Below are 57,071 nucleotides of genomic sequence, written 5' to 3'. Positions count from 1 at the left end.
AGACATATATCAGAAAACTGAAAGTCGACATTAAAACAGTAGCCAACATTGCCCGTTTAAACATGTTTTCATTATCAATAATAAACGGGACTGGCAAAATCACTGGGATAATAGCCAGGTACACCAATACGCTAGCCGGCCAAAAAGGCACCGCCTGATCTACCCATGTTAATGGCATGGTTGTTGGTTCAAAAACCTGAAACTGATTAGTAACCCAATAACCCAATACCCCAGCTGTATAAACAACTAGAGCAATTGGATATTTGTACCGATAAGAAAACATTTATTCTACCGCGACTTGGCCCTTGATCACATGGGCAGGAAAAGTTACCAGTCTACCTTTAAAGCCGTGAGCTGTTTTATTAAGTCGCTTGCATACAAAACGCATACGCCTTATACTAGCTTCCCGAGAAACTTCAATGGCCTTTACCTCAAACGGACCTTTGTCATTTTCTCTGACAGTCTCAATGATCATCCCAACCTGAATGAAATAACCAACAATCAACTTCCAGCATTCCTCTCTACAATCAGATACTTTTTTCTCATTTTCACACAAGTATCCGCAGTATGGACAACAATATGCTTGGACTGAAAGTATATTCTTTTTCTTCTGACTCATTATTAACCTCCAATAATAGTATCTGGGGTTGATCGAAAATTCTTATTCAGAAGTTTGATCACATTTCTATCAGAAATAACTCTTGTTTGCTCACCACCTACTAATTGGCAGGAATATGCAATCCAACGACTACCTTTAGTCACTAAAACTTGTACTTTCAATACTCTATAGCGATTCTTTGGCAATCTAGTGTTGTTCTCTCGTGTTTCCAACGAACAATAAATGATATCGTCTCTTTTTGCATATGCATTGATTATCAAGTCAAAACAATAATCTCTACACGCAAGTGTCGCGTTAATCACTGGAAAAAAACAGCCACAATATGGACATCGAAAGGCAGGTAATACCTCCAGCTTATGCTCACTCATTGAATATCTCCATTTTAATTTTCAAACATCATATCTAAAAAACATTATCATTTTACTAAATCTCTGTCAACCAAAATGTATTTCATCAATATTGACAAAAGCCTTGACTTTTGCTAAAACTCTATAGTAACATAGTATAATAAATACGAAAATTGAAATACGAAATTCGAAACTAAACAGTTTCGCGATTCGGTATTCGATATTCGAAATTAAACAAATATGCTAAAACCACTTAATGATCACGTGATTGTAAAGCCAACATCACAAGAAGAAAAAACTGCGTCTGGAATCATCTTGCCAGACACACTAAACAAAGAAAAGCCTGAACAAGGTGAAGTTATCTCTATTGGTCCCGGAAAAATGTTAGAAAATGGACAAAGATCTCCTATGTCTATTCAAGTCGGAAACAAAGTTATATTCAAAAAATATTCACCTGATGAAATCAAAGCTGATGGTCAGGAATGTTTAGTTCTGCGAGAGGAGGACATCTTAGCAATAATTGAATAAATCCTAAAATCTAAATCCTAAACAAACTCAAAATTTAAATTAATCAATATCAAAACTGTTTAGATATTTGAATTTAAAACATTGGAACATTGTCTAGAATTTAGAGTTTGATAAAAAAATATGTCAAAACAAATAATCTTCGACGAACAAGCTCGAAAATCTCTAAAAGCTGGTGTTGATGAATTAGCAAACGCAGTAAAAGTTACACTTGGACCCAAGGGTCGTAACGTAGTACTTGATAAAGGTTATGGTTCACCACAAATTTGTAATGATGGTGTGACCATTGCCAAAGAAATTGATCTAAAAGATAAAATTGAAAATGTTGGCGCTGAATTAGTAAAAGAAGTTGCCAGTAAGACTAATGATGTTGCTGGAGACGGAACTACTACAGCTACACTTTTAGCGCAAGCTATCATTACAGAGGGTTTCAAGAATGTAGCCGCTGGTTCCAATCCAATGGAAATTAAAAAAGGTATTGAAAAAGGTGTTAATGCTGTAGTTGAAGAATTAAGAACCAGAATTTCCAAGCCAATTGCCAATCAAGAAGAAATCTCACAAGTATCTTCAATTTCTGCTAATGATGAAGTGATTGGTAAGATTATTGCTGAAGCTTTGCAAGAAGTTGGCAATGATGGAGTTATCACAGTAGAAGAGTCACAAAGCTTTGGTATCGAAAAAGAAGTTGTACAAGGAATGCAGTTTAGTAACGGATATATCTCACCATACATGATCACTAATGCTGATCGAATGGAATCTGAGTACAATGATGCATATATCTTGATTACTGATAAAAAAATCTCTGCTGTAAACGACATTGTCCCAACTTTGGAAAAACTTGCTCAAGCCGGAAAAAAAGATCTAGTTATTATTGCTGAAGATGTAGACGGTGAAGCATTAGCTACTCTAGTTGTTAATAAATTAAGAGGCGCTTTTAACACTTTAGCTATTAAAGCTCCAGGCTTTGGTGACCGACGCAGAGAAATGCTTGAAGACCTAGCTATTCTGACTGGTGGTAAAGTTATCTCTGAAGAAGTTGGATTGAAGTTAGAAAATGTAGAAATGGAAATGCTTGGTCAAGCTCATAAAATTATTGCTACCAAAGAACATACTACTATTGTTGAAGGTCGTGGCGATAAGATGAAGGTTGACGAAAGAGTTAACCGAATTAGAAAAGAATTAGAAAATTCATCTTCAGATTTTGATAAAGATAAACTTAAAGAAAGACTAGCAAAATTAGCAGGCGGTGTAGCAGTTATCAAAGTTGGTGCAGCCACTGAAACTGAAATGAAAGAGAAAAAATTAAGAATCGAAGATGCAATTAATGCTACAAAAGCAGCCGTCGAAGAAGGTATTGTTCCTGGTGGAGGTGTAGCATTGTTTAGAGCTAAAAGTATTCTTGATAATATTGACCTTCAGGGCGAACAAAAAATCGGAATTGAGATATTAAAAAAAGCACTTGAAGCACCAGTCAAGCAAATCGCAAAGAACGCTGGTAAAGATGGTGCTGTTATCGCCGAGGAAGTTAGAAAAGCTGAAGGTAATGTTGGCTATAATGCAGCCAAAGATAAATTTGAGGACTTAGTAATGGCTGGAATTATTGACCCAACTAAGGTTACTCGTTCAGCTCTACAAAACGCAGCTTCAATTTCTGCTATGATGCTTACTACTGAATGTGTAGTAACTGATGAACCAGAATCAGAAGGCTCTAATAGTGGTGGTGCTCCAGCTATGGGTGGTGGAATGCCAGGTATGGGCGGTATGGGTGGAATGATGTAAACTCGGCTAACTCCTCGAATGACCAAATCACAATCCTCAAATAACAAAACAAAAAAACCTCCGCTTGTAAGTGGAGGTTTTTTTTGTAAATTAACTATACCTCTTGACAAATTTTTCATAATATACTAAAGTAGCCAGTCAACGTAATTTGAGAACCTTAACAATGAGGAGCCCGTCATGGCCGTAAAAAAGGAAAAGAAATTAAAGTGGAACGAGACCAAAGTTGGAAAATGGCTACTGCGCTGGGGTTTTTGGGCAGTGGTTATGCCCATCTTCCTGCCCTGGATCGGACAGCTCTTTGACTGGAATGGCTCTACTTTGGGGAAAATTTTTTGCTGGATCTTTGCCTTTATAGCATTAGGTTTTGGACATAAATATATTCAAACCTATTTTGACAAAGAACAGGAAGAAGAAAACTCTAAGGCTGAAAAAGAAGCACGTACACCCAAGGAATTCAAGGATGATGGTTTCTGCGTAGGACTATACGTAGCTTTCCATTTAGGTGTATTTCTATTTGCCCTGATATTAACCCTGTGTATTTCTAGTGCCAGCTTTCACATGCGCTACACTGAGGTTGAATACACTCTCGATAAGATCGTGGTTAATGGTGAGCTAGTTGAATTGGATGAACCAGTTGAATTCACTGTTATTATGAAACGTTCAGAAATGCGTGAATCTTTAACAAAAGTTTGCCCTGAAGTACCAGAATGTCCTTCAGCTGAAGATACTCCAATTCCTGAGACCGAAAAAGCGCCGGCCAAGGAGAATAAGCCTGATTGCGTGGACTGTCCTGGTCAAGGAATACAAGACATAGAGTAAAATAACGGAGGTAAATACTATGGCACAGGTCACACCGACTAAAGAAAAACCAGTCAAAGAAAAGAAACCAAGAAAGCGAAATACCAGATTGAATAGTATTTTGCTTTGGACATTTCTGATTGCTCTTGGGTTGATCGCACCAATCTTTGTTCCAACCCTTGCTTATGAATTTGGCGCTGACCCAGTTGAAGCCAGTCGCCTCTACAGTTATTTGGTCGGCGGAATTGTATTCATTGTGCTTTTATTCATGACTAGAAACTGGCCACTCATCGGTGCCCTGATCGCTGCTTGTATTCTTGGTGGAGCGGCTAAAACTGTTAGTAATTATTCCTTCAAAATGCAATATGAGACAGTCACGATAACGACACAGACAGTTTCTCACGATGATCAAGATGTGAAGCTTGAAGCCGAAACAACTTTTGAAGTGGTTATTCCAAAAACCACATTAAGAAAAAAGGCTATTGAACAGGTTCAAACGGAACCTGAATGAACCACAAACCCTGAGTTAAATTTAACTCAGGGTTTTTTATTTATTGACACATTAATGTATTTCTGTTAGGATAGAAAAGTATTGTGTTTTCGTTCATTTCAATTAACCATCACGAAAAAGAGGATTATCAATGGAATTCGCTTTGGCTAAACTCAACCCAGGAAAAGTTACTCGAACGACTGACAAAGAAGCTATCAGGAGAAAAGTTGAAGGTTTGCTCAAGGAAGCCCCAGCCCTTAGTCATGTTCTCAACAAAACTTATGGCAATAAAGTGTCTCCTGTTTGCGCCTTTGACTTTACTGAAGCTTCTTTGTCCGACAACAGAAAGAATCACCATGTCATCGTATTAAAAATCCTCCATGAGCAATCAATTTGGGGATTTATTATTCACTACCGAACTTTTCATTTAAATGGTGATGGCAACAAAAAGTATCTCAGTCTTTTCCTGGTACCGGCCACAAGTAATTTTAAAACGCCCAAGTTCAAAACTCTCATCAGACGGCTACTTCACGTATTTGAAGGTCCTCTGAATTTCTCTTTTATCGCTCTTGAGGAAATCCCTCCAACAGTGGAAGGTTCAGCTCCTCAATGGAGACAAAGCAGTCTCCTCTATAGCGCCTGTGACAAAAGTCCTATTCCAAAAAACTTTTTCAAGGCAGTTCTTGATTTCGAAAATCACGATAACTAGAAAAAAACAAACGCTCCCTCGTAACACGAGGGAGCGATATTTATTATAAAAAATTTTTGTTACACGCTAAATCTAAAATTACATGTATCACCATCCCGAACAATGTACTCTTTTCCCTCCAGACGAATTAACCCCTTTTCTTTGGCAGCAACCTCAGATCCAACATCCACCATATCTTTCCAGTTATATACTTCTACTGCGATAAAACCTCGTTCAAAGTCACCATGAATCTTGCCAGCAGCCTGTGGGGCGCTAGAACCACGAGTAATTGTCCAAGCTCGTGTTTCTTTGGGGCCAGTGGTTAAAAAACTAATTAAATTTAATATCTCATAAGCCTTGATAATAATCTGATCAAGTCCTGAAGTTTTGATCCCCACTTCAGTTAAATATTCCGCTGCTTCTTCTTTGGATAATTCCGCCAAGTCCGCTTCTATCTTAGCACAAACTGGAATTACTACCTCGCTCTTTAATTTTGATAAATCAAATTGCTCATTAACCTTATCCTCGTCAACATTCAAAAGATATATCATCGGCTTATTAGTCAAAAGATTTAAATATTGAATTTCTTTTGACTCTTTTTCTGATAAATCCAACTTTCGAACAGGCTGTCCATTTTCCAAGGCAGGAATAATTTTTGTTTCCAAGAACTCAGCAATAACCCTAGTTGCTTTTTCTTCTTTTAGAGATGCTGCTTTTAATTTATCCTTAAGTTTTGCTAAATGTTTTTTAACTAAATCTAAATCTGCAAATGCTAGTTCAATATCAATTGTTTCAGCATCATCTTCAGGATTAACTCTTCCATCAACATGAATAATGTCACCGCTGTGAAAATTTCGGACCACATGACAAATCGCATCTACATCACGAATATTATGTAAAAATTGATTTCCCAAACCTTCACCTTTGTGCGCATTTTTAACTAGCCCAGCAATATCAACAAACTCAATGGTGGTATTAATTATTTTTTCTGATTTAGAAATTTTAGCCAGCTCGTCTAATCTGTGATCGGGAACCAAAACAATACCTTTATTTGGTTCAATGGTACAAAAAGGATAATTAGCAATATCAATTGTTTTTTTAGTTAAGGCTTTGAATAAAGTTGATTTTCCAACATTAGGTAAACCAACAATTCCTATTGAGAAAGACATAAATTTTATAATTACCAATGATCAATTATACAACTTTCAAATAAATTCAAAATTCTAACTATTTAATCTCCAAATTACTTCAAATATTTAGATTTTGAGACTTGAAATTTAATTGTCACTTGATCAATTGCTTAATTGGTACTTAAAAGAGACGTGCTACGCACGTCTCTTAATATATATCATTTTTTTAACTTTGTCTACTCTATCTCTTCAATGTACTGTTCCGGAGCAACACCAAAAGTGGCAACAATTTCCTCAAAATCTTTTCGATACTTGAAGTACCCTTTTAGCTTCTTGTTATAAACATTGAAAGTTGCTCGATAAATATTATCATCTGTTAATATTAATATTGTTGGCACCTCATTATTATCTTTATCCAAGTTGATAAAATAAATCATGTAGCCATGTGAAAATGATTGTGTGTCAACTGCATCCAAGTCTTCAAAAATATCAATTTTATCATCAAGATCCAAATCAGCAAAATCAGCATAATCAGATTTAATAGTAATGGCGTTCAAATAATCAGAGTTTCCGATTGGCTGGAAATAAGCAATGTCTTCAACATTGGCTTGATCATTCCCACTATTGATTATGGCATTAACTCTCTCCCAGGTGCTAGGATAACTAACCACAAAAGTTAAACCGTCACTTTCCAAAACTTGCCAACCGGCAGCATTAACTTTTTTAGGAATTTCTCTATTTTTATCAAACAAATCAATTACTAAACTTTTGCTTAATTCACTATCTTCAACGATTGATTCTGCTTTTTCTTGTAATTTCTCTAATTTTGATTTTAGGCTTTCAACTTCTTGTTCCAACCCTTTTGTTACCTCCGTACCTCCCTCCTTGATTTCTCCAATCTTGTCCTTAGTATAACCAAACACGATCCCGATTATACCTAAAATAACAACTACAGCAATCACAAGATTAAATAAATTATTATCATCTTTGGACTTAGCCTTCTTGACTGTATCAGTCAATGTTGCTTTTTCTTTAACCACTGGCTTCTTTTTGGCCTTTTTGCGTTTTTTAACTTTTTTAGCCTTTTTAGCAGGCCCACTGCTCTTTGTTTCTTCTTCTTGTTCCAATTCTTCTAAAAAATTATCAACTGGCATAGAGTCTCTGTTAATTTTTATTTATTTTAATAGTCCCTCCTGATCATCACCATTTTAACATGATTTTAAAATTTAGCAAATTTTTACTCACAGGACGTAAGTAGTGACTTAGATTGCCAAAAACACCGTAAAACGTTATAATTAATATGAACTAAAATTTATTATTGATAGATAATATGAGTAAAGCAACTTCTTCAATTGAAGATCTACTTTCAGGTGGCTCTCAATCAAAATTAACTGGAAAAAAAGCCAGCCCTACGGCATCTGATGATGACAATGATAATAAAAAGGATCCTACTAAGCCTAAAGTCATCAAACCTGCTACTACCGAAGATCGATTGAAAAACAAACTAAAAAAACTAGGCTTTTCTGACAAAGAAAAGGCTGTTCAAAAAAAAGCAAATGAGTTAAATGTGCCTTATATTGATTTGACAGAATTTCCGATCAGCAGTGAAGCACTACGTTTAATCCCGGAGACTGTTTGCAAAAAAGAAAAGGTTGTCGCCTTTGTGGCGACCGGTGAACAGATTCGATTAGCGACAACTAATTCGACAAATCCTGAAATTACCAAAATTGCCAATAGCCTGCAAGAAGCTCAAAATGCAAAAGTTGAAACGTATTTGTTTTCAGAACGTAATCTAAAACATGCACTTGAACTTTATGCCAAGTTACCAAAATACAAACCCGCAGTTAAAGGTGTAGAAATAACAGAAGAAGAATTAGAGAAATTCAAGGAAATTGGAAAGAACTTCAAAGATCTGGACGAACATTTAAGAAAGGTCAGTATGACAGAAATGGTTAGTATGATTATTGCTGCAGGAGTACAGGCAGGCTCATCTGATATTCATATTGAGGCAGAAGAGGATGCTGTTAAAGTACGTTTTCGAGTCGATGGTATTTTACACGAAACTGCATCTATCGATGTAAAGATCTGGCCAAAAGTAATTTCTAGAATTAAACTTTTAGCTGGTCTAAAAATGAATATTACTGCCAAACCACAAGATGGCCGTTTTACAATTCATTCCAAAGAACAAGATATCGATGTTCGTACCTCTACCCTGCCAACTACTTGGGGCGAAAGTGTCGTTATGCGATTATTAAAATCATCTTCAATTAGTCTTGGATTCGAGGACCTAGGAATCACTGGTAAATCCTTTGAAAATCTTAAATTCCAGGTTGAGAGACCTAATGGTATGATTGTAACTACTGGTCCTACCGGTTCTGGTAAAACAACGACTCTATACGCTATCTTAAATAAATTGAATCTTGAAGGTGTAAAAATTATTACATTAGAAGACCCTGTTGAATATAAATTAGCTGGTATCAATCAAAGTCAAATTGATCACAGCAAAGGCTACTCTTTTGCCGATGGACTACGCTCAATCTTGCGTCAAGATCCTGATATTGTCATGGTTGGAGAAATGCGTGACCTGGAAACTGCTGATGTAGCTATTAATGCTGCTTTAACTGGCCACATGGTAATTTCCACCATTCATACTAACAGCGCAGCTGGAGCAGTTCCTCGATTCTTGTCTATGGGAGTTAAGCCCTTTTTATTAGCGCCGGCTTTGAACGCTATTATGGGTCAACGTCTGGTACGCCGAGTTTGTGAAAAATGTAAAGAAGAAGATCCAATTGATGAAAAGAAATTAGCCCGAGTTAAAGAAATAATAGAAGTTATTCCCGAAGATCATCCAGACAGACCAGACCTGACTAAACTTAAATTTTTCAAAGGCAAAGGTTGTGATGCTTGTAATAACTTGGGGTATAAAGGCAGAATTGGTATTTATGAAATCATGGCCATGACCCCAGAAATCGAGAAAGTTATTCTTGGTGGTAAGGTCTCAGAGTACGACATGCTACAAATTGCGATTAAGAACGGAATGATAACCATGGTTCAAGATGGAATTATTAAAGCTCTGGCTGGCATCACTTCAGTTGAAGAAGTGTTTAGGGTTAGTGAATAGACTTGACAAATTTTATTATATGATATAAAGTAGCAAGTCAGTAAAATAATGACTTGCTGTTTTAATTAGGAGCAACTATGAAAAAAAGAACTTTTGACCAAGAAGAAAAAAGGAAACTACAAATTGCAAAGCAAACAGTTTTAGCACGTGATTTGGTAGAGAAATTTGAACTTATTGAAGGAGGTAACAAAGTCAAAGTAACCTTTACAACCGGAAAAATTTCTATCTACAATGTCAAACATTTTCTAATCTAAAGAGGACCACCACAACTAGTGATCCTCTTTTTTATTTTACTGCAGTTATAGGATTTTCAAAAATTGAACTAACTGATTTATTTGACTAACAGGCAGTTGCCCCGAGTCTGAACTTTCTTCAATAAATTTCGTTAATTCCTGCTTTACTTCTTCTCTAGTATATTGTCCAGACTGAACAAAGTCAATCAATAAAGCTACTAAAGCTTTATTTTTTATCTCTAGGCTTTGACCTTTCAATAATGGACTAATTCCCAATAAATTATAAAGCTGCTCCATTTTTAAACCTTCTTCCCCTAATTCACTTATCGTTTGTTGCCACACTTCTTCTCTCCTCGAGAGCAACCGCCGTAAACCTTTTAGATCAGTTTCTACGTCATGTAATTCTTCAGCAGCTAATTCTTCTCGAGTTTTAGTTAATGAACGTAAACTTTCGATTATCGATTTGTCATGTGGATACTCTTTATCCCCCTCAATATATACATCTCGAGTCAAATTACCTTCAAAGGTTGTTGAACTACCAAAGTCAATAACGAAAACTTCCAAATCATCACCTTCTCCACTAAACATAAAATTCCGGTGATGCCCATCTCGAAAGGCTAAGCCATTATCATGAAACATATCAATTGTTTTCTCAATTCTATCCAAAATACTACGGTCCAAAACATATCCTTGCCGTTTCAACGTATCAAATATTTTTTTAGCATTACCGGCTTGCACCATTCGTCTCTCGAATTCTTTTTCTCCTTCATCCCTAGACTTGCCTCCAGCAATTTCAAATTTTAATATCTGTGAAACCTCGCGATGCAATGACGCAAAATCCATTTCATCCAAATCGTTATGTAAATGAATTGCACCTTTATTTCCTCTTAAAACCTCGCGATAAAAATGAGTGGCCAAATCAACACCAGGAACCATATCCATAATAATAACCTCTATGTGCTCCTGAGCTTTAATCCCTCTTGAGGATAAAAATTCTTTTGTTCTTGAATTCTTAACTTCTAAATCCCTAAACAAAACAGGTTCTGGTATTTGGGCACAATCTTCACCTCCCTTATCACGAACAAGTTCATAAGCTTTTCTTTGCATCTCAAATTCCCGCCTTCCAGATCCCGGCTTATACAATTTAAGAATTTTTACTACATTTTCTGGTTCACCTTCCCCTGTTCTACTCTCATCAATATAAGCAACCAAGGCTTCTAATTCTTCACTTACGTCCTCTTCTATGTTCAATTTAAAAATAACCCCATTATTCCCTTCGTTAATTTTCTCACAATGCGATGCTATAGCCAATTCCAAACGGGCATCTAGAATTTCCAGCTCTTCGGGTGAGTTAATCAATTCCCTGGCCTTAGAATCTTCACTTGCTTTAGGATAAATAATTTTATCGAGGTTTACGTCCATAGATTAAATGTTTATTTGTCTTTTATATGTATCAAGATTTTTAATTTTAACTTTATATACCTTTATTTTACCTTTTTTAAGAAATTTTTCCAAACCAGCTCCCCACTCCACAAAACACACGATGTCTTTTCGACCAAAATATTCAACCGCTCCAATATTTTCTAAACCTTCCAAATCAAGGCCTCTATATGTATCGATATGAATCAATTCTTTAACTTTTAACTTTAGGCTTTTGACTTTATAAACTTTTAATAAAACAAATGTTGGACTGGTGATATGTTTTTTAATACCAAGCCCTTGAGCTACACCTTTCACAAATGTAGTTTTGCCCGCTCCCAGATCGCCAATCAAAAGCACCACTTCCCCACCTTTTAATTTTTTAGCGAAATCTTTTCCGAGTTTAATTGTTTCTTTGTCTGAATTAGTAAGCATACGAATAAACTTAAATGAGAATGATGCTAATACACGAATGCCGCGAATAGTCATCAAAAATTATATTCGCATATTTGCATCATTCGCATAAGGTATATTCGTATTAGACTAACTCCCACTGTGGATCTGCTCTTAAATTGAACGGTTCCACAAAATCCTTATTTTGAATATGATAATAAGCTGCCATTCCAATCATAACAGCATTATCTCCGGTTAATTTTAGCTCTGGAATCAGTAAACTTAAGTTCTGTTTTGTGGCGGCGTAAGACAAAGTTTCGCGAAGCGCAGAATTAGCACTTACGCCGCCACCGAGAATAACCATTTTAGCATTATACTTCTTGGCAGCTTTTAATGTCTTAGTTACTAAAACTTCAACTACTGCATCCTGGAATTCTTTGGCAACTTCAGCTCTAGAATTAGCAGATTTGTCTTTTAAATCACGCCAAGCATACAAAACCGCAGTTTTTAATCCTGAAAAACTCATATCAAAGTTTGGGGAATCTAACATTGGCCTTGGCAGTTTTATTCCTTGCTCTTTAACCTTTGCCCCTTGCCCCTTCTCTGCCATAGCAGAGATTGCCGGTCCACCTGGATAACCAAGGCCTAAAATTTTTGCTACCTTATCAAACGCTTCACCAGCTGCATCGTCTCGAGTCTCCCCTATTAATTTATATTTTAAATAATCTTCAACTAAAATAATTTGAGTATGTCCACCGGAAACAACTAAGCCAACCGCAGGAAACTTTAGTTGATTGGGTTTATTGAGTTGACGACTGTGCTGTTTTTTTTCTTTTTTGCTTTCTTTCTTTCTTGCCCCTAAAATCGACAAAAGGTGGCCTTCGATATGATTAACTTTAACTAAGGGTTTATTGTGGGCATAAGCCAAAGTTTTGGCGGTCTCCACTCCAACCATTAAAGAACTAATTAAGCCCGGTCCAGCAGTCACCGCGATGTAATCAATTTTCGGCCAAGTGACCTTGGCCTTTTTAATAGCCAAATCAACTATTGGTAATATTTTTTCAACATGTAGACGGGCAGCTACTTCTGGTACAATTCCGCCATATTTGGCGTGAACTTTTTCTTGAGAAGAAACTACATTTGAGAGTACATTAAAATTACCTCTGTTTACCTCAACAACAGAAGCCGCAGTTTCATCACAGCTTGTTTCAATGGCAAGAATCTTCATATTTATAGTTCACTATACATTATATGTTATAATTCTTCAATAAACAAAAAAGAACCTACCTCTAGATTCTTTTTTGGTGACCCCACCTGTCCGCAATGCTACGCATAGCGTTGCAGGCGGGCGGGGAATCTCACTCGCCTCTTCGTGTGCTCTTGGAAAGGCTTCTGCCCCTCCATCTCCCCCATAAAGTAAGGGAAGCCTTCCCTTACCATCCCTAGTTCGATTCCCCAAGTTACAAGAATATTTAGCAATCAAAAAACGATTATCTTTCGATATTCGTTTTTTGGTGACCCCACGGGGAATCGAACCCCGATTTTCAGGATGAAAACCTGATGTCCTAACCGTTAGACGATGGGGCCCCGAACCATTCACTCTGCTCAGGTTCAAGGTAAACCCCATCGCCTAGCAAAATAATTGAAATAATTGTGCCTAAATAATAGCAAATTAATACCAAGAGGTCAAGCAGTAAAAAAGCAAATACCCCACATTATTGACAATGCCATCTTGTCATGCTATAATCATCCATAGTCAACGAATGGAGGAGTTCATGAAAAGTGGAAAGACACAAAGCCAAAGGTATAGAGAGTTCAACGACAGATCAATGAAACAGTTTGTAGATAATTGCCAGAAGATGCTAAATCCCGATGTACCTGATATAGAAAGTCAAGGTAAAACAAATGTCACTAGTCAACAAAGGGAGAGTTTCGTGATTGAACAAAGACAAACTACTTCACTAGAAGAAGCAGTACTAATTCATTCACAAGGAATAAATGAGTTTTGTGAAACTGGAGCAAGGGCTGCTATTAAAAAAAACAACCGCTGGGCAATTGTCTTCCTCGTTTTATCAATCCTCAATATCCCAGTCTGGATCATGGCTTACAACGCCTTTGATCATGACCCCGCTCTTTTCCTTCCGGGATTAACACTTGAGCTCACCTTTGTCGTATGCACGGCGCTTTTTATCAAATTTTCCAAGGATTGGAAAAACTACCTCAAAAATAATTTTCCTCAACGTTGAATACCACAAAAGCGGAATTTGTTCAATATCAAATTCTGCTTTTTAATTTTAAACACAGGACTTGATTTATTTTCCAAAATAAGCTACTATTTCTACACATTGACTCTAAACTTTTAACATTATAACTTTTAACTAATTTTATGTCAGTACCAAAACACAGAAAAACTCATTCCAAAACTCGCATGGGCAGATCCCATGACGCTCTTAAAGTTGCCCAACCTGCACTTTGTCCGGAATGTAAAGCTCCAATAAAAGCTCATCGAGCTTGTCCTGCCTGTGGCCACTATAAAGGTAAGCAAGTTTTACGTAACAAGGCCGATGTAAAAATAAAACGTGACGCTAAACGCAAGAAGCAAGAACAAAAGGACAAAGATAAAATGGCAAAACTTAAAAACAAATAAAAGAAGCAAGACAAGTAAAACAAGCAAGACAAGTCCAGAGATTCAACACAACTAACTGGTCTTGCTAGTCTCGCTAGTCTCGCTAGTACCACTTTTATGAATCTACCAATTATTTTCGCCTTGGTTACTTCAATCATTGCAATTCTTTACGGAGTTGTGTTGATTAGAGTAATTCTTAAAAAAGGCGCTGGCAATGACAAAATGCAAGAAATTGCCAAAGCGATTCAACAAGGAGCTAAAGCTTATTTGAATCGTCAATACAAAACAATTGCTATTATCGGAGTGATTGTTTTTATTTTACTTTTAATCTTCCTCGACTGGAAAACCGCCGTTGGCTTTTTGGTAGGTGCTGTTTTATCAGGACTAGCTGGTTACATAGGTATGAACATTTCAGTTCGATCTAATGTAAGAACTGCTGAGGCTGCTAGAGACGGTATTAGCAAAGCTATGAATGTTGCTGTCCAGGGAGGAACGGTAACTGGTCTGCTTGTTGTTGGACTTGGTTTGTTCGGTGTAGCTGGCTATTATGCTATAACCAAAGATGTTCATGCTCTACTTGGCTTGGGCTTTGGTGGAAGTTTAATTTCAATTTTTGCTAGACTGGGTGGTGGTATTTTTACAAAGGCTGCTGATGTCGGAGCTGACTTGGTTGGTAAAGTTGAAGCTGGTATTCCAGAAGACGACCCAAGAAACCCAGCTGTAATCGCTGACAATGTTGGTGACAATGTTGGTGACTGTGCTGGTATGGCAGCTGACCTTTTTGAAACTTACGCTGTAACTGCTGTAGCCGCAATGTTTTTAGGATCATTACTTTTCACTGGTTATGATAATGCTATTTTATATCCACTAGTTTTAGGTGGTATCTCTATTGTTGCTTCAATTATCGGAACTTGGTTTATTAAATTAAAATCCAAGAAAAATATAATGGGAGCCTTGTACAAAGGCCTAATCGCCGCCGGTGTTTTAGCAGCTATTGGTTTTTACCCCGCAACTAAATGGCTAATGGATGGAAATGGTGAATATTCAGTCAATAGTCTATTTTTCGCTTCATTAATCGGATTAGCAGTTACTGCTGGCCTTATTGTCATTACTGAGTATTATACTTCTACAAAATACAAACCTGTAAAAGAAATTGCTGATGCTAGCAAAACTGGACACGGTACAAATATTATTGCAGGCTTAGCAGTTTCAATGAAATCAACCGGTTGGCCGATAATTATAATCTGTGCGGGCATTCTTGGTGCATTTCATTTTGCAGGCCTATACGGTATTGCAATCGCAGCTATGAGCATGCTTTCAATGAGTGGTATAATTGTCGCTATTGATTCTTATGGCCCGATTACAGATAATGCTGGCGGGATTGCAGAGATGGCAGAGATGCCAAAAGAAGTTCGTGATATAACTGACCCCCTAGACGCAGTTGGTAATACAACCAAAGCTGTAACCAAAGGCTATGCAATCGGCTCAGCTGCCCTAGCTGCCTTGGTTTTATTCGCAGACTACACTCATGCTCTATCAATAGAAACTGGGAAAACATTCATTTTTAGCTTGAGCTCACCAGAAGTTCTAGTCGGCCTATTTCTGGGTGGTCTTTTACCATATTTATTTGGAGCTTTATCAATGCAAGCTGTGGGCAAAACTGCTGGCAAAGTTGTAAGTGAAGTCCGCCGACAGTTCAAACAAATCCCTGGCATTATGGAAGGCACCGCAAAACCTGATTATGCTCGTTGTGTAGACATCGTAACTAAAGCTGCTATTAAACAAATGATTATTCCAGCCTTAATCCCAATTGTAGTTCCAATTGCTGTAGGTATATTTCTTGGGCCATTAGCTCTTGGTGGTTTACTAGTCGGTAGTATTGTAACAGGTTTATTTGTTGCTGTTTCTATGACCACTGGTGGTGGAGCTTGGGATAATGCGAAAAAGTATATTGAAGACGGTCATCACGGTGGTAAAGGATCTGATGCTCACAAAGCAGCTGTAACTGGAGATACTGTTGGCGATCCATACAAGGACACTGCTGGACCAGCCATTAATCCAATGATTAAAATTTTGAATATTGTGGCCCTTCTAATGATTGGCGTTCTATCAAAATTCTGGATGTAAAAAAAAGATTACCAAAAAGTACAATAAAAAAGCGAGGAATGCGTTCCTCGCTTTTTGGTTATTTGCATTATCGTTTAACAGGAAGAATTGCGTAGGCCAACACCGCCGCTACTATAGCCCCAATGAAAACTTTAGCCACCCACATTTGCCACGAAAATCCGCCCGCAGTCATGTAGGCTACTCCAAGTTGAACCAACATATAGAAAAAAAGTATTTGCACGAACAAAATCGCCCTATTCGAAACACTTGCAACATTTTCCAATAGTCTTTGTTCTTTTTCAGTAAGACCCCTTTCATGGTGACAAAGTGGACACTGAATATTATTAGACTTCAATTTTTTCAATTGGTTGAACTCTATCTTGATCTTGACTGTGCGATTGCAAGCATTACAATGATATCGAAAAACACGAACTATTCTTAACTGATCTTTCAGATCACGAATATCACCTGGTAAGATGGGCTGCTCATAGCCACACTGTGAGCATTGAACTTTGTCATCTACTGGTAGACAGTCCACATCAATTTGAATTTTACAGCGTGAATTTTGATGACACCCAGTACAGAAATATATCAATAGGTGGTCAACTTTTTTCAAAGATCTATCTATCATCTTAACCTCCGTCAATTAACTAACTATAACTTACCCTTATTGGGTACAAATTGTCAATAAAAAAACTCCCTGATCCAATTTGGACCAGGGAGTATACGTTTTATTCTTCTGTCTTTTTTGGAGAATGCTGTACCGGATCTCGCTGAACCAACTTCAAGCTCTGCTTCAACGAAAGCCAGAAAATGAAGATCAATCCAATCTCCCGAAAACCAAATGTTTTCTGCCCAGTCTCTCCAGAAAAAGAACTCGCGAACCAAAGTCCAGCAGCAATTGTAACCAAAAAAGGAATATGTAGTAAAATACTAATCAGCCAACTCCTCTTTCTAGAAACAGAGGCTCTGTTTTCGGATACTGCTACAGCCGGCCCAAGCTTTGGCTTAATTCTTACAGTTTCTGCCTTACGGCTCATTCGCAGAATATACTTCTGTGTCTCGTCCAAGAGTTCAAAGTCCTCATAACACCCTGTGCAAACAACACCAGTGCAAAGAATTTTATCTCTATTAACTCGGACTCTTATATTCATTTTCTTATTACAACTCGGGCATACAACCGGACAACCGATCTCATGTACATAGCTGTTATGTTCGCTCATGACAACTCCTTTGTGTTTTTAATGGACATCGTATTATATACCAATTTTACAAATTTGTCAATATTGACAAATTTGGGGTTGATTTATATTTAATTTAATGATATCATATCCAAACTGTAAATAAATGATTACTGATTGTACTGATATACTGATAATATGTATTATCTGTATACTAATCTGTACATCTGTAACCTTCTATGAAAATTGAGAAGAAAGAATTACCTAAATGTCAGCTTGAACTAATTATTGAACTATCAACCGAAGAATTACAGCCTTATCTAGAAGAAGCTGCTGTAGAAATCTCAAAAAATAAAAAAATCCAAGGTTTTCGCCCCGGCAAAGCTCCTCTTAATATTGTTATCCAGAACGCCGGAGAAATGTTTGTTTACCAGACAGCAGGAAATTTTGCCGTTGAGGGAACCATTTACAAAGCCCTTGATCAAGAAAAGCTAGAAATTGTCGATCAACCAAAAATTGAAGTTCAAAAACTAGCTCCAGGCAACCCCTTTATATACAAAGCTACTGTAGACCTTGTTCCTAATATTGAAGTTTGTGATTTCGATAGCATAAAAGTAAAGCCATCCAAAGAAGTGAAAATTGAACAAAAAGATATCGATAAAGTAATGGAAGATTTAAGAAAGATGAGAGCAAAGGATTCTCTACAAGATAAAACTACTGAAAAAGGAGATAAAGTTGAATTAAACTTCGACACCTTTGTTGACAATGTTCCAATCGATGGAGGGCAAGCAAAAAAACATCAACTAGTAATTGGTGAAGGTCGGATGATTCCAGGCTTTGAAGATAATCTGATAGGAATGAAAGCCGATGAAGAAAAAGAATTTAAATTAAACTTTCCTAAAAAATATCACGCTCAAAACCTAGCAGGAAAAGAAGCTACATTCAAAATTAAAATCACTGGAGTTTTCAAGGTTGAATTGCCGAAGGTTGATGATGAATTTGGGAAAAGTATGGGATTGAAGGATTTGGCCAGTCTAAAAAGTAATGTTGAATCTAATTTAAAACAAGAAAAAGAAACCAAAGAAAAACAACGTGTTGAATTAGAGCTTTTAGAAAAATTAATTACAGCTAGTAAATTCGATGACTTGCCAGATGTATTAATTGATCAAGAAACACACAAAATGCTTCATGAAATGAAAGACAATGTCGCACGTCAAGGAATGAATTTTGATGATTACTTAAAACATATGAAGAAATCTGAAGCTGATCTACGACTTGATTTCACACCCGACGCAATTAAACGAGTTAAAACTGGACTTTTGATTAGAGCCATTGCTAAACAAGAAAATATCCAAGCTAACGAAAAAGACCTTCACGAAGAGCTTGAACGTACTTTAGCAAGTTATAAACTTAATCCTGCTTATGCAGATAAGCTTGATCAACTAGAAAAAGAAATTCGATCAGAAAATGCTAAACAATATTTTTCTAATGTAATTATAAACCGAAATACCCTGGAAATGTTAAAGGCTAAAATAGTGAACAGAGATTAGGAATTAGAGATTAGTCTATTGAAATATTTCAAAAAATAGTCCTTTTGGGCTATTTTTGTTATACTTAATTAGTTAATAACGTTAATTATTATAAGCGATCACGAGACTCCGGATCAAGTCCGGAGTGACATTTGAGAGATATTGTGTCGAACCGCCCCAGGTCGTCATTCCGGACTTGATCCGGAATCTCAACGCGCCTAGATTGTTCGATACATATCGAATACTTTAGATCAACTATTGTAATATCTTTAACAATAAACTCTATCAAATAAATATTATGAAATTCGGAGTACACGTCTCAATAGCTGGCGGTATACAAAACGCACCAATTAATGCTCACAAAAAAGGATGTGAGGTTTTTCAGTTTTTCTCACGAAGTCCACGTGGAGGTAAACCAACTTATACAAAAGAAACAATCGAGAAATTCAAATCTAATTGTGAAAAATTTGGCTTTACGGAGTACTATATTCACACTCCATACTACATTAACTTAGCTTCTTCAAATGACCGAATTCGTCACGGTTCAATCACTGCAATTCGCGATGAACTTGAAGTTGGATCAAGGTTAGGCGCCAAATATGTAATGACCCACCTCGGAAGTGCTAAAGATTACTCAGAATCAAAAGCTCAACAACTTGTGATCAAGGGTATTAAAGAAATTTTAAAAAGTTACAAAGGCACTACTATTCTACTTTTAGAAAACTCGGCTGGTTCTGGCCAAATTATTGGTGATGAGATAGATGAATTAGGCAAAATCATGAAAGGTGTGAGTTCAAATAAAGTTGGAATCTGTTATGACACCTGCCACGGCTTTGCATCTGGTTATGATATTCGAACTAAGCTTGCCTTAAATAAAACTCTTAAAGAATTTGACAAATATATTGGATTAGATAAGCTTAAATTGTTCCACTTTAATGATTCAAAAACTGAGCTAGGATCAAAACGAGATCGGCACGAAAACATTGGCAAAGGTTTTATTGGAAAAACAGCATTTGACCTCATCATCAACCACCCCAAACTTAAAAAGGTTGATGCCGTACTAGAAACACATGATGTTGTTGAAGACAATATACCAAGCTTGAATTTATTGAAAAAATTAAGGAAATAATATGACTTTTGATAAACCACAACCTAAAAAAGAAACTCTCACTGAACTTCACAAGAAAAGATTTAAAGGCACAGAAGAGTATAATGATCTGTATAATGAAGAAGTTGTTCGTAGAATAGTCCTTGAAGGAACAGATGAAGAACGTGAAAATCTAAGACAGTTTCATAAGATTTCGCCTGAAAGATTTGAATTGTTTTTACACTATGAACGGCTTCGTCATCAAACTGTTCAACAATGCTTCGAGGAGGCTGAAAAAAGAAAACAAACTAACCCAGAATTTACAGACATTGAAAAACAAATCGCTGATAATAAAACACCAAATCAGATTGAGGGCGTTTACCTTGAATATATTGAACCACAGGTTCGACAAGCTGTAATTACTTTATCAAACAAGGGTTACATTTCTTTTGAATCAGGTTTTGGTGGTGATAATAGACAAATCATTGGTTTTAATTCTGAACAATTGTCAAATTACAAACCCTCAGACGAATTAATAACCTGGTTAGAAAGCAAAAAGGCAGAAATAAAAATCGAACCAAACTCAATAACATTTTCTTCTGATGAAAAACTTACTTTGGATGAACTCAAGGAAATTTGGGATAGGATTGTAGCAGACGTACCGGAACGAAAAAAATAATTTCTATTCTTTCCTTCATCTTTAATTGATCTTGTAAAACCAATATGAAAATAGCTATCTGCTCAGATTCCCACGACAATCTAGTAAACATTTCCAGATTTTTACATTATTGTAATGATCAAGAAATTGAAACCATAATTCATTGCGGTGACTGGTGCGCACCAAGTGTTTTGGAATTTTTTCGAGAAAATTTTAAGGGTAAAATATACGGAGTATATGGGAACGTTCATGCTGATGATGAAACTATGCAAAAGTTTGCAACAAAACATGATATAATACTAAAAGATGATGAACTTGAAATAGAGGTTAAGGAAATGAAAATGGCAGTCACCCATTATCCTGAAAAAGCTATCGAGCTAGCCAAAACTCAAAAATACGATATTGTTTTTTACGGTCACAATCACAAGCCCTGGATGGATAAAGTTGAAGGAAAATTTATTGTTAATCCAGGAACCCTTGCTGGAATGTTTCAAAAAGCAACTTTTGCAGTTTATGATTATGAAAAGAAAACTTTAGATTTAAAACTTGTCGAACAAATATAAAAAAAATCCCGCCCAACAAGTTTGTTGAACGGGACATGTTTCTCAGAATGGCCAAGGTGCGCAAATCGGATGGCTGGTGTTGTTCACAACTACACCACCACCGCCATTGGGCTGTCTCACCCACCAACGAGAACCGACTCTCAAACAAGAATTTTCAGATAAGATTTTATTTCGTGTTTCCATAATCTTATCCAAAACACTGGAGCAATTTAAGACCTTAAACTCATCACTCTTGGCCGGCCGACAATTGGTTTCAGCCGCTGCTTCGAAGTTATTTGCAACATGACTGAGTTGAGCTGAGACTTCAGCGCTTTTGAAAAAGTAAGCAGCTGCCACCAAAAAAATCAAAGCAGCGATTCCAGAAGTCCAGTTAATCCCTTCACCACCATGACTCATAATCACAGTGGCTACCAACACCAGCACTCCCAAGACACAAACAAAAAAAGCAAATCCTTCAAACATGATGGCCTCCATTGTTAAATTAATCTTATAATTATAGCACACTTTTTAACTTTTGTCAATACTTGCAAGATCTTCTTAAAAATAGATTTTATCATCTCGTAATATCTTGCTTGCCATGTACTTAACGCTTCAAGTCCCTGTACTACTTGCTACGCATGAGTACAGGACAGGCGTTATAGTTCATAGTATGTTATCTTGTCACGAAGTGACCACTTTGTGGTAAATCTAGTAATCCCAAATATGCTTATAGAAATAAACAACCAAACCCCAGAATACCCAAAAATTAAACAAGCAGTTGATATTTTAAAAAACTGTGGCGTTATTGTATATCCAACTGATACTATCTATGGTTTCGGTTGTAATATTTTTTGTAAAGAAGCAGTAGAACGCATTTATAAAATAAAAAAGAAAAAAGCTACAGGCTTTAGTTTTATTTGCCCAGACTTAACTGATATTTCTAAATACGCAATTGTTTCAGACTATGCTTACCGAATTATGAAACGACTTTTACCAGGTCCCTATACTTTCATTTTTAAAGCTACAAAAATGGTTCCTAAAGATTTAATCCCAAATAAAAAAACAGTCGCCATTCGAATCCCTGATAATGCTGTTTGTTTAGATATCATAAAGAACCTTGGTCACCCAATTGTAACAACCAGTGTTAACCTAGTTCATGCTCCTCACTTTTCTGATCCTTTAGATATTGAAAAACACTTTGGTGATCAGGTTGACTTAATTATTGATGCAGGCATTTTAGAGAATGCTCCTTCAAGCGTCATTGATTTAACCGGCGATGAACCAATCGTTATTAGAAAAGGTAAAGGCGATGTGAGTTTGTTTGAATAAAATAAGATACGAAGTACGAACAATAAACCAATGGAGGCCTTCAAATGGAATTTTTAATTGGCGGAGCTATCTGTTTCTTTATGGGTTTTGTGCTTGGCACTTTAGTTGACCGCTCACAAACTGACACCAATCAAAGCTTTAGTCATGTTCGAAACAAGATCGACGATCCAATGGAATTTTATTGAGTTGTTTCCTGTTAACCAATCGCAGAAGTCTGGACATTGTTCCGACTTCTTTTTTTTACAACAATCATATATAATATGAATGATGCAAATCATATACATTAATATATTAGTATTATCCTATGCAAATCAATATCAAAATCACTACCAAAGCGTCCCGCAATGAAGTTATTGAAATCAAAAGAAAATTTCTTCACGTTTTAACAACGGCAGTTCCAGAAAAAGGCAAAGCTAACAAAGCTTTAGTTGACCTTTTGAGTAACCATTATAAGATACCCAAATCTAGCATTAAAATAATCAAGGGACTAAGTAACAAAAACAAAGTTGTTGATCTAGATATCTAACAATGAGGTGGAAAAATGCCGATCATCGCTCTTTTGGCAACTGTTCTTTTAGGTCTAGGTGCAATCATCTGGACTGCTCTTATTCTACGCTATAAATTTGCTGATAAATTCACTAACATCGATCAATTTTTTGCCATATGCTGTTTTGCCTGTTGTATCTCAGGCTGGGTAATTGGAGTTTGTTCTGACGTTGCGCATCCCCTTTTTACAATAGCCGCCACAGTAATGATTATCCCAACTATCCTTATTGGAAGAAAAGAAAAATGGATCTTCTGGTAGCAAACTACCAAAATTAACCGCCACTCGCGGTTTTTTTATTTTAAAATAAAAAACCACCCTTACGAAGAGTGGTTTGATTCTTTTCAGACTAACTGGGGAAACATGTACATATCATTCTGTCTATGAAGTGCTCCGATAGAGCACAGTTCTTCAAGTAAGCCCTTGATTGTCTGACGAGTATCAACTTGCAGTGATGCACGATTTTTTGAAAACTCCTGAATAAGCGTCTGCGCAGTAAATACTTCCATTCGTCTCATTAATTCAAACAAGTCATTACGATTCTTTTTGATCGTCTCCACTTTTCCCCCTTAACAACATATCTAATTGTAATAATAGTCTATCATGTGGATTGAATTTTGCAATATACATGCATTTGACCAAATATTTTACGACGCATTTTATACTCTAATTTTATTATGCATTTGATATTTTGCATTAGATATTTGTATAAGATTGTTCCACGTGGAACATTTCTCAAAATAAAAAGGGGCAATCATTGACTACCCCCTTGTTATTTCATCCTGAAACGTAGCACAAGCCTGCAAGTGTACAAAATATTATGAGATTATATGCAAAATGGAAAAGTGTACTAAAGAACAATGCCCTGGAAAATTTCTTATCCTTTCCTCCGGACAAAATAAATACCAATGACATCAACATTCCAAGCACACCCTGAGTAAATATGTGCCTAAATCCTCCGTGAGCATATCCAAACACCACACTTGCAATCATTAAAACAACGAGTTGAGCAACAAATAAGTGCTTTTTGGTACGAAAACTGAAACATATGACTAAAAGAAAAACTGGAAAGAATCTGAATATTATTTCTTCAAACAAGGCAGAAAATAATACCAAAACTGGCGCGAATTTAGTATCAAAAATTGCATACCTATTTGGACTAACTGCTTCAACGTCTTGAACCAGAACGCCAAGATGGCCAAATATTGCTATCACTATAGAGAAAAGGACAGCTACACCAAGTAGTCTCGCCAACATTCCGACGATTTGATCCTGGTCATATTCTTTGTAAATGAGCCTGTTAATCATTATTTCCCTCCACATTATATATTAACTGCTAAATATAACAAACAAATTAGGATTTGTCAAGATTAATCGCATTTGCATACACTAGTGTGGACAAACACAGCCAATAAGCCCACTTTTCAACAGGTTATACACATTAATATACATTTTTTGTGAATTCATGAACATTTATACAAACTCGATCAATTCATTATGAATTTTATGTTCTAGAATCTAAATATTTACAATAATTCAATCATATAAGTTATCAGAAATATCAACTACATTACCTAAATACTCATATTCATACAAAAAAATTGACTTTCAATATCAACATATCAACTAAATATGTCACTATAAAAAATCAACTTTTATGGTGTCCCGACCAGGACTTGAACCTGGGTCCCATCCTTAGGAGGGATGTGTTCTATCCAGCTGAACTATCGGGACATGCTAAATGTTCCACGTGGAACATTCATAAGCAAACATTTAATACCAAATACACAATATCAAATAAAATTAAGCAACAAAATGTGTCGTAAAATATTTAAGCATCGACAAAAAACTAAATAATAGGCGTTGCATTACCTATTATCTGTGTCGAACAACTACGTTTTTTCCTCGTTTTTTTTGTTGCTTTTTTCGAGCAACTTTTTTTGCTTTATTCATAGTGAAAATTCGGATCCCACGGATATAACGCGGATCTTGCGGATTAATAAATAGTTAAATGGCTGCGCCATTCGCAGCCTTGAGCCTGTCGAAGGGCAAAGAATGGTGCGCCAGGAAGGAATCGAACCTTCGGCCTTCACCTTAGAAGGGTGTTGCTCTATCCACTGAGCTACTGGCGCCAATTTCATGTGAAGATTATAACAAATAGTGTTAAAATGTCAAATCATTCAGTAATTTTAGTAAAAAAGACGCCGTTAAATAACTATGTTATTCAACGGCGGGCGGTAAACTCTGGAGATGTCATGAGGAACTCCTGTCAAAATTAGAGTATACATTGCGGAATTTAAGTATAACACAATAACCACAATTTACAAATTCAAGAAACCATCCGACGTTGTACCAAGTTTATTTTTAATGGACTGGAAACCAAGGCCTTTCTTCACCAAATTAGTTGCATAAGTACTACGTAAAATTTGAGGTGTGACTTTTTTTTCAAGACCTGCGACCTTTCCATATTTTAGAACGATACGCTCCAAGCTTCTTGCTGAGATCGGTTTTTGTTTTCGTTTTGATTTAGCTCTATCGTGGCCAACAAACAAATAGGGAAGTGTTCCTCCTCTACTTTTTAAATATTTAGATACCCAATAAACACTTTGATTAGACAGGTCTATCACACGTTCATTTTTCCTTCCTTTTGCAACTATCACTTGCTGTTTTTTGAAGTCGACATCTTTAATTACCAAGTCTGCGACTTCAGAAACCTTCGCGCCAGTGCAAAACATAATCTCCAAAACAGCCCTATCTCTATGGGAAATGAGAGCATCTTGACGTATTTGTTGTGGTGCTTCTAAAAATTTTCCTATTTCGTCTTTTTTTAACGATGATACCTTTACTGATTTTACTTTATGCAAATGAACCTGTTTAGATCCTATTGTTAGAACATTTTTTTTATATAAAAATTTCAGAAATTCTCTTAGTGCAATCAAGTGATAGTTCTGAGTAGTCTCCTTAAGATTAATTTTTTTTATTGGATTTTTAATTCTCTTTAAATATGTTTTATACTTCTTGATTAAATCTTTATTAATGTCTTCTGGAGATGAAATGTTTTTTTCTTTAAGCCAAACTGAAAATCTACGCAAATAAAAGTCATAGTTACGCACTGTACGTAGTGTTCTTTTTCGCTTTTCTAGATTACCTAGAAACTCAGTAATTAATTGATCGATGTTAACCATATCTTAATTACATTTTACGACACCAGAAGATTTTATGCAAGCCTTGCCAAATATTTATTTATGTGATAGTATAATTACAGCAATAAATGACTCTGTGGCAGTTGTTAAGCTTATTCATAGAATACTCGACGCTGCTGTGGAATTCGCAAAATATGTTAAATCAAAGAAAAAAGCAACAGATCATCACCAAGTTCAAGACGCATGACACTGACACAGGTTCCTCTGAAGTGCAAATCGCTATTTTGTCTGAAGAAATTAAAGAATTGACAAAGCATTTGCAACAACACAAACACGACCACTCCTCAAGACGTGGTTTACTGAAAAAAGTAGGGGAAAGAAGAAGACTTTTGCGTTATCTAGAAATTGAAAACGATGCTAGCTACCATAAGTTAATCAAGGAGCTTGGACTAAAGCCAAGTCGCCGATCAATTCGTGAAGCTGAAATCAAAAGAGTTCTAGAAGAAGAAGAAGCAGCTGAAGATGATTTAGAAAAGACAGAAACAACCGAAACCAAAGACAATAAGAACAACTAATTATAGTTTGCGGCCCTAGGTTTACCAAGGGCCGCATTTACTTTATTAAATAACTTGTTGATCATTAGATACGAAGATTTCCAACAAATAATGGAGATCTAAAATCTGATGATCAACCACAAATCTATGAACAAAGTTCAAACTTTTGAAACTGAGTTCGCCGGAAAAAAACTAATTGTTACAACCGGTGACTTAGCACTTCAAGCAAATGGAAGCTGTCGCGTTCAGTACGGCGACACAGTTATCCTGGCCACTGCGGTCATGAATAGTGAAACTAATGAAGGGGCTAACTATTTCCCTTTGATGGTTGAATATTCTGAAAAAATGTATGCAGCCGGTCGAATCAAAGGTTCTCGTTTTATCAAAAGAGAAACCAGACCAAGTGATGAAGCCGTTTTGGCAGGTCGAATGATTGATCGCGGGCTAAGACCACTATTTGATCAATCAATTCGTCGAACAATCCAAGTCATCACGAGTGTTTTAGCTATTGATGAAAAAAATGACCCAGACGTGGTTGCTATCATCGCTAGCTCAATTGCCCTGCACATTTCTGACATTCCAATGAAACAACCAATTGCGGGTGTTAGAGTTGGCCAAGTCGATAATGAATGGGTAATTAATCCGACTTACGAAGAAAGAGAAAAATCTGCAATCGATTTAACTCTGTCTGTAACTGCAGATAAAGTAGTTATGGTTGAATCAAACGCTAATGATGTTGATGAAAAAACTTATTTTGAAGCTTTTGAAGTTGGCCTAACACATGGGAAAAAAATAGTTGAATTTATTGAAGACATTCGAAAAAAGGTTGGAAAAGAAAAAACAGAAATTCCAATAGTAGATGCTGATCTAGAGGATTTAGATGAAAACCAAAAAATGAGTTTAGATGAATTAGAGAAACTACAAGAAGAATGCAAAAAAATCGCAGCCAAGGAACTTGAAAAATATCTATTTAACATTCCCAAGGGAAGTAAAGGCGAAAGAAAGAAAACTCTACATAAAGTTAAGGATCTTTTGGAAGAATATCTATTAGAAAAACAAGTTGGAAAAGAAAGACGTAAAAAGGTCACTGGTTTTTTTGATAAGTTTGTCGATGAAGAAATCACCAAAGCTTTGATTGAGCGAGAACAACGTGTTGACGGCCGAAAACTAACTGAAATTCGCGAGTTGAGTGGCCAAGTAGGCTTGGTGCCAAGAGTTCACGGAACAGGCTTATTTAACCGTGGAGAAACTCAGGTTTTATCAGTGGTTACACTAGGATCACCTGGCGACGAACAAGTCATTGACGAAATGGAAACAGTTGGTAAAAAAAGGTACTTACACCACTATAACTTTCCACCATTTTCTGTTGGCGAAGCCTCTTTCATGAGAGGCGCCAGTCGAAGAGATATTGGCCATGGTGCTTTAGCTGAAAAAGCCATCCAACCAATGTTACCATCAAAAGAAGATTTCCCATATACAATCCGAGTTGTTTCTGAAGTTCTTGGTTCAAATGGTTCAAGCTCAATGGGAGCAACCTGTGGGTCAACCTTAGCTTTAATGGATGCTGGTGTACCACTTAAGAAACCGGTAGCTGGAATTGCCATGGGATTAGCTTCTTCTGATAAATACAAAGAAGTTAAAATCATTACTGATATCCAAGACTTAGAAGACGGTGATGGAGGAATGGATTTCAAAATGACCGGCACTTATGATGGACTAACTGCTATTCAAATGGATACCAAGACCAATGGTATAACTCTAGAAATAATTAAAAATGCTTTGTCTCAAGGAAGACAAGCATTAAACGAAATTTTAGATGTAATTACTAAGGTACTTCCAGAACCAAGAAATGATTTAGCTGAACTTGCTCCAAGAATTGAAACAATAAAAATTCATCCAGATAAAATTCGTATGGTCATTGGCCCTGGCGGAAAGGTGATTAACAAAATCATCGAAGAAACTGGTGTACAAATTGACATCGAAGAAGATGGTAGTGTATTTGTTACTTCCGTTGGCGCAGAAGGCATGAGAAAAGCCAGAGAAATGATTGAAGCGCTTGTTCAGGAAGCAGAACTTAACAAAATATATACTGGAAAAGTAATCAAGATCATGGACTTTGGTGCTTTCATTGAAATATTTCCTGGCACTGAAGGTATGTGCCATATCTCTGAAATTACAAACAAAGAAAGAGTTGCTGATGTGAATAAATACTTGAAAGAAGGACAGGAAGTTCAAGTAAAAGTAATTAAGATTGATTCAGCCAGTGGTAAAATTGGGTTGTCAATCAAGCAAATATAAATTACGTAGTCAATTGATAAAAAGAAAAAGAGCGCTCACTTGCGAGTGCTCTTTTTTGTTGAACTTTGTTTGATTACGACAACCACCAACCCAGCCGGTAAGCATGGTCTTTGCCAACGAACCAGTTATCACCGGAATGAACCAGTTGCACCCGAATATTCTTATCGGAAATAATAGCATTACAACTATCGCACTGTGCGCCGGGAGATTTCCAGGCGAGCGGATTCTGCAAAATGGAAAGCTGAGAATTGCAATGTCCGCAGTAAAAACGCGCGTGCGGAACTTCCGGCTCATCCGTCTTACGAATCAACCAGCACGCCAAAACGCGAAGCCATCTTTGAAAGTAGTATTTCATCTCTTACTCCCTCTTAATTGTTATTGGAAAATTAATTCAAATCAGAACAATTTACTATATCATACAAAAATCTAAATGTCAATCCCTAGGTCTATTTTGTTTAATTTTAGAAAAATATTATTTACAAGCTTCTAAAAATCCTCTACAATGCGTTTATGTGGATTAAGTATCAAGTATTATGGAATATGGAGTATGATTATGAGTTATACCGAAGTAATTACTAATTACAATTTACTAGTTACCAATTACCAACAACTATGGGTCACATCACACCAAGAAAATATTTGCAACTACAAAAACGTCTAGACATGAGTGCTCAAGGTGCGCCAGAATCTGAGGCTTTATTTAACATTTTAAAAATATTATTTACTGAAGAAGAAGCAGGAAAAACAGCTCTCCTTCCGATTAAACCGTTTACAGTTAAAACCGCGGCCAAGCGTTGGAAAACTTCTGAAGCTGAAACTCAAAAAACCTTGAACGATTTGGCTGATAAAGGTATTTTATTTGACTTAGATGATGGAAAAGTTCAACGTTACGTCATGGCACCAACTATGGCTGGATTTTTTGAATTTTCTTTAATGAGGACAGACGGAAAATTCAATCGTAAAGTCTTATCAGAACTTTATTATCAATACATCAACGAAGAAGATGATTTTGTGGCACGAACCATGAACCAAAACCCAGCAATGGCTCGAACTTTTGTACATGAAAAATCCATAGCTCCACAGTCAGAAATTTTGAGCTATGAAAGAGCCACCGAGGTTATTAAAACTTCTACAGCTTGTGCCGTCGGAACTTGCTACTGTCGACACAAAATGGAGCATGTCGGTAAAGCCTGCGACCAACCACAAGATGTTTGTTTAACATTTAATAGTGCGGCCAAAACTTTAACTAAACATGGCATTGCTAAAAAAATTTCTAAACCCGAAGCTCATAAAATACTGCAAAGATGTATTGATCACGGTTTAGTACAAATTGGCGACAATACACAAAAGGGGGTTGGCTGGATTTGTAATTGTTGTGGCTGTTGTTGTGAGGCCATACTAGCTTATAAAGAACTAGGTTTTTATGACAAGCTAAGTAGTAGCTTTATGGCCATTATCAATTCTAAACAATGTACTGGCTGTGGTATTTGCGTAAAAAAATGTCCCGTTGATGCTATCAAATTAAAAAACAAGAAAGCAATTGTTGACAAAAAGGTTTGCCTGGGTTGTGGAGTTTGTCATCGCTTTTGTGCCGTTAAAGCAATTGAAATCAAACGGAGAGACAAAACTGCTTTTGTTCCTGAAGATACTTTTGAACGTTGTGTTTTGAATGCTATTGAAAAAGGCAAACTACGAAATTATATCTTTGATAATTACAGTTTATGGACAAATGAAATGTTGCGTAATTTAGTTGGCGTCATTTTTACTCTGAGTCCTGCTAAATTCCTTTTGGCCAACGAACAGCTGCAATCCCGATTTCTTAAAGTTCTACGAAAAGCTCGAAAACTAAAGATTTTTGAAAAACTACAATAAAACAATACAAAAATCCAGTTAATAATCTTTCTAATTGGATTTTTTATTAAAAAAAAGGTAAAATAACTTTATATGCGTAACTTTTGGTTTAAATTTTGGACATTCATTCTAGCAGTTTTAATTTTCATTGGCTGCTGGTTGTTTTTATTTAGCCAAAATCACGATTACTTAGTAAAATTTACTCCACAGTCTGCGGAGATTTATTTTAATTCCCAAACACAAATCATTAACAACCTCGAAACGGCTAAAAAGGACTATTTTTTTAATTGGTTAACTGACCGAAGTGGTCTGGCTTCTGATACTTGGAAGAACATTCTAACTAAAAGCTCTAAACAAATCAGTTTCTTCACTATTAATGGTCAGATTTTTGCTTTAACTAAGGAAAACGAAGATTTAACAGACTATCTGAATCAATCAAACGTTCGTTATTTACAGCAAGACAAACATATATATATTCCTGAATTAAACATTGATCAACTAAACTTAGAAAAAACAGAGTGGTTCAATCAAATAAAACCTAAATTTTACTTTAATTCATTTTACATCTACCTCAAAAAACTCAGTTTGCTAAACATTCCATTCACTTTTGATGCTGAAACAAATCAACCACTTTTAATTCAAGGTAAAAATAAAAATAACTTAGTAACGTTGACAGTAAATGACAATATAATCACCAAAAATCATAAAATTGTTCCTATCTTATCAGTCCCAAAGGATTATATCTCTATAATTAACGGCATTGAGCTTAAAAACCTAGACCAAAACGCTGAATTCAAACCAGAGAACATTATGTTTCATATCTTGAAAAACATTTCTGGTCCATTTGTTCTAGAAAACCAACCCGGAATGAATGTTCTCACTATAGATAGTCAAAAAAATGACCTAAGTGAGCTCCAAAAGCAAATTTCACAAATCCTGGCCTTTATCTATCCAAGTAAAGTAACCAAAACTTTACCAGACTGGTCTGTTGCAACTCAATTCATAGCTGATCCAAATTATTGGCAGTTTGAGCAGGATGAACAAAGTGAACAAAGTGAACAAATTGATACTACACAGACATTTCGTATAAACAAACAAAATCAGCCATTTAAATTAAAAATTGACGCCAATGATAATAAGCTAATCATCATTTTTCAAAATGGGATTGAAGAACCAACACAATCAGAGCAAGTTGAAATAGGGCCTCTACTCAAAAAATGTTCAAAGTTTGGAAATAAATCCTATATCATGATTAATCCAAAACAGTTCCCTTCATTAAACCAACTGAAACAAATAACCGTTGCGAACAAATCCTTTAATCGAACAACTATTTGTATAGACTAGTGTATACAACCATGTGGATAACCCAGAGAAATCCACAAAGTTATCCACAGCACTGAACACATATTTTATACAGTAAAAGTGTGTTTTTTCTTTAATTTTAGTATAATGCGCTTTAATTAGAGGAAAATGGGCAGTGTCTCTTGACCATGCTTTTTCATAATGATATAATATGAATGTAAGGAAAGGTCAACGTATCAATTCTTACAAAATGTTCATTCGCTCTTTCCCCACAATTTAACTCAAATCCACAATTTGGGAAATTCACTCTACAACATCTATCTACTTTTCTTTTTCAAAATCCGTCCCATAAAGTCTTAGGACTACCACCCAAAAAAACAAAAACAAAATTAAAACAGGAGATCCGTAAAAGGCTCTCTCCAAAGAAGGGTTAACAGATGTTTCTCCAACGTCTCAAAGCGTATTGTGCTTTTCGAGGATAGTATCTTCTATCAGCTATCTTCAAAGCCACAACACAAGGGGCGCTACTCTTAGCGCAAGCCGCCATAAAATCTTACATTAGGGCGCGAACTCTTGCGCTAGACTCACAAGAACGGCAATTCATACATTGCCGTTCTTTCAATTTTAAATAAATCAAGCTAAACTATAATAATCAAAAACCTAACCCATGTTATCCTATTTCGCCTTATTTCACCCTCTAAAGTCATATGACCATTTGGAATACATTTGCCAAAACTAATCCCTATTATTATATCGATACCAACTATAAGGGTAGCGAGCCTAGGTTTTGGCAAAACGGAATAAAACAATCTTCATTAATCATGGAATATGTTGGCAGTAACCTACAACAAAAGAGATTTGTTTTGGAATTTGGTTGTGGTGTAGGTCGTGTTTTATTACCAATGGCCAATAACTTTGAACAAGCTATTGGTGTTGATATTTCCTCAGAAATGCTAAAACTACTAGCCCAGCAGGCACTTAAACAAAACAAAAACAACATTGAGTCTTATTCAATTACCGAAAACTGGCATCAACATAAATTCGACCTAGTTTATTCAATTTTAACCTTTCAACATATTAAAGACTATCACATTATTGAAAGCTCCATTCAACAAATAGCCGATTGCTTAAACAAAAAGGGAATTGCCTACCTGCACTTTGATACTCGACGAACCAATTGGCGTTATAAATTAAAAAATAGATTACCAAACTGGCTACTACCCAAAAATAATCAACCAGGAATTCGTAGAATCCGTAGAGATCGAAAAGATTTAGTTAAACTGTTCAAAAAAAACAAACTAAAACTTATCAAGGAACTAAACCCCAACTCTGCTCACAATTTCTTTATTCTGAAAAAATAAATACCCCACTATCCCCAAAGTCATCCCGGACTACGATCCGGGATCTCCTCAACTTCACAGATTCCGGGTCAAGCCCGGAATGACACGGAAGGGGGTGGAAATAAAAAAGCTCTGATTGTCGAAATCAGAGCTTTTTGAATTTATGATATAATAAACCATATGGGAAAAATCGAATTAAAACAGCTACTAATTGCTTGCCTTGTTTTTTTAATTGTCACCAGTCTGCCAATTATTGCTTACACGATTCAAATGAAGTTCACTACTCAGGCACCATTGGGTAATTGGGCAGAACCCTGGCAAAACACTTGCGAAGAAGCTTCTATCGTGATGGTCGATGCTTTTTATAATAATAAAACATTATCCTCCACAGACGCTCAAAATCAATTACAAAATATTTTAAATATTAAAGAGCAATATTTTGGTAAATCCAAGGACGAAAACGCCGAACAGGTAGTTACTTTAATAAACAATTATTTAAACTGGGAAGCAAAGTTGGTAAATAATCCGTCTGTCGAATTAATAAAGAACGAAATTGATAATCAACGGCCAGTAATTATACCAACCTACGGAAAAGCACTAAAAAATCCGAACTTTTTGAATGGTGGATCTAATTATCACATGATAGTAATTTCTGGCTATGACGAAAACTCAAAAACTTTTATCACACAAGAGCCCGGAACCAGCCATGGCAATAACTATCCGTATTCTTATTCTGTTTTAATCGAAGCAATCCATGATTATCTGCCCAACGGCCAAACAAAAAATGGAGCACCAGTAGCTATTTTTACCAATCCCCAAATCAAGGATTCAGGTTCAACTGACGGAGATCAAGACGGATTAAAAAAGTCACTCGAACTGATTTACAAAACTAGTTTAATTTCTAATGACACTGACAAGGATGGTTATTTAGATAAAGAAGAGGTTGACAGCGGCTATTCTCCAACTGTAGCGGAATTAAAACTTGAATTTGGCAGTTTGATTCGTTCAGCTAAGAGTGGTAAAGTATATTTAATGGAGAATAAAACTAAGCGACATGTCCCAAATTTAGAAACTATGAACCAAAATGGTTGGAACTGGGGCCAAGTGATTACTGTTAGTGAAACATTCTTAAATAAATTCCAAAATGGACTTTCAATTAAATAATTTATAATTATGTCCCCTATGAAAAACCAAATTCTTAAATACTTCCGATTACCGGAAACTCATCCCACGGCAGACGAACTTTTTGAAAAAGTTAAAAATGAAACTCCTGATTTGAGTAAACAAGCTTTCTTAGATCAGCTCGCTGACTTAGAAAAACAGGAAAGATTAAAAGTAGTAATTGATTCTGATAATCAAAAACATTATCACACCAGAACTGATCGCCATTTTCATTTTATTTGTACTGTATGTGGTAAAGTTAAAGATATTACTCTTGATGACGGTGCCGTAGCCATGATTGCTGATCACGTAAACCAAAAAGTTAAATCTTTTGGCCGGGTTTCAACTATTAATATGAGCTTTGAAGGGCCGTGTCATGAGTGTGAGTAAAAAAACAATAATTAATAGTAAATAATAAATGAATACTTTATGAAAACACTTGAAAATCTCACCAAGGCTTTTGTTGGTGAATCACAAGCGCGTAATCGCTACTCTTTTTATGCCAAGGTTGCTAAAAAAGAAGGTCTTGAACAAATAGCTGGCATTTTTATGGAAACTGCAGAGCAAGAAAAGGTTCATGCCAAAAGATTATTTGAACATATTCAGGAAGTCAAAGGCGAACAGGCGGAAGTCATCATTGAAACTGGAGCGCCAACGGTTTATGGCACAACGATTGAAAACCTGAAAGCTGCCATTGCTGGTGAAAATCATGAACACACTGAAATGTATCCTGAATTTGCCAAAACTGCAGACGAAGAAGGTTTGGATAAAATCGCCAAACGTTTTCGTTCCATTGCCGTCGCAGAAAAACATCACGAAGAACGTTACAAAAAATTATTAGCTGAAGTAGAAGCCGGTACGGTACACAAAAAACAAAATGAAACTGTTTGGATCTGCCGTGAATGCGGTTACACTCACACTGGCAACGAAGCACCAGAAATGTGCCCAAGTTGCGACCATCCACGAGCTTATTATCAAGTTCAGTCAGAAAATTATTAATAACTGATTACTGACTGTACTGATTTACTGATTACCGTAGTAGTTATATTATCAGTATATCAGTAGGAATCAGTACTCATTTTTATATGCCTCAATTAAACGCTATCTACAAATGTAATGTCTGCGGAAATATAGTTGCCATGGTTCACGGCTCACAGGGAGTACTAGTTTGCTGCGGACAGAACATGGAATTAAAATTTGAAAACACCCAGGACGCAGCTGAAGAAAAACATGTTCCAGTTGTTGAAAAAACTGACACCGGTTTAAAAGTCAAAATCGGAGAAGTTCCTCACCCAATGGAAGCTGATCATTATATTGAATGGATTGAAGTTTTAGCTGACGGAAAAGCTTACCGGCAATTCTTAAATCCAGGTGATCAACCTGAAGCTGAATTTTGTATTCAAGCTGAGCAGTTTGAAGTGAGAGAGTATTGCAATTTACATGGACTTTGGAAAAAATAAACAAACTAATTGATTAGTAAATTAAGCTTACTCCACATATTAAAAAACCGCCTCGAGCTTTGTCGAGAGGCGGTTTTGGTTTTTATATTGAAGGTGGTTGAAGTGCCTTTTCAAACGCCTGTTGCACTTCAACAGACATCACAGTTTCCAAGGAAAGCCCCAAAGGTACCAAAACATTTTTGCATTCCCCGAGACTCCCCCGGCCTAAATTCTTGATTTTCAATAAATCCCTATCGTTTTTAGTAACTAAATCGCCTACGTAACGAATATTACCATTCCTCAAACAATTGTAAGTTCGCTGAGAAAGCTCCAACTCTTCAATTGGTCGAACATACTGAGCTAATAGAGCAAACGCTCCTTCTGACAAATCGGTCTGTGATTCTGCTTGCGCTGGCTCTTCCTTTCCTTCTTCTTGGAGATCAGGCATTCGAGCAACCATCCTTTGAAGAAGGTCCAGCCCGTTCCTACATTTTGCTTCTTCTAACTGCAAAACCCTGATCATAATCTGCTGCAAAAAAACAGCATCGTGATCTGTCATAACTAAATAAGAAGCAACAGATTGATAATTGAGCTGAACAGGGCTCAAAACCATGGTACCGGATTTAGTTAAAGAAAAAAAACGACACTTTTTCCGCTCAACCATAGTATATACTGCAGAAAAGACTTTACTCACACTCAATTTCTTTTGCTCAGGATCTGCTACAATTTCGCCCAAAACCTCTTCCAGCATCATGACATCAAAACTTTGATTTAGGATTTCACACTCATTTTCCCGTAAAGTTCGGATCCAATATTCACCAGTAATGATCATTTTTCCCTCCTTATCATAATTACCAACCTTGGCTAATGCCTTAGGTCAATAGCTTACCTTAACTAAATATTTGATGTCTGTCAACACCAAATAAAAAAACTGCTCTAATATGACAGAGCAGTTTATCTTGACTTTCTGCTAAATACTCTCCAGAAGCTAAACCTTGTGAATCTTTTTTGGGCATTTTGTACAGCGCGTGCTTTAATTAAACTATATTGCTCGCTTCGACTTAGTGGCCTCACATACTTCTCAAAGAAAAGTAGCTCACTACCTTCTTTGAATTCCGAAATTTTCTCTTCCACTTGGTCCTTCACCATACGCCCACCTCCTAACGAATCTAGCTTATCATACTCAAATACATCATTCAAGTGAATTAAGCGATTGACAAAATATAAATTATATTCAATAATGAAAAAGCCTTATTACCCCTTGTAATTAGCTCGGAAATGAGTTATACTTCCTTTATAAATCAATTAAAATCATATGAAGAAAAAAGAACTAGAACAAATCAAACAAAACCTGCTTGAACAGAAAGCTAATCTCGAATCGGAATTATCTAAATTTGCTAAACAAAACCCCAATAATCCAGAAGATTACGAAACTCAATTTGAAGATATTGGCGATGATGAGACTGATAACACTTCAGAAGTAGCGAAGTTTGGACTTAATTTAACATTGGAAAAAACTCTGGAAAAATCACTGCGTGATGTAAATAAATCATTGGCCAGAGTTAATGGTGGTGATTATGGAACTTGCAAATATTGTCAAAACGAAATCAACTTTAAACGACTTATGGCGAGACCAACTTCCGGAGCTTGTATTTCTTGCAAAACAAAATTAAAATCTCTATAAAATGCGCGCTATAAAAGTTTGTAGCTTAATAATCGGAATAGCCATTATTAGCTTTGACCAGATAATTAAATTTCTAGTGTCAACTAAAGTCCCTGATTCAGGGATTTTTGTATTAGGATCAACGATTAAAATAGAAAATGTGCTCAATCAAAATATTGCCTTTGGCTTTGCACTACCTACAATTTTAGTTTTTGTTTTAATATTAGTTGCCTTGGTTTTAATTAGTTGTTTATTAATGCAAGCAAGAAAACAAAAACAATATTTTGACTCAATTCTTTTATCAATAATGTTTTACGCAGCAGTTTCAAATTTAATTGACCGAATATTTTTAGGGGGAGTGGTTGATTATTTATCCATTACCATTTATAATTTTACTTGGCCGACCTTCAATCTCGCAGACTGCTTAATTGTTGTGGCCTGTATAATATTTATCTTAAATCAATTTAAATCTAAAAATTATGCAAAATAAAATAGTGTTTTCTTTATTGCTTTTTTTCTTTATTGTTTTTTTGCCCTTATCCACAACCATCGCCGCTGATACTGAAAAAACAATAGATGTTTATACTTTCACACAGAAAAGTTGTCCATACTGTGCTAAAATTCTTTCACTATTGGAAACCCTGAAACAAGAGTATCCAGAAATAAAAGTTCACGAGTTTGATCTAAAATCAAATCCTGAATATTTTTCAAAATTTCAGGAATTTGCATCTGTTTACGAAGTAGGCATTTCCACAGTTCCTACAACTTTTATTGGAGAGCGGGCAATTTTAGGTTATCGAGAAAATGATGTTCGCAATAATATTGACTTTTGTTCCTTGCCAGTAAATGATTGTGTTAACCCAGAACAGTTTGTAAAAAAAGAACTAGAAACTAGAGATTACTACAACAACAAGAACAACCCACCAGTCACTTCTACTGGCAAATCGCTTCTTGGCTGGGTCGTGGCCATTATACTCGTTGTCTTCTTTGGATTTATACTTGTTATTAAAATACTATAATCAGATAAAATAATAAGCTCCGCATGGCGGAGCTTTTTTGATTACTTTAATTCAATCCCCAGAGACTTTTCCGTAATCTGAAGGAGTGCTACTCCATTCAGGCATAAAAATCCAAAGTACAATATAGGCGACTACGCCGGTTCCATAGGCTAAAGCCAAACCAACGACAATCAACCGAACCATCCAGGTTCTTAGTCCTAGAAAATAAGCCAATCCAGCGCAAATTCCCGCAATCCAACCATCGCTAGTGATTCGCTTAAGACGTTTTTTCCTGACTTGCCCCACATACTCTGCAGCCTTCTCTTTCGCTTTGTCAATCTCGCTCAGTGGTACTCTAGCCATGTTTTCCTCCTCCAAAAAGTTACGGTTCAATTAAAATATATTAATGAAAAATTTTGACTTTGTCAAGCTTAATTAGTAAACTACTATAACATCACAATTATCAATTACTCAAATCCTAAACCCTAAGCAACTACAAATCTATAAATAGTTAAAATTTACTTTAGCTTTTTGAACTTGTAGCCTTTAAGTTTATTTAGAATTTAGAAATTGATCCATTAGTTAATTATTAATATTATGTTTACTAAAGTAAACTCCTGCGCCAATACTGGCCTCAACTGCGAATTAATTGAAATTGAAACTGATCAAATAAGAACTGATCAGACTAAGTTTGTAATTGTTGGATTACCTGACACAGCTATTCAAGAAGCAAGGGAGAGGGTCCGCTTAGCTATAAAAAATAGTGGGTTCAAAACTCCACGCTACAAAACAATTGTCAATTTAGCACCAGCAGATCTACGCAAAGAAGGACCAGCTTACGATTTAGGCATTGCTCTGTCAGTTCTAATAGCCACTAATCAAATTGTTTGCCAAATCGAAAGTAGTATTTTTGTGGGGGAGCTGGCCTTGAACGGAAATGTACGTCAGACAAATGGAATTTTGCCAATTACTATTTTTGCCAAGGAAAAAGGTATAAAAAATTTATTCATTCCCAAAGATAATGCAGATGAAGCCAGCTTAATTTCCGGCTTAAATATTTATGCTGTAGAATCATTGTCCGACGTTGTGTTACATTTACAAGGAACTAAACCATTGACCACTGTAAAACCAAGGTTAAACATAAATCTAGAAATAGAAGCTCCTTCAGAAATAGACATGTCTTTTGTCCATGGCCAAGAGCAAGCTAAAAGGGCTCTGGAAATTGCCGCCTCCGGAGCACATAATGTTTTGATGAGTGGACCTCCAGGTTCAGGCAAAACCCTGCTTGCCAGATCTCTGGCCTCAATTTTACCAGCGATGAGCGAAGAAGAAATTATAGAAGTTACCAAGATATATTCAGTGGCGGGATTATTGCCAAAAGACAAAGCAATCATTCGCCGCCGACCGTTCAGATCTCCACATCACACAAGTTCAGGGGTTGCCCTGGTCGGCGGCGGCAGAATCCCAAGTCCTGGTGAAATCAGCCTGGCCCATCGTGGTATTCTATTTTTAGATGAATTTCCTGAATTTACTCGGCAAGTATTAGAAAATTTACGACAACCACTTGAGGACGGAACTGTTTCTATTTCCCGAGCTCATGGAACCTTAAGTTTCCCAGCGAACTTCACGTTAATTGCCAGTCAAAACCCTTGCCCCTGTGGCTATGCTTCAGACCCAGAAAAAAATTGTACCTGTACAACAAATCAAATTCTAAATTATCAAAAAAAGATCTCCGGTCCAATTTTAGATCGCATTGATCTACACATAGAAGTCCCTAGAATCAATTTTGAAAAAATGCAAAGCACTGCACAAAATGAATCGTCCGCCACAATTCGCCAACGGATAGAAAAAGCCTTGGAAATACAGGCTCAAAGATTTATGCAAACAGATTTAAAATATAACAATGAAATGCGTGCACAAGATGTAAAAAAATATTGCCCCCTTGACCAACCCTCCATTGATTTGCTAAGGTCAGCTATGAACCAACTACATTTATCGGCAAGAGCTTATCATCGCATCCTAAAAGTCAGTCGCACTATTGCTGACCTTGAACAAGCTGAAAAAATAAGCTCCAAACATATTGCTGAAGCTTTACAATATCGTTCTTTAAGTTAAAAGTAAAACTAAGTTTTTGTATTTGCTCAAAATATACGAGGAGGATTCATGACAATAAAGTATCAGGATTTTAAAAATGGGGCAAAAGTTCGTTTCAAAAAAGATTATTTTGACAGAGCCTCTTTTGCAATCGAAGAACCAGATATTCCATCACTCGCCAGTGAAAATGATACTGGAACCATTACCAAAGCAAGTAACAATCTTACCACCATCACACTTGATAAAGGTGGTTTTGTTAGACTCTTCAAGTCTGTTGGTGGAACGATCGAACCCTGGGAAAAAGATGATGTGCTAGAAATCCTTTAAAATTATGCAAACCAAAAACGAGCACCATTGCTCGTTTTTTTTTATTTTTTGAATTGTACTTTATGAACTTTTAACTTTAAAACTTTCAACTACTTAACATACGACAACGGGTTCTTTTTCCCACCACTAACAATTACTTCAAAATGGATATGCGAACCGGTAGACCAACCAGTAGATCCCATCGCTGCTATGGTTTGTCCCTTTACTACGGAATCTCCCTTGCTAACATATAATTTACTAGCATGAGCATAACGAGTTTTAGTACCATTTCCATGATCAATCATGACATTATATCCATAACCATTAGACCAACCAGAATAAGTCACCTTACCAGACTCTGACGCATAAAGTGGAGTCCCCTTGGGGCCAGCAATATCCAATCCGGTATGACGCCAACTATAATATTGGGAAATACGACGAACTGATGTTGGCCAAAGCATACCAGAACTGACAACGTTCTGCGACGGAGGAATAAACAATTTACTAATTGGCGAAACTGATGGAACAGAACCTGCATAAGATGGCTTACTAATATAAGGTGAGATTTTCTTCCCACCTGCAATAATGAGATACTGTCCAATCTTGATATCATTTACATCAAATAAATTATTATAGCTAACAATCTTTTCCGACTCAACATTATATTTTTTAGCAATTGACCCAATATTTTCACCCCTTGATACCTTGTGAGCGATTCCACTTGTTGGTAAAATTTCCAAGTCATCCCCTGGTCTAATTAAACTCCGTACCCCTAAATTATTTTGCCATAGAATAGTCTCCACGCTTATATTAAATTTTTCAGCAATTGCAGAAACGGTTTCTCCAGGCAACACGGTGTATTCTATTATTCTGGATCGTGATGGCGTTGTTACTTGTGGTAAATCTTCAATTTTTATTGGTTCGATAATATTCGGTTTAACAACTGCGGCACCACCTTCCGTTATGGTTGAAAACTCTGTAACTAACTGATCACTCGCCAAAATATCTGATTCTGAACCGCCAGAACTGCCAACAGATGCAGTATTATCTAAATAACTTAAAACTTGATCACTTGTCTCGACAATCTGAGTTTCTTCTGTTAGCTCTTCCATCAATTCTTTGGTCACAACCGAATATATAATTGTCCTTTCACCAAAATTACCTTCTCTTAATTCTTGAGCATTAATGCTGTTAACAACTACCGCAAGGCCAATTACCACAATTACAACATGAACCAAATAAGTCTTGTTTAAAATATAATACACCTTGCTATGAGCTGGTGCATATATATTTAGAACTTTGTATTTGAAAATATAAAACAATCTGTAAACAGGAAAAAATAAATACCTAAAAACACCCTTACCGATCGTTTCAAAAAAACGAGTTATAAATTTGCACCTAGCAAAAACACTTCTGCTTAAAGTAGCAAATCCTCTAAAAAATCCAGCTAATATTTTTATAAAAATTCTTTTTATTTGCATATATTGACCTTTCCAAAATAGCAAATATTCTCTATTCAGTCAATGAATTATTTACTTATAAATATAGGCATTTGTCACTTTTTTTGCTAAAAATAAGCTAAATAGTGATAATTACTATTGCATTGTATGGAAAAATAATGTAGAATGAGGTATGATATTGTTAGATTTAATTATTTAATTATAAAATCAAAAATAAAACTTGTTCTTTGTATGTCTAATAGACACCTAGCGCGCACAATCGCGCTTCAAACTTTATTTGAATGGGACTTTAAGGGCCAGGAAAAAAAACTATTGGATGAAATTATCCAATACAATTATAAAGCCTTTGCCCCAGAATTTAACGACCATTCATTTACTGACAAAATTATTAAAGGCGTAACTGGAAATCAAAAAAGCATTGATGGGTATATTGCCAAATACGCCCCCGAGTGGCCACTGGACCAAATCACTAATGTTGATCGTAACATTTTACGTATTGGTATTTATGAATTAGTAATGGATCCAGACATCCCTGCCAAAGTAGCTATTAATGAAGCAATTGAAACTGCAAAAGCTTTTGGCGGTGAATCATCAGGAAAATTTGTTAATGGAGTCTTGGGTTCAATTTATAATGACCTCGGACCAATGGATAAAACAGAAGACAAAGAAATATTACCAGACGAAAAAGAAGCCCCAAAGAAAATAAAAAAATCTGATCCTGAAAAATAAATTATGCTTTAACAGAAAGCAGTAATTAGTAAACACTTACTTATGTTTTCTAATTACTGTTTTCTGTTCTTTTAAACATATGGAAAAAAAACTTTCTAAAATCGAGAAAAAGATTGGAACCAAGTTCAAAAACAAGGACTTGTTAAAACAAGCTTTTGTCCACCGGTCATATCTAAATGAACACAAAAGTTTTGAGTTGGACCATAACGAAAGATTAGAGTTTTTAGGTGATGCAGTTTTGGAATTAGTTGTAACTGAAAACCTATATAATAATTATCCCAATCCAGAAGGAGAGCTAACCAATTGGCGCGCTAGCTTGGTCAATAGTAAAATGCTATCCACTATCGCCAATGAAATTGATTTTGAAAGTTGCATGTTTCTGAGTCGAGGTGAACAAAAAGATACTGGCAAAGCTCGACAATATATTTTAGCGAATGCTATGGAATCTATAATCGGAGCGATTTATCTTGATCAAGGTTGGGATCAGGCAAAAATTTTCATAGAAAGATTTATTCTTTCAAAACTACCTGAGATATTAGACAAAAAATTGTACCTTGACCCAAAAAGTAATTTTCAAGAACTTGCTCAAGAAAAAGTTGGTATTACTCCGAACTATAAAGTACTATCAGAAACTGGACCTGACCATTCAAAAACATTTGAAGTTGGCGCATATTTGAAAAATGAATTAGTCTCCAGTGGGACTGGATTAAGTAAACAGGAAGCGCAAGAAGATGCCGCTCGCAATGCCTTAACAGAGAAGGGTTGGGGTTAAAACAATACCCAATACACAATGCCCAATAAATAATACTAGTTTTTAATTATTGAACATTTTCGGCCCGTAGCTCAGCCCCAAAGGGGCCCCTTCGGGGTTGGTCAGAACGTCCTGATAGCCATCGGTAAGATCTCAAATTAAAATCCGGTACACCTTGAGGGCCCGTAGCTCAGTTGGTTAGAGCGCTTGCATGGCATGCAAGAGGTCGCTGGTTCGACCCCAGTCGGGTCCACCATGTAGTACATGCCACGCATGACTACATGGTAAACCACTCCCTTAGCAAAAGGATTACTCCGCTCTTTTAAAAACAAAAACATATTATGCAGTTGTAGCTCAATGGATAGAGCACTTGGCTTCGGACCAAGGGGTTGCAGGTTCGACTCCTGCCAGCTGCACCATGAAGTACATGACCTTACGTCATGACTTCATGGTAAACCATAATCAACTTAATTATGGTTTGCCATGAGGATTTTTCATTATTAAACATTCCTATGTTTTTTGTATATGTCCTAAAAAGTCAAAAAGATTCCTTGTTGTATACAGGTTTTACTCCTAATGATCCACATGAACGAACACGAAGACATAACAATGGCTTAGTTCAATCAACAAAACCCAGGATTCCTCTTGATTTAATATATTTTGAAGCCTATACTAATGAACAAGATGCAACTAGAAGAGAAAACTATTTGAAAACTACAGCCGGAAAAAGAGCCTTAAAACATATGCTAAGAAAAACGCTTCAGTCTAATAATTAAAACAAAGATTACTCTAAAGTCATAAAAATATATATTAAAGAATTTACTTAAAATAGGGTTTACCCTGAAGTCATAGAAAAATATATCAATAAATAATTTGTATCTTTTTCTATGTACTTCAGGGCGCATAGCTCAGTTGGTAGAGCACTTGGCTCTTAACCAAATGGTCGGAGGTTCGAGTCCTCCTGCGCCCACCAAAAGAAATTGACGTAAGTCAATTTTTTTTGTTTAAAATAGAAAAGATCTCTGTGCTATTACACAGAGATCTTTGTGTTAAATTATGCGGCCTTTTTCCGCGAAGTAGTCTTCTTTTCCTTTTTCGGAGCCACAATCGAACCTCCACTCGGTTGTGTTTTTAAACTACCAACATACTTCATTAACGTAGCTGCTAGTCCCTCAAAACTGCCGCTAGAACCTCCACCTGAAACAACCAAGGTATCAGGTACAATCTTAGTTCCAGCTTCAGCCAAAGCCTGAACTGCATTAACCATAGCAGTTTCCATCTGCCCCAAAGCCTCAACCTGCTTCTGATAAGACTCACCCTTCGCTAGACCAATATCTCTGGTCTTTGAAGCTTCAGCTGCACCAACCTCACTAATGAACGTCGCCTCACCATCGGCCTGCTTCTTTCTAGCGCTGGCTTCATTCTCCTTAATGTTAATACTAACTTTGGAACGAGCCAGTTCAGCCTGCTGATCAGCAATTCCTCGCTGTCGCTCAGTTTCAATTCTCTGGACCTGAGCTTCGGTTTGCTTTTTGAACGTCTCAATTTCCTGATGAGCAATCTCACGCTGAGTCAAAACTTTAACCATATCAGCGGGTAATACCACGTCCTGAATAAACACTCCCTTAGTTTCAATTTCATATTGAGCAAGTTGCGTTTTGATATGTTCAAAAGCTTCTTCCTGCACTTGCTGACGAGTCTCAATGAACTTAATCGCTGGAATACTTTGCAATTTATCACGAAAATGGTTACCCACGGCCGCCTGCAAAACTTCATTAACCAAATTCTGAATCGTTCCCACAATTGAAATAACTTTCGGAGCCTTGGTGTCAGGCACATGAATCTGAACTTGCAGATCCAGTTTAAATATAAATCCTTCACGACTCTTGGCTTCAATCTGACACAACCTAGAATCAAGATCATGAGCATCAGAAGTAGCATTAGCCCAGTTCAAAGTAAGAATGTAAGTCTTCACAACCTCAGCTTCATAGCAACGTGGATTGATCGGATACTTACCTGTCCGAAGCGGATAACTCCAAATACCCTGACAGCCTGGACGTACCAAAGATCCAAACTTGAACTCATGACCAGAAATATCCTTGCTGGGGCGACCAACATAAGCTTTGATAACAGCAACTTCACCCTGCTGAACAACCAACATGGGAACCCTTTCTACACTAATCAAGAACGGATTAAAGTTGTACGCACCGTACAGAATTGGATCATGCTGAAGACCAATTCTACCACCAAGATCTAAAAACTTTTGGAAATTTTGATAGTTATCATGTTGCTCATTCTGCGTACCCAGAACCTTCTCAATAATTTCTTTATCATCCAATTCTGCATCACTATAATCAATCTCAGAAAAATCACCAATCCGACCAGCAATGTCACCAGCGGACAGTGGTTTTCCTTCATAAGTGGTAATAACGCCAACCATATCAACTACTTTTCGGTTCTGTTCAATATGATTGTGATGATCCATTTCATTACGAGGACCAACCTCAATTTTTTTCGGCCGAATAAGCACAACGTTCAACTGATCCGGCTCCAGTCCAAAATCCTCAACCTTAAGGTTCTTTTTATTTTGCATTGCTGTATCAACTGGAACACCGTAAACACGACACTTAGTAAGAACTAGAAATCCTAACGGATGAACCGGGGCCAAAGTACCTGGCGGGAGTACGGGACGCTGAACACCTTTTTCACCACCATTTTCAACAAACCCTTTCAAATTACTAAAGTTACCAAATACCTCTTTGTAAATACCTGATTTTGCATCGAGAGGCAAAGGTTTTCCCACTTGAGAAATAACTACACCAACTTCACCAGCTGGAACCTGCACCCAAGGATGCTTTTCAACTGTAAATACCGGCCAGAACTTAAATCGCCAACCTGGCATCAGTAGTTTCGCTTGAAAACCAGCCTCACCGAGAAAAGCTACCGGACAATCATCCTCGGTTTTACGACCGGTCAAACTAAAGTTTTTAGTCACCAATCCAATTTCATTTGGCTCAATAAAGTGCACCGAACGAAAAACAACAAATGCAACCATCAAAAGAAAAACACTCACTACGATTAAAAAAATCATTCCAATAGATAACATAACCTTCTCCTTTCAGCAAAGTTCAAATTTTATACATGCATCCATAGCAAAACAACAAGCCGAGAACTAGCAATATAAATTCCTTCATAAAACCCTCCCTACTCAGCATCAGCGTACAACCATCGCCAAAAGTTTTGACGTGATTCAAAATATTCGCAACGCCCATCATTATTTACGTCATGACAATTTGGATGTTGCTGATATGAAAATACTTTCTGCCCACCAAATCCAACTTTATATGACTTAACTTTACCATCATACGGATCTCTGGCGGTAGGCAAATCCTGTACCAGACAAAAATGATTGTACCAACAATCTCTTCTTGGTGAATGAAACTCGGCATTCTGAAAATGCTTACAATCTGTACAAACCGCAAACGGCGCTTCCTCTTCTTGACTAGGGAATTCAATGATATTATTATCACTCATGATTATCTCCTCAATATTTTTGATTGTTAATGTTCAATCTTTTCGATTGTAATTTCATTGTACGCCTAGTTATCTCGCCTGTTAATACTGTCGTGAATATTTGACAAATGTTTACATTTCATGTAAAATTATTATGTTAAGGACTGAATAATATCCAGTCCCTACGTCAAATATTCATAATTAAATTAAAAAATATGAAATTAAAACAACTTTTCTCTCTCTTTAATCTGCGTGATGTTGAACTTCATCTGTACGAAACACTTCTCCATGGCGGAACTCTTAGTGCCAGTCAATTGGCCAATAAAGCCAAATTTAGTCGAACGGCCGTTTATGACTTATTAAAAAAGCTGATTGAAACTGGCTTAATCAACGAAACCAGACATTTAGGTGTAAAAATGTTTGCTGTTGAGCCCCCAGAAAAAGTTGAACTCCTTTTGCAAGAAAAAAAAGAGCAGCTTGAATTGGCACAATCAAATTTAACTGAATTTAAAAAAAGCTACCAAGAAAAAGGTAAACAAAAAAAACCTTCTTTGCTAATGTTTGAAGGTCAAAGAGAAATGCAACAAATGATTAAAGATGTTCTTTTATACCGAGACATCTCAGTCCAAATTTACTGGCCAGATAAAGAAGTAATAGAAATGTTTGAAATTGAATTTATGGAAAAGTATCATAAAGAACGAATTGCTCGCAATATAAAAGTTGAAGTTTTACGTCCAGAATCAGAAATAAAAGATGCTCAGCAGTACGAATTTCTTAATGTGGGAGAAAATTACTTACGTGAAGTCAAAATTGCCCCGAAGGAAATGGATTTTAAATTTGGCTATGCAGTTTACAAAGATACCGTTCGATTTATTTCCTTAACTAAAGATCACTTTGGATTTTTGGTAGAAAGTCATGAACTAGCTGAACTGATGAAAGCTCAATTCAAGGTTATTTGGAATCAATCTAAATCAATCAAGGGATAGCTATTTTCACAAAATCGACTTTAGTAATGTAATTTTTTATTACGACGAAAACATGTTAAACTATAGACAATATTATGAAACACTTTATTGCAATCGTAGGGAACATTGGCGCCGGCAAAACTGCAGTTTCTAAAAAACTAGCTCAACATTTTGATTGGGAACTATATCAAGAGCCTTTTCAGGAAAATCCATACTTACAAGATTATTATAATGACATGACCAAGTGGGCATTTAAATGTGAAACTTTTTTTCTTGGTAGAAGATTAGAAGATCATATTAATATATTAAATAACAAAAATTCCACTATTCAAGATCGTTGTATTTATGAAGGTGCTGAAATTTTTGTTAAAAATCTTTATTTGAGTGGTCACTTGAATGAAACCGATTGGCAAAATTACAATAATCTTTATCAAGCTATTAAAAAAACAATAACTCCGCCAACGCTAGTCGTTTATGTGAAATCTTCCACAGAACGCTGTCTAAAAAACATTAATAAAAGAAACCGAAATGTGGAATTTCATATGAATAGTGATTATATTTCTAATTTAAACAAACTTTACGAAAAATGGATCGAAAATTTTGATATTTGCCCAATTTTAATTGCTGATGGTGACAATAATGAATTTAAGTATAGTGATCAAGACTTTTTAGCATTAGCAAATCAGATTCAGACAGTATTGACAACTGAGTAATAATATTCTAAGTTTATATATAGCTAATCAATAGCTATTGTACCTTTTTAACCTAATTTAGGAGGTTTCATATGAGTGAAAACACTCAACAGCAAGAAGAAGCAATGGGAAAACCCATTCCCGCTCTACCATTGAAGGAAATGGAAATTCGTGGTGTGGTCAATGGCACAGAATCTGAAATGGAAGTGTGCCAAACGTACGGCAATGAATTAGACAAACCAGTAGAAGCAATCTATGTATTTCCATTGGTAGACGAAGCCAGCGTACTTGGCGTCACCATGCAAATCGGTGACAAGCGTATTGAGTCTGAACTTCGAACCAAACAAGAAGCACGCGATGAATACGAAGAAGCGCGCGACGATGGACATCATGCTGCTCTATTAGAGCAGGAAAGACCGAACATTTTTACCATGTCTGTGGCAGGAATTGAACCAGGTGAAACTATCAGTGTGACTGCGCGCTATTTTGCGCCGGTTTCCTGGCAGGATGATGGCGGTCGATTCAGTGCTCCTCTGGTTGTGGCGCCACGTTTTATTCCCGGAGTTCCTAAAGATGGCGAACCTCAAGGCGACGGCTGGGCTCCGGATACTAATTTAGTTCCTGATGCCAGTAAAATCACCCCGCAGGTTGTTGAAGAAGTCAGCTACAAAGCTTCGCTTGAAATCTTTCTCACTCCCGGCTTTCCGGCAACCATTGAATCTCCTTCCCATCAAGAACTGATTGAAGCCACTCAACTTGAAGGCAATGGCACACATCTGATCAAGGCAGAAAATCTGCGCATGGATCGGGATATTGTTATTACTTACAAGACCACGGCCAAGCAGCCCAATCTGAAAGTTGATAACACGATCGTTACTGTTGGAGAAGGGGAAACAGAAGAGTTTACCCTGCTGCAGTTAACTGCAGGACTGGATCAAACTGCTACTTCACCAATCGAAGTTATGCTTTGCCTGGATCGCTCCGGTAGTATGAGCGGACCTAAAATAGAAGGTCTCAAAGTCATTACCAGAAAACTGCTAGAAAAATTCAGAGCTTCCACTCGGCCAACCAAAGTTGGTATTATGATCTTTGATTATGAAGATCAATTTGAGCTACTTGTTCGTTTAAGTGAAGTCACTGAAGAACATTTTTCTTGTTTAAAAAATTTCAATAGCCGTGGAAGTACTTACCTTGGCCAAGCTCTAACCCAATGCATGAAACAGTTTGATATTCCAGCTAGAGGCGATAATATCGAACGCTGTGTCATTGCTGTTTCAGATGGTCAAACTCATGATGATTCCTACGTCAAAAAGGCTGGAGTGCGCGTTCACACTATTGGCATTGACAGCGCCGTCAATAATGATACCTTAAAAAGCTTTGCCAAAGAATCTGACGGTCAAAATGAATGTGTTCTGCCCGGTGAAGACTACACAGCCGTGGCTAACCAAATGGCTAACCTGGCCTCAGGTCCGGTGATCCAGAACATCAGCATTCTTGAACTACCTGATGACGCAGAAATGATTGGGTCTACCAGCTTATTCAGCAACCGACCGGCCACAATTGCTATTCGCAGCAAAAAATTCGAACCTCGCCGGTTGATTGTTCAAGGTCAAGGAGTTGATGGACAAACCCACGAATGGCCGCTAGCTGTGCCGGAAGAATCAACTTCTGATATGGGCTCCTGGATGTGGGCCAAAATGAAAATGCGCGAACTTACGGATGACAAAGCAAAAACTGAACTGTCATTGCGTTACGGCATTATTGGTCCGACAACCTCATTTGTGGCAGTGTCCTACAAAGACATTCCCGGTGAAAAACCGGAAAAGGTTGATATTCCCGTACTACTGCCCCATACTTGGGATTACGATGCTACTTTTGGTAGCCGCAGTATGGCTGGTGCCGCTATGATCGGCATGTTAAGTAGCCGACGCTCCACAGTTGATAACATGAAATTCTTTTCTGGTGGAGTCAATCTTCAGAGACAAGGTCTTACGCCCAGTGGCGGTGAGATGCACTCCCTTGATTCCATTGATGATGCATCTGAAAGCTTTTGCGATGACATCCGATATTTAAGTGGTGAGCTGAGATTACCGGATGAGTACGAAGATCCCCTTCAATTGCCCTCCCCACCTCAGCAACTAACCGACAAGCCCACTCTTTTGCAACAAGCTGAAGACCTGAAGGCCAAACTGGAAAAACACACAGACAGATCTGTTACTGACAAACTATGGATAGTCTTACAGATGGGATTAACAACAGAAAAATTCACAGATTGGCCAGAAATACAACTTTCCAGTTTGTACAACCTACTGGTTGAACTGCGAGCTTATGGTTACACTACGACTATTCCAAGTGAGCTCATTCAACAACCAACTGAAGAAATGGCTTTAGCTCTATGGACACTAGCGGAGCAAGGCTTGGGTAAGGCTACAGCAATATCTACATAAACAACACACCCCGCTGTTCGCGAACAGCGGGGTTTTTATTTCGACTTGACAATCAGTTAAAACTTTAGTAAATTAACATATTCCAATGTTCATTTTCTAAGGAGGTTGAGATGGAAATCACAGTTGAAGTTAATTCACAAAAAATCTGTTTTTACTCTACAGGTGAAAATGAAAAGACTTTTCACAAAAGGGGAGACCGTTCCAATCGCGGTCTTTGGCTAATTTCCAAACCGCGTGGTAAAAAGGGTCCTTTGATTCTAGGTGAAGCGATTTGCTGCATTAATTTACAAGCTATGGCCGCATATATCGAGCCTTCCCATGTAAATATTATTAATCACAGTGATACCCAGAATTCAGTCCGCGTCCACTGGATTGGATCCAATAATTACGGTTTTATTGGCAAAGTTACCATGCTTAAAGAATAAATAGTTACAACCAGCTCAAAGCGCTGGTTTTTTCGTCCCGAAGGGACCACTTTGTTGTAATTTTAGACAATAATTAATTTTTTGGCAAAAATGTAAATAAATTTTGTGTTCAATAGTCCACACATTAAACTAATTTTAGCCAATAAAGTTAGCTTGACAAATCAATAGATCTTTGCTATACTAGTAGTAGGAGAATTCAAGGAGTGTCTTTCCACAAAGGAATGGCGCTCCTTTTTATTGATAAGCTAAAAGTGTTGAGTAATTTAACTCTTTACCCACCACTATCACTTATTAATCACTAATTAATAAAATAAATATGACACCACTCAAACAACAACAAAAACGACAAAAATGTGAGGTTTATACCCGAGTTGTCGGCTACTTAAGTCCTGTTCATCGCTGGAACAAGGGTAAAAAATCAGAGTTTTTAGACCGTAAAACTTTTAATGTTGCCAGATAAGTTTTGCCAGACAAAAGTTTTTTGCTAAGATATAAAAATAAATATGCACTGCCATACTAAGTACTTGTCTTATTCCTGGAACGCCCAGGCTAAGGCAAAAATAAAAAACAACAAGCTATACAAAAAAGCTCAAGATGAAAAATCCTGGCTTAATGTTTTTAGTTATGTTTTTATATCATTTATTCTTGTAGTTACGACGGCCTCTGGTCTACGTTTAATAGAAAAAAATTTATTTACACCAACTACTAATCCCAATAACCCGCTTGCTTTGAAAATTGTTATGGCAGCAGAGTTATCGAATCAAGCAAACCTTTTTTATCAATCACTTGACACGGTAAATATTAAACCCAATCAAGCTTTTACTTTTAATTTAAGTTACAAAAACGAGGGCACATCTACCTGGACAAAAGAATCTGTTTACTTAAAATCAATGTCCACTGCCCTAAAATTTCGGCATAACTTTTGGCCAGACGCCTTTCACCCCGCGCAACTTCAAGAAGAAGAAGTTAACCCAGGTGAAACTGGAACATTTAAATTTGCGCTACAAGCTCCAAAAAATATAAATGAATATGTGGGTAAGTTTGTTTTAGTTAGAGATAATATAATGATCAGTGGCGGTACTGTAGAAATCTCTATGAACGTTGTTAACAATCCGGAAGACTATTCAACCGCCAAAAATACTACCCAAGAAGAAGTAGCACAGACTGAACCAGAAACAGTAGAAACTAAACTAAAAGCTGTTTGTACACTCAAGCTAAATATTGCTAGTGTAGACGCTGGTTTGGATAATGTTACCTGCGCAGAACAATTTGATATTGAAGAAAAAGGGCCAAACATTGAAGTTGGTATTTTAAATACAGATAATTTCATTAGAATAAAAAACAGTAAAGCCTGGCAAGTCTATGATGAAAATGATATTTTATTAGCCTCTGTGCCAGCTGATACTATTTTACAATTCAATTATATAAATGCGAAAGGTGAGTATGTTTTTGATTTTATTAATAAAACTGTAAGAACAAAAACTAATTTATACTTAAGAAATTCTAATCATGGAATATTTACGATTACCAGCCTTGATGATATTCCGACTTGGAACAAAACACTCAACTATAATCAATTCACAGGTGATTTACATTTAAATTATTATGAACCAAAGGACAGAACTTGGTTAATTGAAATTTTACCTCTGGAAAGTTACTTAAAAGGTATTAAGGAAACTTCTAACTCTGATCCTATCGAATATCAAAAAGCAATGATAATTGCTGCTCGAACTTATGCGCTTTATCATTTAAATAAATTTGAAGTAGAAGACAGTTTTTTTGATGTATACCCAGATGAAAGAGATCAAGTTTACAAAGGTTATGTTATTGAATCCATAATGCCCAATCAAATGAAAGCAGTAAAAGAAACTGAGGGGGTGGTATTAACTCATAATAGTGAAGTCATAATTGCTTATTACTCTGCGCAGAGCGGAGGGCAGACAACTAACATAAACAACCTTCCATATCTAAACACAGTAAAAACGCCGTACAGCGCAAAATATGGCAAATGGGGGCATGGCTACGGCATTGATCAGGTCGACGCAAAAGCAAGAGCAAAACAATTAAACTGGACCTATGATGAAATTCTAAATTATTATTACAAAAATATTGATATTGAAAAAATATATTAACCTCGTTTGGTTCACTGGTTTAGTGGTTGAAAAAACTCAACTGATAAACCAGTCAACTAATTAAACAAAGTTGAACTGATATAAATAACAACGCCCCAGAGGGGCACCCACAATTAAACGTTCAAACTAACTCGGTTGCAAAAACCGTTTATCAACACTTTTGGAGAGATTCCAAAAGAACAGCTAAAAATTTTCTTGTTCCTTATTTAATTTAACAATTAAAAATTTTCTCCACAGCTCAGAGTGCAGGCTTTGAACCAACATCAATTTAGCGGAACCAATTTTGTTTCTTTTCAAGACGCAAGGAGTGAAGTGATGCTAAATGCATCGTGAGCGACGCGCAACGCAGAAAAGGAATCAAATTGAACCGCCCAAAGGGAAGCAAAAAAATTACTGATTTCTTTGTCACTCCTCATTGAAGTATTTTTCAACTACTCCTGCATCGTCGTTTCTTGAAATCATCTATTTTTTAGCTTCTAAACTTGATGATGGCTCACAGTCTGCACTCTAAGGTCTTTCTTCACTTTCAGAAAAAACAAAAATAAAAGTAGGGCTTTGTATGCCCTATTTTTATTTTAAATATATTGTTACTAAATATTTTACACTTCCTTGGTTTTTTCCATTTTATTATACTCAGCTACCAAATTACTTATCCGCCGAGAAACTTCACTAGCAAAAGGAACTTGTTTAAAAACAAACCTTTCTTTTTCACCTGCAGTCTGAATATGTACGTTTCCAAAATTTAAAAGAGTTGCCCAAAAACCATCAACCTCTGAAGTGATATCCTGCATTTGACCTAGATCTTTTTCTGAAACGATTCTAGAAAACAATCCTTTTTGTTCAATGTTAATTATCCTTTGATTAGTTACAATCCAAACATCTAAATAATAATCAACAAAATTTGTAAATGCATATAAAATCACAAACAAGTAAAACGCGCTACCAAGTAAAACTATTAAAGCTGCAATAATATCAGATTCAAAATAATTTGTATAATTATAAATAATCACAAAAAAGATAATAGGAATAGCGGCTAAACAAATATTAGTCAAAGCTATTTTTAACACTTCAAGCCAATGCCTACGCAAGAACATTAAAATATGTTCATTCGGTTTTTGATTTGGAAAATGTCTATGACTATACATAATAAAATAATTTAATTAATACACTTGTCCAGAAGAGGTGACTCCATATAATTTAATAAAAGTATTTTCCCAATCAATCTGAGCAATATAATAATATGAAATAAATAAAGCCAAAAGCGTAACAACAATATAGCCAATCGTAATAACATATGCCCCAAAACTCACGAAACCAAATCGCAACATGTGATATAAATTGAAAAAACTAAAAAACAAAAATATCAGAATGTATAATAAATAAATGAAAAGAAAAATTGTAATTGGAATTTCCATAGCGACCCAAAAAAATATTATTCGAATATTGTACAAATATTATACCAATATTATAACCTAATCACTAAATATTTGTTTAATATCTGTGTAATATCTATTTAATATTAGTTTGTTTTTTATTCAAATGTTTGTAAGCATCTGCTGTAACTATTCTACCACGATTTGTTCGATTAATAAAACCCAACTGTAATAAATATGGTTCATAAACATCTTCAATAGCTTCCATTTCTTCAGAGGTCGCGGCAGAAATAGTATTTAAACCGACGGGGCCACCGTTAAATTTTTCTATAATCGTTAATAAAATTTTGCGATCAATTTGATCTAATCCATATTCGTCAACATCCAACATTTGTAAAGTTTTATCTACAATTTGTGAATCAATCTGGCCACTATTTTTTACTTCAGCATAATCTCTTATTCTTTTTAATAGTCGATTGGCAATACGTGGAGTTTTACGAGCCCGCTCAGCAATAGACAAGGAACAATCCTCAATAAAATTAACCTTTAGAATATTTGCTGATCTTTTTATTATTTCATCAATGTCTTCATGCTCATAAAATTCCAAAGCAAAACTATTACCAAAGCGGTCACGAAGAGGGGAGGACAATTTAGATAATTTTGTAGTTGCACCAATCAAAGTAAATTTCGGTAAATCAATTCTTAAAGTTTTTGCTGAGGGACCTTTACCAATTACAATATCCAAAACAAAATCTTCCATAGCTGAATATAAAATTTCCTCCACAATTCTATTCAAACGATGAATTTCATCAATAAATAAAATATCACCATCCTCAAGATTAGTTAAAATAGCTGCCAAGTCGCCACTTTTCTCAATTGCTGGTCCGGTTGTAACTCTCATATTAGCTCCCATTTCACCAGCAATAATATGAGCCAAAGTTGTTTTTCCCAATCCGGGTGGTCCAAATAAAAGCACATGTTCAATGGGTTCGCCTCGAAGCTTGGCTGCCTCCATGAATATATTCAAATTATTTTTTATCTTATTTTGACCAATGAAATTCTTCAAATCTTTTGGACGCAAATTCTGATCAAACTCATTTTCATTGGAGTCTAAGTTGGCTGAAACAATTCGGTCGTTGTTAGAATCAATCATATTTGGTTTTTGCAGCGACATTTGATATGGTGTGTAGGAAAGGGAATAGTCGCGACAATTCCCTGCCTCTACACATTATTTTACATCAAATTTATGCAAAAACCAAGTATTATTGTTATTGCCAACAAAATTAGGAGC

The 57,071-nt window shown here is 36.3% G+C and carries 64 protein-coding genes and 6 tRNA genes (2 of these 70 only partly in view); 45 read left to right on the top strand and 25 right to left on the bottom strand.

The window, feature by feature from the left end:
* The 3 genes in view from HN643_02280 to HN643_02270 are tightly spaced (at most 2 nt apart) and all read right to left on the bottom strand, a layout consistent with a single transcriptional unit that may run on beyond the window.
* Positions 1-283: the beginning of a phosphatase PAP2 family protein gene (locus HN643_02280; protein MBT7500470.1), read on the bottom strand. The gene continues 356 nt to the left of window position 1, outside the view; only the first 283 of its 639 coding nucleotides appear in the window; the start codon lies at positions 281-283; its stop codon lies off the left edge, out of view.
* On the bottom strand, positions 284-619 hold the full coding sequence (locus HN643_02275) for a hypothetical protein (protein MBT7500469.1): 336 nt from the start codon (positions 617-619) through the stop codon (positions 284-286).
* Between the two features lie 2 nt (positions 620-621).
* A complete protein-coding gene (locus HN643_02270) occupies positions 622-987 on the bottom strand; it encodes a hypothetical protein (protein ID MBT7500468.1) in 366 nt (121 codons plus the stop codon).
* A 219-nt stretch (positions 988-1,206) separates the two neighbouring features.
* Between HN643_02270 and HN643_02265 the strand changes: the two genes are divergently transcribed.
* The 5 genes from HN643_02265 (at position 1,207) to HN643_02245 (ending at position 5,267) form a co-directional block, all read left to right on the top strand.
* Positions 1,207-1,494, top strand: a complete 288-nt coding sequence (locus tag HN643_02265; GenBank protein ID MBT7500467.1) for a co-chaperone GroES — start codon at positions 1,207-1,209, stop codon at positions 1,492-1,494.
* Between the two features lie 120 nt (positions 1,495-1,614).
* On the top strand, positions 1,615-3,270 hold the full coding sequence (gene groL / locus HN643_02260; protein MBT7500466.1) for a chaperonin GroEL: 1,656 nt from the start codon (positions 1,615-1,617) through the stop codon (positions 3,268-3,270).
* 177 nt (positions 3,271-3,447) lie between these two features.
* On the top strand, positions 3,448-4,089 hold the full coding sequence (locus HN643_02255; protein MBT7500465.1) for a hypothetical protein: 642 nt from the start codon (positions 3,448-3,450) through the stop codon (positions 4,087-4,089).
* A 19-nt stretch (positions 4,090-4,108) separates the two neighbouring features.
* The gene (locus HN643_02250; GenBank protein ID MBT7500464.1) at positions 4,109-4,579 is read left to right on the top strand and encodes a hypothetical protein; all 471 of its coding nucleotides are present in this window, start codon (positions 4,109-4,111) and stop codon (positions 4,577-4,579) included.
* A 130-nt stretch (positions 4,580-4,709) separates the two neighbouring features.
* The gene (locus HN643_02245) at positions 4,710-5,267 is read left to right on the top strand and encodes a hypothetical protein (GenBank protein MBT7500463.1); all 558 of its coding nucleotides are present in this window, start codon (positions 4,710-4,712) and stop codon (positions 5,265-5,267) included.
* Positions 5,268-5,326: 59 nt separating this feature from the next.
* Here HN643_02245 and ychF read toward each other — a convergent pair whose 3' ends face one another.
* Together ychF and HN643_02235 are read right to left on the bottom strand one after the other, a co-directional pair.
* Positions 5,327-6,415, bottom strand: a complete 1,089-nt coding sequence (gene ychF, locus HN643_02240) for a redox-regulated ATPase YchF (protein MBT7500462.1) — start codon at positions 6,413-6,415, stop codon at positions 5,327-5,329.
* Positions 6,416-6,612: 197 nt separating this feature from the next.
* Positions 6,613-7,530 carry a hypothetical protein gene (locus HN643_02235; GenBank protein ID MBT7500461.1) on the bottom strand — a complete coding sequence of 306 codons (918 nt, stop codon included), beginning with the start codon at positions 7,528-7,530 and terminating at the stop codon, positions 6,613-6,615.
* A gap of 176 nt (positions 7,531-7,706) precedes the next feature.
* Here HN643_02235 and HN643_02230 point away from each other — a divergent pair, with 176 nt between their 5' ends.
* Together HN643_02230 and HN643_02225 are read left to right on the top strand one after the other, a co-directional pair.
* The gene (locus tag HN643_02230) at positions 7,707-9,497 is read left to right on the top strand and encodes a type II/IV secretion system protein (protein MBT7500460.1); all 1,791 of its coding nucleotides are present in this window, start codon (positions 7,707-7,709) and stop codon (positions 9,495-9,497) included.
* A 77-nt stretch (positions 9,498-9,574) separates the two neighbouring features.
* Positions 9,575-9,751, top strand: coding sequence for a hypothetical protein (locus HN643_02225; GenBank protein MBT7500459.1), 177 nt, complete (start codon positions 9,575-9,577; stop codon positions 9,749-9,751).
* A 45-nt stretch (positions 9,752-9,796) separates the two neighbouring features.
* On the opposite strand, the gene HN643_02220 is transcribed toward HN643_02225, so the two are convergent.
* The 4 genes from HN643_02220 to HN643_02205 all read right to left on the bottom strand — a co-directional run bounded on the left by HN643_02220 (position 9,797) and on the right by HN643_02205 (position 13,129).
* Positions 9,797-11,152 carry a hypothetical protein gene (locus HN643_02220; protein MBT7500458.1) on the bottom strand — a complete coding sequence of 452 codons (1,356 nt, stop codon included), beginning with the start codon at positions 11,150-11,152 and terminating at the stop codon, positions 9,797-9,799.
* A 3-nt stretch (positions 11,153-11,155) separates the two neighbouring features.
* Positions 11,156-11,584: a tRNA (adenosine(37)-N6)-threonylcarbamoyltransferase complex ATPase subunit type 1 TsaE gene (gene tsaE / locus HN643_02215; GenBank protein ID MBT7500457.1), complete on the bottom strand. Its 429-nt coding sequence runs from the start codon at positions 11,582-11,584 to the stop codon at positions 11,156-11,158.
* 103 nt (positions 11,585-11,687) lie between these two features.
* A complete protein-coding gene (gene tsaD, locus HN643_02210; GenBank protein MBT7500456.1) occupies positions 11,688-12,770 on the bottom strand; it encodes a tRNA (adenosine(37)-N6)-threonylcarbamoyltransferase complex transferase subunit TsaD in 1,083 nt (360 codons plus the stop codon).
* 284 nt (positions 12,771-13,054) lie between these two features.
* A tRNA-Glu gene (locus tag HN643_02205) sits at positions 13,055-13,129 on the bottom strand.
* 188 nt (positions 13,130-13,317) lie between these two features.
* Between HN643_02205 and HN643_02200 the strand changes: the two genes are divergently transcribed.
* The 3 genes from HN643_02200 to HN643_02190 all read left to right on the top strand — a co-directional run bounded on the left by HN643_02200 (position 13,318) and on the right by HN643_02190 (position 16,295).
* Positions 13,318-13,788, top strand: coding sequence for a hypothetical protein (locus HN643_02200; GenBank protein ID MBT7500455.1), 471 nt, complete (start codon positions 13,318-13,320; stop codon positions 13,786-13,788).
* Between the two features lie 140 nt (positions 13,789-13,928).
* Entirely contained in the window at positions 13,929-14,189 is a 261-nt protein-coding gene (gene rpmF / locus HN643_02195; GenBank protein MBT7500454.1) for a 50S ribosomal protein L32, read from the top strand.
* A 96-nt stretch (positions 14,190-14,285) separates the two neighbouring features.
* Positions 14,286-16,295 carry a sodium-translocating pyrophosphatase gene (locus tag HN643_02190; GenBank protein ID MBT7500453.1) on the top strand — a complete coding sequence of 670 codons (2,010 nt, stop codon included), beginning with the start codon at positions 14,286-14,288 and terminating at the stop codon, positions 16,293-16,295.
* Between the two features lie 67 nt (positions 16,296-16,362).
* On the opposite strand, the gene HN643_02185 is transcribed toward HN643_02190, so the two are convergent.
* Both HN643_02185 and HN643_02180 read right to left on the bottom strand, forming a co-directional pair.
* A complete protein-coding gene (locus tag HN643_02185; GenBank protein MBT7500452.1) occupies positions 16,363-16,905 on the bottom strand; it encodes a hypothetical protein in 543 nt (180 codons plus the stop codon).
* A 100-nt stretch (positions 16,906-17,005) separates the two neighbouring features.
* Complete coding sequence (locus HN643_02180) at positions 17,006-17,497, bottom strand: hypothetical protein (protein MBT7500451.1); 492 nt, start codon at positions 17,495-17,497, stop codon at positions 17,006-17,008.
* A gap of 197 nt (positions 17,498-17,694) precedes the next feature.
* On the opposite strand from HN643_02180, the gene tig reads away from it, so the two are divergent.
* From tig to HN643_02160, 4 genes are all read left to right on the top strand, one after another.
* Complete coding sequence (tig, locus tag HN643_02175) at positions 17,695-19,005, top strand: trigger factor (GenBank protein ID MBT7500450.1); 1,311 nt, start codon at positions 17,695-17,697, stop codon at positions 19,003-19,005.
* A 277-nt stretch (positions 19,006-19,282) separates the two neighbouring features.
* Positions 19,283-20,113 carry a deoxyribonuclease IV gene (locus HN643_02170; protein ID MBT7500449.1) on the top strand — a complete coding sequence of 277 codons (831 nt, stop codon included), beginning with the start codon at positions 19,283-19,285 and terminating at the stop codon, positions 20,111-20,113.
* A gap of 1 nt (position 20,114) precedes the next feature.
* Positions 20,115-20,750 carry a hypothetical protein gene (locus tag HN643_02165; GenBank protein MBT7500448.1) on the top strand — a complete coding sequence of 212 codons (636 nt, stop codon included), beginning with the start codon at positions 20,115-20,117 and terminating at the stop codon, positions 20,748-20,750.
* 44 nt (positions 20,751-20,794) lie between these two features.
* Entirely contained in the window at positions 20,795-21,292 is a 498-nt protein-coding gene (locus tag HN643_02160) for a YfcE family phosphodiesterase (protein MBT7500447.1), read from the top strand.
* A 42-nt stretch (positions 21,293-21,334) separates the two neighbouring features.
* Here the strand turns inward: HN643_02160 and HN643_02155 are convergent, their stop codons facing one another.
* The gene (locus HN643_02155; protein ID MBT7500446.1) at positions 21,335-21,754 is read right to left on the bottom strand and encodes a hypothetical protein; all 420 of its coding nucleotides are present in this window, start codon (positions 21,752-21,754) and stop codon (positions 21,335-21,337) included.
* A gap of 240 nt (positions 21,755-21,994) precedes the next feature.
* Here HN643_02155 and HN643_02150 point away from each other — a divergent pair, with 240 nt between their 5' ends.
* From HN643_02150 to HN643_02135, 4 genes are all read left to right on the top strand, one after another.
* Entirely contained in the window at positions 21,995-22,600 is a 606-nt protein-coding gene (locus HN643_02150; protein ID MBT7500445.1) for a threonylcarbamoyl-AMP synthase, read from the top strand.
* A 44-nt stretch (positions 22,601-22,644) separates the two neighbouring features.
* Entirely contained in the window at positions 22,645-22,785 is a 141-nt protein-coding gene (locus HN643_02145) for a hypothetical protein (GenBank protein MBT7500444.1), read from the top strand.
* A gap of 119 nt (positions 22,786-22,904) precedes the next feature.
* A complete protein-coding gene (locus tag HN643_02140; protein ID MBT7500443.1) occupies positions 22,905-23,126 on the top strand; it encodes a DUF167 domain-containing protein in 222 nt (73 codons plus the stop codon).
* Positions 23,127-23,141: 15 nt separating this feature from the next.
* Complete coding sequence (locus HN643_02135) at positions 23,142-23,405, top strand: hypothetical protein (GenBank protein ID MBT7500442.1); 264 nt, start codon at positions 23,142-23,144, stop codon at positions 23,403-23,405.
* A gap of 83 nt (positions 23,406-23,488) precedes the next feature.
* Here the strand turns inward: HN643_02135 and HN643_02130 are convergent, their stop codons facing one another.
* The 5 genes from HN643_02130 to HN643_02110 form a co-directional block, all read right to left on the bottom strand.
* Positions 23,489-23,704, bottom strand: coding sequence for a hypothetical protein (locus HN643_02130; GenBank protein ID MBT7500441.1), 216 nt, complete (start codon positions 23,702-23,704; stop codon positions 23,489-23,491).
* A gap of 217 nt (positions 23,705-23,921) precedes the next feature.
* A complete protein-coding gene (locus HN643_02125) occupies positions 23,922-24,452 on the bottom strand; it encodes a CPBP family intramembrane metalloprotease (protein MBT7500440.1) in 531 nt (176 codons plus the stop codon).
* A 350-nt stretch (positions 24,453-24,802) separates the two neighbouring features.
* A tRNA-Arg gene (locus HN643_02120) sits at positions 24,803-24,878 on the bottom strand.
* Between the two features lie 322 nt (positions 24,879-25,200).
* Positions 25,201-25,276: transfer RNA gene (locus HN643_02115), tRNA-Arg, on the bottom strand.
* 189 nt (positions 25,277-25,465) lie between these two features.
* The gene (locus HN643_02110) at positions 25,466-26,329 is read right to left on the bottom strand and encodes a tyrosine-type recombinase/integrase (protein ID MBT7500439.1); all 864 of its coding nucleotides are present in this window, start codon (positions 26,327-26,329) and stop codon (positions 25,466-25,468) included.
* Positions 26,330-26,481: 152 nt separating this feature from the next.
* Between HN643_02110 and rpsO the strand changes: the two genes are divergently transcribed.
* Both rpsO and HN643_02100 read left to right on the top strand, forming a co-directional pair.
* The gene (rpsO, locus tag HN643_02105; GenBank protein MBT7500438.1) at positions 26,482-26,862 is read left to right on the top strand and encodes a 30S ribosomal protein S15; all 381 of its coding nucleotides are present in this window, start codon (positions 26,482-26,484) and stop codon (positions 26,860-26,862) included.
* A 126-nt stretch (positions 26,863-26,988) separates the two neighbouring features.
* Positions 26,989-29,139, top strand: coding sequence for a polyribonucleotide nucleotidyltransferase (locus HN643_02100; GenBank protein MBT7500437.1), 2,151 nt, complete (start codon positions 26,989-26,991; stop codon positions 29,137-29,139).
* A 73-nt stretch (positions 29,140-29,212) separates the two neighbouring features.
* Here HN643_02100 and HN643_02095 read toward each other — a convergent pair whose 3' ends face one another.
* Positions 29,213-29,494, bottom strand: a complete 282-nt coding sequence (locus tag HN643_02095) for a hypothetical protein (GenBank protein ID MBT7500436.1) — start codon at positions 29,492-29,494, stop codon at positions 29,213-29,215.
* Positions 29,495-29,751: 257 nt separating this feature from the next.
* Between HN643_02095 and HN643_02090 the strand changes: the two genes are divergently transcribed.
* From HN643_02090 to HN643_02060, 7 genes are all read left to right on the top strand, one after another.
* Positions 29,752-31,011 carry a 4Fe-4S binding protein gene (locus HN643_02090; protein MBT7500435.1) on the top strand — a complete coding sequence of 420 codons (1,260 nt, stop codon included), beginning with the start codon at positions 29,752-29,754 and terminating at the stop codon, positions 31,009-31,011.
* Positions 31,012-31,083: 72 nt separating this feature from the next.
* Positions 31,084-32,334: a hypothetical protein gene (locus tag HN643_02085; GenBank protein MBT7500434.1), complete on the top strand. Its 1,251-nt coding sequence runs from the start codon at positions 31,084-31,086 to the stop codon at positions 32,332-32,334.
* Between the two features lie 665 nt (positions 32,335-32,999).
* The gene (locus tag HN643_02080; protein ID MBT7500433.1) at positions 33,000-33,653 is read left to right on the top strand and encodes a class I SAM-dependent methyltransferase; all 654 of its coding nucleotides are present in this window, start codon (positions 33,000-33,002) and stop codon (positions 33,651-33,653) included.
* Positions 33,654-33,812: 159 nt separating this feature from the next.
* Positions 33,813-34,796 (top strand): hypothetical protein, encoded by a 984-nt coding sequence (locus HN643_02075; protein MBT7500432.1) that lies wholly within the window; start codon positions 33,813-33,815, stop codon positions 34,794-34,796.
* Between the two features lie 18 nt (positions 34,797-34,814).
* Positions 34,815-35,183 carry a hypothetical protein gene (locus tag HN643_02070; protein MBT7500431.1) on the top strand — a complete coding sequence of 123 codons (369 nt, stop codon included), beginning with the start codon at positions 34,815-34,817 and terminating at the stop codon, positions 35,181-35,183.
* 39 nt (positions 35,184-35,222) lie between these two features.
* Positions 35,223-35,792 (top strand): rubrerythrin family protein, encoded by a 570-nt coding sequence (locus tag HN643_02065; GenBank protein MBT7500430.1) that lies wholly within the window; start codon positions 35,223-35,225, stop codon positions 35,790-35,792.
* Between the two features lie 86 nt (positions 35,793-35,878).
* Positions 35,879-36,253 carry a desulfoferrodoxin gene (locus tag HN643_02060; GenBank protein ID MBT7500429.1) on the top strand — a complete coding sequence of 125 codons (375 nt, stop codon included), beginning with the start codon at positions 35,879-35,881 and terminating at the stop codon, positions 36,251-36,253.
* 82 nt (positions 36,254-36,335) lie between these two features.
* Here the strand turns inward: HN643_02060 and HN643_02055 are convergent, their stop codons facing one another.
* The gene (locus HN643_02055) at positions 36,336-37,064 is read right to left on the bottom strand and encodes a hypothetical protein (protein ID MBT7500428.1); all 729 of its coding nucleotides are present in this window, start codon (positions 37,062-37,064) and stop codon (positions 36,336-36,338) included.
* A gap of 483 nt (positions 37,065-37,547) precedes the next feature.
* On the opposite strand from HN643_02055, the gene HN643_02050 reads away from it, so the two are divergent.
* Genes HN643_02050 through HN643_02040 form a run of 3 tightly spaced genes read left to right on the top strand, consistent with a single transcriptional unit; the run spans position 37,548 to position 38,914 of the window.
* The gene (locus tag HN643_02050) at positions 37,548-37,916 is read left to right on the top strand and encodes a TraR/DksA family transcriptional regulator (protein MBT7500427.1); all 369 of its coding nucleotides are present in this window, start codon (positions 37,548-37,550) and stop codon (positions 37,914-37,916) included.
* A 1-nt stretch (position 37,917) separates the two neighbouring features.
* The gene (lspA, locus tag HN643_02045; GenBank protein ID MBT7500426.1) at positions 37,918-38,385 is read left to right on the top strand and encodes a signal peptidase II; all 468 of its coding nucleotides are present in this window, start codon (positions 37,918-37,920) and stop codon (positions 38,383-38,385) included.
* On the top strand, positions 38,375-38,914 hold the full coding sequence (locus HN643_02040) for a glutaredoxin (GenBank protein MBT7500425.1): 540 nt from the start codon (positions 38,375-38,377) through the stop codon (positions 38,912-38,914). The genes lspA and HN643_02040 overlap by 11 nt, the downstream gene beginning before the upstream one ends.
* 51 nt (positions 38,915-38,965) lie before the next feature.
* Here the strand turns inward: HN643_02040 and HN643_02035 are convergent, their stop codons facing one another.
* Positions 38,966-39,256 carry a PspC domain-containing protein gene (locus HN643_02035; GenBank protein MBT7500424.1) on the bottom strand — a complete coding sequence of 97 codons (291 nt, stop codon included), beginning with the start codon at positions 39,254-39,256 and terminating at the stop codon, positions 38,966-38,968.
* Positions 39,257-39,490: 234 nt separating this feature from the next.
* On the opposite strand from HN643_02035, the gene HN643_02030 reads away from it, so the two are divergent.
* Both HN643_02030 and HN643_02025 read left to right on the top strand, forming a co-directional pair.
* The gene (locus HN643_02030; protein ID MBT7500423.1) at positions 39,491-41,008 is read left to right on the top strand and encodes a YifB family Mg chelatase-like AAA ATPase; all 1,518 of its coding nucleotides are present in this window, start codon (positions 39,491-39,493) and stop codon (positions 41,006-41,008) included.
* 48 nt (positions 41,009-41,056) lie between these two features.
* Entirely contained in the window at positions 41,057-41,314 is a 258-nt protein-coding gene (locus HN643_02025; protein MBT7500422.1) for a hypothetical protein, read from the top strand.
* An 89-nt stretch (positions 41,315-41,403) separates the two neighbouring features.
* On the opposite strand, the gene HN643_02020 is transcribed toward HN643_02025, so the two are convergent.
* A complete protein-coding gene (locus tag HN643_02020; GenBank protein ID MBT7500421.1) occupies positions 41,404-42,774 on the bottom strand; it encodes a M23 family metallopeptidase in 1,371 nt (456 codons plus the stop codon).
* A gap of 210 nt (positions 42,775-42,984) precedes the next feature.
* Here HN643_02020 and nusB point away from each other — a divergent pair, with 210 nt between their 5' ends.
* From nusB to HN643_01990, 6 genes are all read left to right on the top strand, one after another.
* A complete protein-coding gene (nusB, locus tag HN643_02015) occupies positions 42,985-43,482 on the top strand; it encodes a transcription antitermination factor NusB (protein ID MBT7500420.1) in 498 nt (165 codons plus the stop codon).
* 79 nt (positions 43,483-43,561) lie between these two features.
* Positions 43,562-44,254, top strand: a complete 693-nt coding sequence (gene rnc, locus HN643_02010; protein MBT7500419.1) for a ribonuclease III — start codon at positions 43,562-43,564, stop codon at positions 44,252-44,254.
* A gap of 158 nt (positions 44,255-44,412) precedes the next feature.
* A tRNA-Ala gene (locus HN643_02005) sits at positions 44,413-44,489 on the top strand.
* An 87-nt stretch (positions 44,490-44,576) separates the two neighbouring features.
* Positions 44,577-44,652 (top strand) — tRNA-Arg (locus HN643_02000).
* Positions 44,653-44,745: 93 nt separating this feature from the next.
* Positions 44,746-45,009, top strand: coding sequence for a GIY-YIG nuclease family protein (locus HN643_01995; GenBank protein ID MBT7500418.1), 264 nt, complete (start codon positions 44,746-44,748; stop codon positions 45,007-45,009).
* Between the two features lie 121 nt (positions 45,010-45,130).
* Positions 45,131-45,206 (top strand) — tRNA-Lys (locus tag HN643_01990).
* An 81-nt stretch (positions 45,207-45,287) separates the two neighbouring features.
* On the opposite strand, the gene HN643_01985 is transcribed toward HN643_01990, so the two are convergent.
* Entirely contained in the window at positions 45,288-47,339 is a 2,052-nt protein-coding gene (locus HN643_01985) for a hypothetical protein (protein MBT7500417.1), read from the bottom strand.
* Between the two features lie 98 nt (positions 47,340-47,437).
* Complete coding sequence (locus HN643_01980) at positions 47,438-47,767, bottom strand: hypothetical protein (GenBank protein ID MBT7500416.1); 330 nt, start codon at positions 47,765-47,767, stop codon at positions 47,438-47,440.
* Positions 47,768-47,961: 194 nt separating this feature from the next.
* Between HN643_01980 and HN643_01975 the strand changes: the two genes are divergently transcribed.
* The 6 genes from HN643_01975 (at position 47,962) to HN643_01950 (ending at position 54,407) form a co-directional block, all read left to right on the top strand.
* Complete coding sequence (locus HN643_01975) at positions 47,962-48,732, top strand: hypothetical protein (protein MBT7500415.1); 771 nt, start codon at positions 47,962-47,964, stop codon at positions 48,730-48,732.
* A 74-nt stretch (positions 48,733-48,806) separates the two neighbouring features.
* On the top strand, positions 48,807-49,424 hold the full coding sequence (locus tag HN643_01970) for a deoxynucleoside kinase (GenBank protein ID MBT7500414.1): 618 nt from the start codon (positions 48,807-48,809) through the stop codon (positions 49,422-49,424).
* A gap of 71 nt (positions 49,425-49,495) precedes the next feature.
* Complete coding sequence (locus HN643_01965; GenBank protein MBT7500413.1) at positions 49,496-51,850, top strand: VWA domain-containing protein; 2,355 nt, start codon at positions 49,496-49,498, stop codon at positions 51,848-51,850.
* Positions 51,851-51,960: 110 nt separating this feature from the next.
* A complete protein-coding gene (locus tag HN643_01960; protein ID MBT7500412.1) occupies positions 51,961-52,275 on the top strand; it encodes a hypothetical protein in 315 nt (104 codons plus the stop codon).
* Positions 52,276-52,591: 316 nt separating this feature from the next.
* Positions 52,592-52,735 (top strand): hypothetical protein, encoded by a 144-nt coding sequence (locus HN643_01955; GenBank protein MBT7500411.1) that lies wholly within the window; start codon positions 52,592-52,594, stop codon positions 52,733-52,735.
* Between the two features lie 43 nt (positions 52,736-52,778).
* Positions 52,779-54,407, top strand: a complete 1,629-nt coding sequence (locus HN643_01950) for a SpoIID/LytB domain-containing protein (protein ID MBT7500410.1) — start codon at positions 52,779-52,781, stop codon at positions 54,405-54,407.
* A 599-nt stretch (positions 54,408-55,006) separates the two neighbouring features.
* Here HN643_01950 and HN643_01945 read toward each other — a convergent pair.
* Positions 55,007-55,552, bottom strand: coding sequence for a hypothetical protein (locus tag HN643_01945; GenBank protein MBT7500409.1), 546 nt, complete (start codon positions 55,550-55,552; stop codon positions 55,007-55,009).
* A gap of 364 nt (positions 55,553-55,916) precedes the next feature.
* Positions 55,917-56,954 (bottom strand): Holliday junction branch migration DNA helicase RuvB, encoded by a 1,038-nt coding sequence (gene ruvB / locus HN643_01940; protein MBT7500408.1) that lies wholly within the window; start codon positions 56,952-56,954, stop codon positions 55,917-55,919.
* A gap of 72 nt (positions 56,955-57,026) precedes the next feature.
* Between ruvB and HN643_01935 the strand changes: the two genes are divergently transcribed.
* On the top strand, positions 57,027-57,071 hold the 5' end (the start) of the coding sequence (locus tag HN643_01935; GenBank protein ID MBT7500407.1) for a TrmH family RNA methyltransferase. 426 nt of this gene lie beyond the right edge of the window; 45 of the gene's 471 nt are visible here — the first part of the coding sequence; the start codon lies at positions 57,027-57,029; its stop codon lies off the right edge, out of view.

This window comes from Candidatus Falkowbacteria bacterium, assembly GCA_018674305.1.
GTDB lineage: Bacteria > Patescibacteriota > Patescibacteriia > UBA11705 > JABHMO01 > JABMRF01.
The sequence above is the reverse complement of the archived record's forward strand: the minus strand, read 5'-3'. Positions and strand labels throughout refer to the sequence as shown.

Coding starts and splice junctions, on each gene's coding strand:
- HN643_02275 (MBT7500469.1), bottom strand. CDS start 619: ATGAGTCAGAAGAAAAAGAATATACTTTCAGTCCAAGCATATTGTTGT.
- HN643_02270 (MBT7500468.1), bottom strand. CDS start 987: ATGAGTGAGCATAAGCTGGAGGTATTACCTGCCTTTCGATGTCCATAT.
- HN643_02265 (MBT7500467.1), top strand. CDS start 1,207: ATGCTAAAACCACTTAATGATCACGTGATTGTAAAGCCAACATCACAA.
- groL (MBT7500466.1), top strand. CDS start 1,615: ATGTCAAAACAAATAATCTTCGACGAACAAGCTCGAAAATCTCTAAAA.
- HN643_02255 (MBT7500465.1), top strand. CDS start 3,448: ATGGCCGTAAAAAAGGAAAAGAAATTAAAGTGGAACGAGACCAAAGTT.
- HN643_02250 (MBT7500464.1), top strand. CDS start 4,109: ATGGCACAGGTCACACCGACTAAAGAAAAACCAGTCAAAGAAAAGAAA.
- HN643_02245 (MBT7500463.1), top strand. CDS start 4,710: ATGGAATTCGCTTTGGCTAAACTCAACCCAGGAAAAGTTACTCGAACG.
- ychF (MBT7500462.1), bottom strand. CDS start 6,415: ATGTCTTTCTCAATAGGAATTGTTGGTTTACCTAATGTTGGAAAATCA.
- HN643_02235 (MBT7500461.1), bottom strand. CDS start 7,530: ATGCCAGTTGATAATTTTTTAGAAGAATTGGAACAAGAAGAAGAAACA.
- HN643_02230 (MBT7500460.1), top strand. CDS start 7,707: ATGAGTAAAGCAACTTCTTCAATTGAAGATCTACTTTCAGGTGGCTCT.
- HN643_02225 (MBT7500459.1), top strand. CDS start 9,575: ATGAAAAAAAGAACTTTTGACCAAGAAGAAAAAAGGAAACTACAAATT.
- HN643_02220 (MBT7500458.1), bottom strand. CDS start 11,152: ATGGACGTAAACCTCGATAAAATTATTTATCCTAAAGCAAGTGAAGAT.
- tsaE (MBT7500457.1), bottom strand. CDS start 11,584: ATGCTTACTAATTCAGACAAAGAAACAATTAAACTCGGAAAAGATTTC.
- tsaD (MBT7500456.1), bottom strand. CDS start 12,770: ATGAAGATTCTTGCCATTGAAACAAGCTGTGATGAAACTGCGGCTTCT.
- HN643_02200 (MBT7500455.1), top strand. CDS start 13,318: ATGAAAAGTGGAAAGACACAAAGCCAAAGGTATAGAGAGTTCAACGAC.
- rpmF (MBT7500454.1), top strand. CDS start 13,929: ATGTCAGTACCAAAACACAGAAAAACTCATTCCAAAACTCGCATGGGC.
- HN643_02190 (MBT7500453.1), top strand. CDS start 14,286: ATGAATCTACCAATTATTTTCGCCTTGGTTACTTCAATCATTGCAATT.
- HN643_02185 (MBT7500452.1), bottom strand. CDS start 16,905: ATGATAGATAGATCTTTGAAAAAAGTTGACCACCTATTGATATATTTC.
- HN643_02180 (MBT7500451.1), bottom strand. CDS start 17,497: ATGAGCGAACATAACAGCTATGTACATGAGATCGGTTGTCCGGTTGTA.
- tig (MBT7500450.1), top strand. CDS start 17,695: ATGAAAATTGAGAAGAAAGAATTACCTAAATGTCAGCTTGAACTAATT.
- HN643_02170 (MBT7500449.1), top strand. CDS start 19,283: ATGAAATTCGGAGTACACGTCTCAATAGCTGGCGGTATACAAAACGCA.
- HN643_02165 (MBT7500448.1), top strand. CDS start 20,115: ATGACTTTTGATAAACCACAACCTAAAAAAGAAACTCTCACTGAACTT.
- HN643_02160 (MBT7500447.1), top strand. CDS start 20,795: ATGAAAATAGCTATCTGCTCAGATTCCCACGACAATCTAGTAAACATT.
- HN643_02155 (MBT7500446.1), bottom strand. CDS start 21,754: ATGTTTGAAGGATTTGCTTTTTTTGTTTGTGTCTTGGGAGTGCTGGTG.
- HN643_02150 (MBT7500445.1), top strand. CDS start 21,995: ATGCTTATAGAAATAAACAACCAAACCCCAGAATACCCAAAAATTAAA.
- HN643_02145 (MBT7500444.1), top strand. CDS start 22,645: ATGGAATTTTTAATTGGCGGAGCTATCTGTTTCTTTATGGGTTTTGTG.
- HN643_02140 (MBT7500443.1), top strand. CDS start 22,905: ATGCAAATCAATATCAAAATCACTACCAAAGCGTCCCGCAATGAAGTT.
- HN643_02135 (MBT7500442.1), top strand. CDS start 23,142: ATGCCGATCATCGCTCTTTTGGCAACTGTTCTTTTAGGTCTAGGTGCA.
- HN643_02125 (MBT7500440.1), bottom strand. CDS start 24,452: ATGATTAACAGGCTCATTTACAAAGAATATGACCAGGATCAAATCGTC.
- HN643_02110 (MBT7500439.1), bottom strand. CDS start 26,329: ATGGTTAACATCGATCAATTAATTACTGAGTTTCTAGGTAATCTAGAA.
- rpsO (MBT7500438.1), top strand. CDS start 26,482: ATGTTAAATCAAAGAAAAAAGCAACAGATCATCACCAAGTTCAAGACG.
- HN643_02100 (MBT7500437.1), top strand. CDS start 26,989: ATGAACAAAGTTCAAACTTTTGAAACTGAGTTCGCCGGAAAAAAACTA.
- HN643_02095 (MBT7500436.1), bottom strand. CDS start 29,494: ATGAAATACTACTTTCAAAGATGGCTTCGCGTTTTGGCGTGCTGGTTG.
- HN643_02090 (MBT7500435.1), top strand. CDS start 29,752: ATGGGTCACATCACACCAAGAAAATATTTGCAACTACAAAAACGTCTA.
- HN643_02085 (MBT7500434.1), top strand. CDS start 31,084: ATGCGTAACTTTTGGTTTAAATTTTGGACATTCATTCTAGCAGTTTTA.
- HN643_02080 (MBT7500433.1), top strand. CDS start 33,000: ATGACCATTTGGAATACATTTGCCAAAACTAATCCCTATTATTATATC.
- HN643_02075 (MBT7500432.1), top strand. CDS start 33,813: ATGGGAAAAATCGAATTAAAACAGCTACTAATTGCTTGCCTTGTTTTT.
- HN643_02070 (MBT7500431.1), top strand. CDS start 34,815: ATGAAAAACCAAATTCTTAAATACTTCCGATTACCGGAAACTCATCCC.
- HN643_02065 (MBT7500430.1), top strand. CDS start 35,223: ATGAAAACACTTGAAAATCTCACCAAGGCTTTTGTTGGTGAATCACAA.
- HN643_02060 (MBT7500429.1), top strand. CDS start 35,879: ATGCCTCAATTAAACGCTATCTACAAATGTAATGTCTGCGGAAATATA.
- HN643_02055 (MBT7500428.1), bottom strand. CDS start 37,064: ATGATCATTACTGGTGAATATTGGATCCGAACTTTACGGGAAAATGAG.
- HN643_02050 (MBT7500427.1), top strand. CDS start 37,548: ATGAAGAAAAAAGAACTAGAACAAATCAAACAAAACCTGCTTGAACAG.
- lspA (MBT7500426.1), top strand. CDS start 37,918: ATGCGCGCTATAAAAGTTTGTAGCTTAATAATCGGAATAGCCATTATT.
- HN643_02040 (MBT7500425.1), top strand. CDS start 38,375: ATGCAAAATAAAATAGTGTTTTCTTTATTGCTTTTTTTCTTTATTGTT.
- HN643_02035 (MBT7500424.1), bottom strand. CDS start 39,256: ATGGCTAGAGTACCACTGAGCGAGATTGACAAAGCGAAAGAGAAGGCT.
- HN643_02030 (MBT7500423.1), top strand. CDS start 39,491: ATGTTTACTAAAGTAAACTCCTGCGCCAATACTGGCCTCAACTGCGAA.
- HN643_02025 (MBT7500422.1), top strand. CDS start 41,057: ATGACAATAAAGTATCAGGATTTTAAAAATGGGGCAAAAGTTCGTTTC.
- HN643_02020 (MBT7500421.1), bottom strand. CDS start 42,774: ATGCAAATAAAAAGAATTTTTATAAAAATATTAGCTGGATTTTTTAGA.
- nusB (MBT7500420.1), top strand. CDS start 42,985: ATGTCTAATAGACACCTAGCGCGCACAATCGCGCTTCAAACTTTATTT.
- rnc (MBT7500419.1), top strand. CDS start 43,562: ATGGAAAAAAAACTTTCTAAAATCGAGAAAAAGATTGGAACCAAGTTC.
- HN643_01995 (MBT7500418.1), top strand. CDS start 44,746: ATGTTTTTTGTATATGTCCTAAAAAGTCAAAAAGATTCCTTGTTGTAT.
- HN643_01985 (MBT7500417.1), bottom strand. CDS start 47,339: ATGTTATCTATTGGAATGATTTTTTTAATCGTAGTGAGTGTTTTTCTT.
- HN643_01980 (MBT7500416.1), bottom strand. CDS start 47,767: ATGAGTGATAATAATATCATTGAATTCCCTAGTCAAGAAGAGGAAGCG.
- HN643_01975 (MBT7500415.1), top strand. CDS start 47,962: ATGAAATTAAAACAACTTTTCTCTCTCTTTAATCTGCGTGATGTTGAA.
- HN643_01970 (MBT7500414.1), top strand. CDS start 48,807: ATGAAACACTTTATTGCAATCGTAGGGAACATTGGCGCCGGCAAAACT.
- HN643_01965 (MBT7500413.1), top strand. CDS start 49,496: ATGAGTGAAAACACTCAACAGCAAGAAGAAGCAATGGGAAAACCCATT.
- HN643_01960 (MBT7500412.1), top strand. CDS start 51,961: ATGGAAATCACAGTTGAAGTTAATTCACAAAAAATCTGTTTTTACTCT.
- HN643_01955 (MBT7500411.1), top strand. CDS start 52,592: ATGACACCACTCAAACAACAACAAAAACGACAAAAATGTGAGGTTTAT.
- HN643_01950 (MBT7500410.1), top strand. CDS start 52,779: ATGCACTGCCATACTAAGTACTTGTCTTATTCCTGGAACGCCCAGGCT.
- HN643_01945 (MBT7500409.1), bottom strand. CDS start 55,552: ATGTATAGTCATAGACATTTTCCAAATCAAAAACCGAATGAACATATT.
- ruvB (MBT7500408.1), bottom strand. CDS start 56,954: ATGTCGCTGCAAAAACCAAATATGATTGATTCTAACAACGACCGAATT.